General features: G+C 48.9%; 52 protein-coding genes, 3 pseudogenes, 1 riboswitch and 1 other annotated feature. Of the genes and pseudogenes, 5 read left to right on the top strand and 50 right to left on the bottom strand.

From position 1 onward, the window contains the following. Nucleotides 1–164 precede the first annotated feature (164 nt). The 23 genes from AVZ68_RS05520 to AVZ68_RS05415 form a co-directional block, all read right to left on the bottom strand. Nucleotides 165–428, bottom strand: a complete 264-nt coding sequence (locus AVZ68_RS05520; protein ID WP_059103541.1) for a stage VI sporulation protein F — start codon at nucleotides 426–428, stop codon at nucleotides 165–167. A 63-nt stretch (nucleotides 429–491) separates the two neighbouring features. After that, nucleotides 492–1,535, bottom strand: coding sequence for an NAD(P)H-dependent glycerol-3-phosphate dehydrogenase (locus AVZ68_RS05515; protein ID WP_059103540.1), 1,044 nt, complete (start codon nucleotides 1,533–1,535; stop codon nucleotides 492–494). Between the two features lie 12 nt (nucleotides 1,536–1,547). Then, nucleotides 1,548–2,165, bottom strand: coding sequence for a glycerol-3-phosphate 1-O-acyltransferase PlsY (plsY, locus tag AVZ68_RS05510; protein WP_059103553.1), 618 nt, complete (start codon nucleotides 2,163–2,165; stop codon nucleotides 1,548–1,550). Nucleotides 2,166–2,193: 28 nt separating this feature from the next. Continuing rightward, a complete protein-coding gene (der, locus tag AVZ68_RS05505; protein WP_059103539.1) occupies nucleotides 2,194–3,507 on the bottom strand; it encodes a ribosome biogenesis GTPase Der in 1,314 nt (437 codons plus the stop codon). A 78-nt stretch (nucleotides 3,508–3,585) separates the two neighbouring features. Continuing rightward, nucleotides 3,586–4,212, bottom strand: coding sequence for a YphA family membrane protein (locus AVZ68_RS05500; protein WP_059103538.1), 627 nt, complete (start codon nucleotides 4,210–4,212; stop codon nucleotides 3,586–3,588). Nucleotides 4,213–4,529: 317 nt separating this feature from the next. Next, the gene (gene rpsA, locus AVZ68_RS05495) at nucleotides 4,530–5,681 is read right to left on the bottom strand and encodes a 30S ribosomal protein S1 (RefSeq protein WP_059103537.1); all 1,152 of its coding nucleotides are present in this window, start codon (nucleotides 5,679–5,681) and stop codon (nucleotides 4,530–4,532) included. A 190-nt stretch (nucleotides 5,682–5,871) separates the two neighbouring features. Beyond that, nucleotides 5,872–6,459 (bottom strand): lysophospholipid acyltransferase family protein, encoded by a 588-nt coding sequence (locus AVZ68_RS05490; protein ID WP_059103536.1) that lies wholly within the window; start codon nucleotides 6,457–6,459, stop codon nucleotides 5,872–5,874. Continuing rightward, nucleotides 6,460–7,134: a (d)CMP kinase gene (cmk, locus tag AVZ68_RS05485; RefSeq protein WP_059103535.1), complete on the bottom strand. Its 675-nt coding sequence runs from the start codon at nucleotides 7,132–7,134 to the stop codon at nucleotides 6,460–6,462. 244 nt (nucleotides 7,135–7,378) lie between these two features. Further along, complete coding sequence (ypeB, locus tag AVZ68_RS05480) at nucleotides 7,379–8,731, bottom strand: germination protein YpeB (RefSeq protein ID WP_059103534.1); 1,353 nt, start codon at nucleotides 8,729–8,731, stop codon at nucleotides 7,379–7,381. An 18-nt stretch (nucleotides 8,732–8,749) separates the two neighbouring features. Continuing rightward, a complete protein-coding gene (gene sleB, locus AVZ68_RS05475) occupies nucleotides 8,750–9,757 on the bottom strand; it encodes a spore cortex-lytic enzyme (protein WP_059103533.1) in 1,008 nt (335 codons plus the stop codon). A 250-nt stretch (nucleotides 9,758–10,007) separates the two neighbouring features. Further along, entirely contained in the window at nucleotides 10,008–13,460 is a 3,453-nt protein-coding gene (metH, locus tag AVZ68_RS05470) for a methionine synthase (RefSeq protein ID WP_059103532.1), read from the bottom strand. Between the two features lie 6 nt (nucleotides 13,461–13,466). Further along, nucleotides 13,467–15,308, bottom strand: a complete 1,842-nt coding sequence (locus tag AVZ68_RS05465) for a bifunctional homocysteine S-methyltransferase/methylenetetrahydrofolate reductase (protein WP_059103531.1) — start codon at nucleotides 15,306–15,308, stop codon at nucleotides 13,467–13,469. Next, on the bottom strand, nucleotides 15,305–16,426 hold the full coding sequence (locus tag AVZ68_RS05460; RefSeq protein WP_059103530.1) for a methionine biosynthesis PLP-dependent protein: 1,122 nt from the start codon (nucleotides 16,424–16,426) through the stop codon (nucleotides 15,305–15,307). Before AVZ68_RS05460 ends, AVZ68_RS05465 begins: the two co-directional genes overlap by 4 nt. A 285-nt stretch (nucleotides 16,427–16,711) precedes the next feature. Then, nucleotides 16,712–16,813, bottom strand: a riboswitch (SAM riboswitch). 360 nt (nucleotides 16,814–17,173) lie between these two features. After that, the gene (locus AVZ68_RS20475) at nucleotides 17,174–17,335 is read right to left on the bottom strand and encodes a hypothetical protein (protein WP_180316672.1); all 162 of its coding nucleotides are present in this window, start codon (nucleotides 17,333–17,335) and stop codon (nucleotides 17,174–17,176) included. Between the two features lie 30 nt (nucleotides 17,336–17,365). After that, complete coding sequence (gene prsW, locus AVZ68_RS05455) at nucleotides 17,366–18,022, bottom strand: glutamic-type intramembrane protease PrsW (protein WP_059103529.1); 657 nt, start codon at nucleotides 18,020–18,022, stop codon at nucleotides 17,366–17,368. A gap of 85 nt (nucleotides 18,023–18,107) precedes the next feature. After that, nucleotides 18,108–19,067 carry an asparaginase gene (locus AVZ68_RS05450; protein WP_059103528.1) on the bottom strand — a complete coding sequence of 320 codons (960 nt, stop codon included), beginning with the start codon at nucleotides 19,065–19,067 and terminating at the stop codon, nucleotides 18,108–18,110. Continuing rightward, nucleotides 19,064–20,047, bottom strand: a complete 984-nt coding sequence (locus AVZ68_RS05445; protein ID WP_059103527.1) for a YpdA family putative bacillithiol disulfide reductase — start codon at nucleotides 20,045–20,047, stop codon at nucleotides 19,064–19,066. Before AVZ68_RS05445 ends, AVZ68_RS05450 begins: the two co-directional genes overlap by 4 nt. 87 nt (nucleotides 20,048–20,134) lie before the next feature. Further along, nucleotides 20,135–21,397: a Glu/Leu/Phe/Val family dehydrogenase gene (locus AVZ68_RS05440; RefSeq protein WP_059103526.1), complete on the bottom strand. Its 1,263-nt coding sequence runs from the start codon at nucleotides 21,395–21,397 to the stop codon at nucleotides 20,135–20,137. 456 nt (nucleotides 21,398–21,853) lie between these two features. Then, complete coding sequence (locus AVZ68_RS05435; protein WP_059103525.1) at nucleotides 21,854–22,453, bottom strand: genetic competence negative regulator; 600 nt, start codon at nucleotides 22,451–22,453, stop codon at nucleotides 21,854–21,856. 138 nt (nucleotides 22,454–22,591) lie between these two features. Further along, nucleotides 22,592–23,494 (bottom strand): MerR family transcriptional regulator, encoded by a 903-nt coding sequence (locus AVZ68_RS05430; protein ID WP_059103524.1) that lies wholly within the window; start codon nucleotides 23,492–23,494, stop codon nucleotides 22,592–22,594. Continuing rightward, on the bottom strand, nucleotides 23,484–24,275 hold the full coding sequence (locus AVZ68_RS05425) for a metallophosphoesterase (RefSeq protein WP_082676322.1): 792 nt from the start codon (nucleotides 24,273–24,275) through the stop codon (nucleotides 23,484–23,486). Before AVZ68_RS05425 ends, AVZ68_RS05430 begins: the two co-directional genes overlap by 11 nt. 193 nt (nucleotides 24,276–24,468) lie before the next feature. Further along, entirely contained in the window at nucleotides 24,469–25,653 is a 1,185-nt protein-coding gene (locus AVZ68_RS05420; RefSeq protein WP_281176582.1) for a M20 family metallopeptidase, read from the bottom strand. A gap of 308 nt (nucleotides 25,654–25,961) precedes the next feature. Continuing rightward, nucleotides 25,962–26,474: a DUF4269 domain-containing protein gene (locus AVZ68_RS05415; protein ID WP_059103522.1), complete on the bottom strand. Its 513-nt coding sequence runs from the start codon at nucleotides 26,472–26,474 to the stop codon at nucleotides 25,962–25,964. Between the two features lie 248 nt (nucleotides 26,475–26,722). Here AVZ68_RS05415 and AVZ68_RS05410 point away from each other — a divergent pair, with 248 nt between their 5' ends. Then, the gene (locus tag AVZ68_RS05410) at nucleotides 26,723–27,235 is read left to right on the top strand and encodes a YozF family protein (protein WP_059103521.1); all 513 of its coding nucleotides are present in this window, start codon (nucleotides 26,723–26,725) and stop codon (nucleotides 27,233–27,235) included. A gap of 176 nt (nucleotides 27,236–27,411) precedes the next feature. Here the strand turns inward: AVZ68_RS05410 and AVZ68_RS20660 are convergent, their stop codons facing one another. Both AVZ68_RS20660 and AVZ68_RS05405 read right to left on the bottom strand, forming a co-directional pair. Beyond that, the gene (locus AVZ68_RS20660) at nucleotides 27,412–27,672 is read right to left on the bottom strand and encodes an RpnC/YadD family protein (RefSeq protein ID WP_245628063.1); all 261 of its coding nucleotides are present in this window, start codon (nucleotides 27,670–27,672) and stop codon (nucleotides 27,412–27,414) included. A 32-nt stretch (nucleotides 27,673–27,704) separates the two neighbouring features. Then, nucleotides 27,705–28,361, bottom strand: coding sequence for an Rpn family recombination-promoting nuclease/putative transposase (locus AVZ68_RS05405; RefSeq protein ID WP_245628062.1), 657 nt, complete (start codon nucleotides 28,359–28,361; stop codon nucleotides 27,705–27,707). A 271-nt stretch (nucleotides 28,362–28,632) separates the two neighbouring features. Between AVZ68_RS05405 and AVZ68_RS05400 the strand changes: the two genes are divergently transcribed. Continuing rightward, complete coding sequence (locus AVZ68_RS05400; protein WP_059103520.1) at nucleotides 28,633–30,057, top strand: aldehyde dehydrogenase family protein; 1,425 nt, start codon at nucleotides 28,633–28,635, stop codon at nucleotides 30,055–30,057. A gap of 82 nt (nucleotides 30,058–30,139) precedes the next feature. Here the strand turns inward: AVZ68_RS05400 and AVZ68_RS05395 are convergent, their stop codons facing one another. The 7 genes and pseudogenes from AVZ68_RS05395 to AVZ68_RS05365 form a co-directional block, all read right to left on the bottom strand. Continuing rightward, nucleotides 30,140–31,405 (bottom strand): TIGR02679 family protein, encoded by a 1,266-nt coding sequence (locus AVZ68_RS05395; protein WP_059103519.1) that lies wholly within the window; start codon nucleotides 31,403–31,405, stop codon nucleotides 30,140–30,142. Continuing rightward, nucleotides 31,389–31,988, bottom strand: a pseudogene (locus AVZ68_RS21145) (SbcC/MukB-like Walker B domain-containing protein); the annotation flags it as partial. The pseudogene AVZ68_RS21145 and the gene AVZ68_RS05395, both read right to left, overlap by 17 nt. A gap of 1,457 nt (nucleotides 31,989–33,445) precedes the next feature. Then, complete coding sequence (locus AVZ68_RS05385) at nucleotides 33,446–34,624, bottom strand: hypothetical protein (protein WP_059103517.1); 1,179 nt, start codon at nucleotides 34,622–34,624, stop codon at nucleotides 33,446–33,448. After that, nucleotides 34,624–35,175: pseudogene (locus tag AVZ68_RS05380) on the bottom strand (AAA family ATPase); the annotation flags it as partial. The gene AVZ68_RS05385 and the pseudogene AVZ68_RS05380, both read right to left, overlap by 1 nt. Beyond that, the gene (locus tag AVZ68_RS05375; protein ID WP_059103515.1) at nucleotides 35,172–36,344 is read right to left on the bottom strand and encodes a TIGR02678 family protein; all 1,173 of its coding nucleotides are present in this window, start codon (nucleotides 36,342–36,344) and stop codon (nucleotides 35,172–35,174) included. The gene AVZ68_RS05375 and the pseudogene AVZ68_RS05380, both read right to left, overlap by 4 nt. Further along, nucleotides 36,337–37,824 (bottom strand): TIGR02677 family protein, encoded by a 1,488-nt coding sequence (locus AVZ68_RS05370; RefSeq protein ID WP_059103514.1) that lies wholly within the window; start codon nucleotides 37,822–37,824, stop codon nucleotides 36,337–36,339. The genes AVZ68_RS05375 and AVZ68_RS05370 overlap by 8 nt, the downstream gene beginning before the upstream one ends. Before the next feature lie 270 nt (nucleotides 37,825–38,094). After that, complete coding sequence (locus AVZ68_RS05365; protein WP_059103513.1) at nucleotides 38,095–38,853, bottom strand: SDR family NAD(P)-dependent oxidoreductase; 759 nt, start codon at nucleotides 38,851–38,853, stop codon at nucleotides 38,095–38,097. Between the two features lie 203 nt (nucleotides 38,854–39,056). Here AVZ68_RS05365 and AVZ68_RS05360 point away from each other — a divergent pair, with 203 nt between their 5' ends. After that, nucleotides 39,057–39,515, top strand: a complete 459-nt coding sequence (locus AVZ68_RS05360) for a hypothetical protein (protein WP_059103512.1) — start codon at nucleotides 39,057–39,059, stop codon at nucleotides 39,513–39,515. A gap of 115 nt (nucleotides 39,516–39,630) precedes the next feature. On the opposite strand, the gene AVZ68_RS05355 is transcribed toward AVZ68_RS05360, so the two are convergent. The 10 genes and pseudogenes from AVZ68_RS05355 to AVZ68_RS05315 form a co-directional block, all read right to left on the bottom strand. Continuing rightward, nucleotides 39,631–39,885, bottom strand: a complete 255-nt coding sequence (locus AVZ68_RS05355; protein WP_059103511.1) for an SDR family NAD(P)-dependent oxidoreductase — start codon at nucleotides 39,883–39,885, stop codon at nucleotides 39,631–39,633. Nucleotides 39,886–39,986: 101 nt separating this feature from the next. After that, the gene (locus AVZ68_RS05350; RefSeq protein WP_059103510.1) at nucleotides 39,987–40,169 is read right to left on the bottom strand and encodes a hypothetical protein; all 183 of its coding nucleotides are present in this window, start codon (nucleotides 40,167–40,169) and stop codon (nucleotides 39,987–39,989) included. Nucleotides 40,170–40,313: 144 nt separating this feature from the next. Next, a complete protein-coding gene (locus AVZ68_RS05345; protein WP_059103509.1) occupies nucleotides 40,314–40,742 on the bottom strand; it encodes a hypothetical protein in 429 nt (142 codons plus the stop codon). Between the two features lie 139 nt (nucleotides 40,743–40,881). Continuing rightward, a complete protein-coding gene (locus AVZ68_RS20655) occupies nucleotides 40,882–41,022 on the bottom strand; it encodes a hypothetical protein (RefSeq protein ID WP_245628061.1) in 141 nt (46 codons plus the stop codon). 26 nt (nucleotides 41,023–41,048) lie between these two features. After that, nucleotides 41,049–41,243 (bottom strand): annotated as a pseudogene (locus AVZ68_RS21015) (GNAT family protein); the annotation flags it as partial. A 207-nt stretch (nucleotides 41,244–41,450) separates the two neighbouring features. Continuing rightward, entirely contained in the window at nucleotides 41,451–41,864 is a 414-nt protein-coding gene (locus AVZ68_RS05335) for a DUF2663 family protein (RefSeq protein WP_059103507.1), read from the bottom strand. Between the two features lie 59 nt (nucleotides 41,865–41,923). Then, entirely contained in the window at nucleotides 41,924–42,127 is a 204-nt protein-coding gene (locus AVZ68_RS05330; protein ID WP_059103506.1) for a hypothetical protein, read from the bottom strand. Then, nucleotides 42,120–42,704, bottom strand: coding sequence for a CPBP family intramembrane glutamic endopeptidase (locus AVZ68_RS05325; RefSeq protein ID WP_059103505.1), 585 nt, complete (start codon nucleotides 42,702–42,704; stop codon nucleotides 42,120–42,122). The genes AVZ68_RS05330 and AVZ68_RS05325 overlap by 8 nt, the downstream gene beginning before the upstream one ends. Further along, nucleotides 42,685–44,211, bottom strand: a complete 1,527-nt coding sequence (locus AVZ68_RS05320; RefSeq protein ID WP_059103504.1) for a RecQ family ATP-dependent DNA helicase — start codon at nucleotides 44,209–44,211, stop codon at nucleotides 42,685–42,687. Before AVZ68_RS05320 ends, AVZ68_RS05325 begins: the two co-directional genes overlap by 20 nt. Beyond that, nucleotides 44,205–45,287: a YpbB family protein gene (locus AVZ68_RS05315; RefSeq protein WP_059103503.1), complete on the bottom strand. Its 1,083-nt coding sequence runs from the start codon at nucleotides 45,285–45,287 to the stop codon at nucleotides 44,205–44,207. Before AVZ68_RS05315 ends, AVZ68_RS05320 begins: the two co-directional genes overlap by 7 nt. 162 nt (nucleotides 45,288–45,449) lie before the next feature. Between AVZ68_RS05315 and AVZ68_RS05310 the strand changes: the two genes are divergently transcribed. After that, entirely contained in the window at nucleotides 45,450–45,698 is a 249-nt protein-coding gene (locus tag AVZ68_RS05310; RefSeq protein WP_059103502.1) for a ferredoxin, read from the top strand. A gap of 195 nt (nucleotides 45,699–45,893) precedes the next feature. Continuing rightward, nucleotides 45,894–46,099: a binding site (T-box leader), on the top strand. A gap of 56 nt (nucleotides 46,100–46,155) precedes the next feature. Then, on the top strand, nucleotides 46,156–47,784 hold the full coding sequence (gene serA, locus AVZ68_RS05305) for a phosphoglycerate dehydrogenase (RefSeq protein ID WP_059103501.1): 1,629 nt from the start codon (nucleotides 46,156–46,158) through the stop codon (nucleotides 47,782–47,784). Between the two features lie 162 nt (nucleotides 47,785–47,946). Here the strand turns inward: serA and AVZ68_RS05300 are convergent, their stop codons facing one another. The 8 genes from AVZ68_RS05300 to AVZ68_RS05265 form a co-directional block, all read right to left on the bottom strand. Next, on the bottom strand, nucleotides 47,947–48,960 hold the full coding sequence (locus tag AVZ68_RS05300; RefSeq protein ID WP_059103500.1) for a TAXI family TRAP transporter solute-binding subunit: 1,014 nt from the start codon (nucleotides 48,958–48,960) through the stop codon (nucleotides 47,947–47,949). 155 nt (nucleotides 48,961–49,115) lie between these two features. Further along, nucleotides 49,116–51,104: a TRAP transporter permease gene (locus AVZ68_RS05295; RefSeq protein ID WP_059103499.1), complete on the bottom strand. Its 1,989-nt coding sequence runs from the start codon at nucleotides 51,102–51,104 to the stop codon at nucleotides 49,116–49,118. A gap of 247 nt (nucleotides 51,105–51,351) precedes the next feature. Then, nucleotides 51,352–52,272 (bottom strand): ketopantoate reductase family protein, encoded by a 921-nt coding sequence (locus AVZ68_RS05290; RefSeq protein ID WP_059103498.1) that lies wholly within the window; start codon nucleotides 52,270–52,272, stop codon nucleotides 51,352–51,354. Nucleotides 52,273–52,406: 134 nt separating this feature from the next. Continuing rightward, nucleotides 52,407–52,823 carry a PaaI family thioesterase gene (locus tag AVZ68_RS05285; RefSeq protein WP_157404587.1) on the bottom strand — a complete coding sequence of 139 codons (417 nt, stop codon included), beginning with the start codon at nucleotides 52,821–52,823 and terminating at the stop codon, nucleotides 52,407–52,409. 121 nt (nucleotides 52,824–52,944) lie between these two features. Further along, a complete protein-coding gene (locus AVZ68_RS05280; RefSeq protein WP_059103496.1) occupies nucleotides 52,945–54,138 on the bottom strand; it encodes a thiolase family protein in 1,194 nt (397 codons plus the stop codon). Continuing rightward, nucleotides 54,138–55,310 (bottom strand): acyl-CoA dehydrogenase family protein, encoded by a 1,173-nt coding sequence (locus tag AVZ68_RS05275; RefSeq protein ID WP_059103495.1) that lies wholly within the window; start codon nucleotides 55,308–55,310, stop codon nucleotides 54,138–54,140. Before AVZ68_RS05275 ends, AVZ68_RS05280 begins: the two co-directional genes overlap by 1 nt. Nucleotides 55,311–55,384: 74 nt before the next feature. After that, nucleotides 55,385–56,230 (bottom strand): 3-hydroxyacyl-CoA dehydrogenase family protein, encoded by an 846-nt coding sequence (locus tag AVZ68_RS05270; protein ID WP_059103494.1) that lies wholly within the window; start codon nucleotides 56,228–56,230, stop codon nucleotides 55,385–55,387. A 13-nt stretch (nucleotides 56,231–56,243) separates the two neighbouring features. Beyond that, the coding region (locus tag AVZ68_RS05265; protein ID WP_059103493.1) for a TRAP transporter permease at nucleotides 56,244–57,671 on the bottom strand (1,428 nt) is incomplete at its 5' end.

Below are 57,671 nucleotides of genomic sequence, written 5' to 3'. Positions count from 1 at the left end.
TGACCAACCCGCCTTCGCTTTTCAAACAAAAAAGCTAGAGAGAGTGGGGCGCTCTTCTCTAGCTGACTAAACCCTCGTTCCTAAAGCCCTTATTTGTAGTAGATGTTCTACTAAAGCATATGCAGCTTTTGGAAAATGGATTGTATGTTTGACTAGCTTCGTCGTTATTTTTTGTTAAACATTTTTGAAAGAGATGAAAGGTCTGCCGGCATGTCGTCATTCATAATTGATTGAACAATCTGATCTTCTTTTTCTTTAGAGACTGGTTTGTTTGCAAGTGCAGCAACTTGACCGATCAGCTGTCGAAGCGTCGCCTCATCCTTCAGGTTTGACTGGCTCACAGAATTCGCTAACTTTAAAAGTTCGTCTGGGCGTACTTTTGTTGTCTTCTGCACTTGGTCAAAGAACGAATCACTTTTTTTATCCATCTCATACCCTCCTCAAGCGTCTGTTCACGATATCGTATGCAAGAGGGGAGGGAAAGTGCGTGCTTACTGCAATGAATCGTTCGAGTCAGGCAAATACAGTTCTTCTACTTCGTGCTTTTTTACCCGGCCCATCAAAGCTTCCGCAGCGTCCTGGGGATGGATGCCCTCGAATAAAACAGAATAAAGCGCCTCCGTTAGCGGCATCTCAATTTCGTATTTTTTTGAGAGCTCATAAGCAGCCTGCGTGGTACGAACGCCTTCGACAACCATGCCCATTTCACTTAGCACCTCATCCATCGAGAGGCCTTCCCCGAGCATCTTGCCCGCACGCCAATTTCGCGAGTGGACGCTCGTACAGGTCACAATTAAATCGCCAAGCCCTGTCAACCCTGCAAAGGTAAGTGGTTTGGCGCCCATCTTCACACCAAGACGCGTAATTTCGGTTAAGCCACGCGTCATAATCGCCGCCTTGGTATTGTCGCCAAGCCCAAGACCGTTCGTCACCCCACATACGAGCGCGATGATATTTTTTAAAGCACCGCCGATTTCGACACCGACTAAATCAGGGTTGGTGTAGACACGAAACTGCTGGTTCATAAACAAGTCCTGAGCAAGAACTGCCGCTGTGTCATTTTCAGAGGCAACCGTTACCGTCGTGGGTTGTCTAGTGGCCACTTCCTCGGCATGGCTTGGGCCGGAAAGAGCGACCACGGCCGCAAGTGTTTGCGTCTGTTCATCCTCTTCCCAGATCATTTCGGAGACACGTGTATGCGTCGTTGGCTCAATGCCTTTGCTTGCGTGAATAATCGTTGTGTTTGAAGACAAATGCGGGATCATAAGCTGCATCGTTTCCCGAACGGCTTTTGTAGGTACGACAAGCAGCACGGTTTTCACATTGGCAAGGGCCTCACCAAGGTCCGTCACTCCTTTTAACGCCTTTGGCAAACTCACACCTGGCAAGTACTTTTCATTCGTATGCGCTTCGTTGATTTCGTTCATTTGCTCTTCACGGCGTCCCCAAATGTTCACGTCACAGCCGTTATCCGCTAACACAAGAGCAAGAGCCGTACCCCAGCTCCCGGCACCTATAACCGCTATTTTCTCCATCACATCTCCTCCTCAAGCTTGCTTTCTAGCACCAATTTTGCTTTCTGTTCCAGAAAGTAACCGACTAAGATTGTCGCGATGTCTCCAAAACGACAGAAGGGCAAGTAAAACCGAGAACCATATGTATGCAGTTGGATACGGGTAAACCGGCAGCAGCAGTAGAGCGGCAACTGGAGTCAACAGTCCAAACAAGAGAGACCCAAGAGACACAAACCGTGTAAATACGATGCTTAAAATGGCAACAATGCCAGCAATCAGCGCTGGGTAAAAGAGGAGCGTGGCTACTACCCCAATGGTCGTCGCTACTCCTTTGCCCCCTCGAAAGTTAAAATAAACAGGCCAGTTATGCCCAACAATGGCCGCAAATCCAGCCACCGCAGGCACTAGATTGTTGCCATCGGAAGAAACCCAAATGGCAAGCCAAACGGTGACGATCCCTTTTAAGATATCAAGTCCAAGCACCGCGATGGCTGGTCCTACCCCTAGAACACGCAATGTATTTGTCGCTCCGGCGTTTCCGCTGCCTGTAGAACGAATGTCAATTTTCATAAGCTTCTTGGCAATTAAATAGCTAAAGCTAATAGAACCAAGCAAATAACCAACCACGGCTGTAACAATGAAAGCAACCAACGTCAAACCATTCTCCCCCTAACAATGGTTAATCGTTTTTCTTTCGTGCGATGATGCGAACCGGCGTCCCTTCAAACTCAAAGGTGGCCCGCAACCGATTTTCCAAAAAGCGTTTGTATGAAAAGTGCAATAGCTCAGGTTCATTGACAAAGAAGACGAACGTCGGCGGCTGAACGGCTACTTGTGTCACGTAGTTGATCTTCAGGCGCTTCCCCTTATCGGTTGGCGTCGGATTCATCGCTACGGCATCCATAATCATGTCATTCAAGACATGGGTCGGGACGCGCAGATGATGGTTTTCAGAAACAAACTGAACGACGGGAAGAAGCAGATGCAATCGTTGCGTTGTTTTTGCGGAAAGGAACACAACCGGGGCATAGGAAAGAAACTGAAACCCGTCTCGAATTTTCTGTTCAAATTCTCGCATCGTCTTATCCGTCTTCTCAACGGCATCCCACTTGTTCACTACCAAGACAACCGCCCGCCCAGCCTCATGTGCATAGCCGGCAATCTTTTTGTCCTGCTCAATAATGCCTTCTTCGGCATCGATCACGACGAGAACCACATCCGAACGCTCAATCGCCTTCAAAGAGCGAAGAACGCTGTATTTTTCCGTGGCTTCATAGACTTTGCCGCGCTTACGCATCCCAGCCGTATCGATGACCACGTAATCTTGGTCGTCTTTCGTGAAGGAAGTGTCAATTGCGTCCCTCGTCGTGCCAGGAATTTGGCTGACAATCACTCGCTCTTCCCCAAGCAAAGCATTGACAAGCGACGATTTGCCAACATTTGGACGGCCAATGAGCGCCATTCTAATCGTATCTTCATCAACGTTATCGTCCGTTTCCTCCGGAAAGTGCCTGACGACTTCATCCAGCATGTCGCCAAGCCCAAGACCATGAGAACCAGAAATGCTGAACGGTTCTCCCATTCCTAGCGAGTAGAACTCGTAAACGTCCGCGCGCATCTCCAGATTATCAATTTTATTCACAGCAAGCACCACCGGCTTCTTTGAACGGAAGAGCAAATTGGCGACTTCTTGATCCGCCGCTGTAATGCCTTCGCGTCCATTGACCATAAGAATAATCACATGAGCTTCCTCGATCGCAAGTTCCGCCTGCTGGCGCATTTGCACAAGAAGAGGTTCATTCCCCAGTTCAATTCCACCGGTATCTATAACATAAAACTCGTGATTGAGCCATTCCCCTTTGCTGTAAAGACGATCCCGTGTGACTCCTGGTAAATCTTCGACAATGGCCACTCGTTCCCCTACCACTCGATTGAAAATTGTTGACTTTCCCACATTTGGACGACCAACAATTGCAACAACAGGTTTTGTCATCCTCTCACTACCTTTCTCTCTGACCTACCTTTAGGTTCGAGTTCATCGTCCCTTTGTAGCCTGTTCATTTTACTAAACTCAGGCATGCTTGTCTATCTTATCTGTAAAATAAGGGGATTTCTGCACGGGCCTTGCTGCAAGTCTCTCCAATTGCTTAATCACCCACGCCCCGCTACCGAGACTCAGGAGACTGAAAAAAGTAAACGCCAAAACATCAAAGAACTCAAGCGTTCCTACCATTGCCCAGCCGTGAAGCGACTCTTTATAGACGACCATCGCCACTTCGCCATGCAAGAGCCCTGTAAAAGCAAGCAAAAGACGCCCACGCCACTTTTTCGCGAGAAGCAGACTTGCGAGCACAACGGCGGCGCACAAAATGTAGAGTTCATCCACGATGAGCAGGACAGGGTCAAACAAAAGTACAAGGCTAACTCCTACATAGACCGCTGCTGTGAGCGAGGAAGCGAATACTCCATAAAGTAGCTTGCCAACGGGAGTGCTCCGCCAGCAAAAATAACAGGCCAAAAGGGCAAAGACGTACCCTGCACTCACTTCAATTGGGCCCACTTCTAATGAAACAGGAATGAGAGACAATAAGACTAATATAGCAAGACAATAGAGGAATCTTTCGCGTGTCTTCCCCCAAAAAAACGTGCCAATAATCCAGGCCATCCAACCAAACCAATAGAGAATCGCACCGTCCATCTAAACACCTCCATGGGCATCAGTATGGACGGTCTCGTTTGTTTTTAGACCAACCTTTCGCAAAATCCAAAAGCGAAGGGCCCCGCCCAGTTGTGGAGCGAGTGGGCGCCGGAGCTAGACCATACCGAAAAGCGGAGGCGTCCTGCTCGCGAGCGACAAGTTCTGGAGCGACGGCAGATCAAGTCCGAACTTAACTTGAACTGGCGGCGTGAAGAAACCGTTACCGGGGCGAAAAATCTCGAGCTTCTCTCCCACCGAAGCTAGAAAAAAGGCCCCACGCTTAACGAAGAAGCGTGAGAGCCGTCTTTTGCTTACCCTTAATTACGGTATTTTTTTAGCTGATCGCCAATCATATCTCCAAGAGAGAAGCCGCCAGAGTCTTCCTCATGACCACCCTCATACGAATAAGATTCCGGCTGTTCTTCGTTTTCTGCTGCATCCTTAATGCTTAGGGAAATACGTTTGTCCGCTTCATTTACATCAAGGACTTTCGCTTCGACTTTTTGTCCTTCCTCTAACACTTCTTGAGGCGTCCCGATATGACGGTGAGAGATTTGCGAAATATGCACAAGTCCCTCCACACCAGGAGCGACCTCAACAAAAGCACCAAACGAAACGAGGCGTTTCACTGTGCCTTGCAGAACATCGCCGACCGCAAACTGACTGCCAATGTTTTCCCAAGGGCCTGCTTGCGTTTCCTTGATGGAAAGAGAAACACGTTCGCTGTCTGGATCGACCGCAAGGACCTTCACATTAACTTTGTCACCTTCCGTCAGAACATCTCCTGGCGTTTCTACACGGTGATGAGCGATTTGCGAAATATGCACAAGTCCGTCAACACCACCTACGTCCACAAAGGCTCCAAACTTGGTTAAGCGTTGAACCGTTCCCTCAATCACATCGCCGCTTGAGATCGATTCAAGAATACTTTTCTTCTTCTCTTCAACCTCAGCATCAAGAACGGCACGCTGACTCAAAATTAGCTTGTTGTTTTCTTGATCGATTTCCGCAACTTTTAGGCGTAAGGTTTTGCCTTTATAGTCACTAAAGTCGTCGACATAATGGCGCTCTACAAGAGAGGCAGGGATAAAACCACGCACTCCTACATCGACGACTAAGCCGCCTTTTACCACTTCTGCCACTTCTGCTTCAATAATCTCCCCTGTTTCATAGGCGGTGTGAAGCTTGTCCCATGCTTTCGCTGCAAGAACTGCGCGCTTAGAGAGCACAAGCTCGTCATCAGATACTTTTTGTACCGAAAGTTCAATTTCATCATCAACCGTAAGCACATCGCTTACTTTCTCAACATGCAGGCTGGAAAGCTCGCTAATAGGCACAATTCCGTCTACTTTAAAGCCAACATCCACATATGCCTGCTTGTCCTCCACCTTTGTCACTTTACCTGAGACGACATCGCCCACTGAAAAGGACTTCATCTCATTCATTTCGTTATTCATTTCTTCAACCATTGACGTTTGCCTCCTCATTCATTCCGGCCATCAGCCGGTTGTACAAATCCCCCCGGAATCCCTACTCCAAGGAATCATTTTTTAAAAAACAACCAACAGCAGGAGATCTTCTGCCGGGAAGTTTCATCATATACATCTAGTTCTGTTATCATACCATGATCCGCCCGAGGAAAGAAAACGTTTTATGTTCTTACGTCGGACGATGGGTGGCGATCAGTTGCTCGATCTCACCCATAATCGCTGTGGTTGCTTCCTCTGCCGTCGCTTTGTTTTCGCGCAAGGTCGACATATCAAAAGGCTTACCGTAGACGAGCTTTACTGGTTGTCGCTTTTGGTAAGGGCCTATGATCGCACAAGGAACAATATAGGCATTGCTCCGAAGCGCAAAAAACCCAACGCCCGCCAGACCTTTGCCGAGCTCTCCCGTTTTGCTTCTAGTTCCTTCTGGAAATAGGCCAATCATATGACCTTCTTTTAAATATGAGAGCCCCCGCCTAAGCGACTGCTTATCGCCCCCTCCCCGCTTCACAGGGAATGCTTTAAGCTTTGGGAGTAGCCATTTAAGCACAGGCTTATCGAACAGCTCCTGCTTGGCCATATAGTGCACTGGCCGTTCAATATAGGAGCCAAGCAGTGGCGGATCATAATTGCTAATATGGTTGCAGCACAGAAGAACACCTCCGTCATCCGGAATGTTTTCCTTGCCTATAACCTCTACTTTGTAGCCCGCATTTAGAAAAAGGCGACAGGCAAACTTCCCAACATCGTACAAGCTCATTTACGCTGTTCGCTCCTTTACCAAATCATAGATAGTCTCGACCACTTCCTCAAACGTCATCAAAGTGGTATCGAGTTCTACCGCATCCTCCGCCTTTTGCAAGGGCGCTACCTCACGGGTAGAATCAAGCTCATCTCGCATGGCGATCTCTCGCTTTAGTAATTCAAAGTCCGAGTCCATCCCGTTTGCAAGCTGCTCTTCGTACCGTCTTTTAGCTCGCTCCAATACTGAGGCCGTTAAAAATACCTTAAGGTTCGCATGAGGCAGAACGTGCGTGCCAACGTCACGCCCATCAAGCACCGCGTTGGCTTTCGTGGCTAAAAGCTGCTGCTGCTGCACCATCGCGCGTCTAACGGGCTCATGACTGGCGACGGCCGAAACATTCGCATTAACCTCATTGCTTCGAATCGCTTCTGTCACATCGGTCTCATTCCAGAAAACGTTCGCCCCCTGTCCTGAGGTATCAAGCTCTATGCGTCCACCTTCAAGCAACTTGTAAAGAGCCTGTCCGTCATGCACGCTAACCCCTTCACGAAGGGCCGCATACGTAAGCGTTCGGTACATCGCGCCCGTATCGATATACAGAAACCCGAGTCGCTTGGCAATTTGTTTGGCCACGGTGCTTTTTCCAGCACCCGCCGGACCGTCAATGGCCACATTCACACTGTTCGTCATTCTCCACAACTCTTTCCTACAAGTCTCTCCCATTAAGCGTACAATGAAAGAAGCCACATTTCAATCCATATCTATCGGCAAGAGGGGCTTTTCTTAGTATGCCCCTATTATGGCATGTTTCTGAAAAATCGCAAGCCACGAAAAGCGCAGGCGGGTCGCTTAGAAGCGAGGATTTTGGAAGGCCGGGGACATAGGAAAACCCCCGGAGACTCGTTGTAGCGAGCCTCCAAGGGCTAGTTGGTTCCTACTCTGCGAAGTTATATACAGGCTCTGCTCCATGCATTCGATCTACTTTTTCTTCTTCGCCCGTTTCGGCGTTGATGAAAATGCGGTACGTATCATTGTTGATCGTTCCGTAAAATTCGTATGCGAGCACTTTTTCATGGACATCATTTTCAATCATCGCTAGATGGTCTTCCATAATTTGAACCTGCGGATTCACGTTTGCTTCTGCTTCTTCTTTCGTGATGGCTGGTTCTGGAATGTCCCTTTCGTTATCATGATGAATCAAATGCCCTCGGCCAACGTAGGAAATCACATCGCCATCATCAAGCGCTACTTCAATGGTCACGCTATCCGGATACACGCGGACATCGTCCTCCACATGAGCAAATTCAAACACTCCTATATTGTCGTACTGATTGCTGTCTACAAGCTGCATGGATTCTTTCCCTCCACGTTCGAGGAAAGCCTGAGCTTTGTCAGAAGCTTCATTCAAACCAAGAGAAGCTTGGTCAATTTGACGGTCCTGCAAAAACCAAATCGGCTCTCCGCCCTCAACACTCATATCCATGCTATAGTTGGCCCCTCTGTCCGGATCGTCAATGACAAGCGAATAGGCCGGGTATTCTAGAGCCTCTGCGGCATCTGATATTTGCACATTTGTGCCTTCACCCAATTGTAAGTATTCAAGAGCCTTTTCTTTGGCCTCTTCTTTGCTGACTTTCTCACGTCCGGCTAGCGCTTCTTTTAACTCTCCATTCAAGTTGCGAATCGCGGAGTCTGTAGCTCCCCACTCTACCTCACTAAACCCTTTGACCGATTCATTCATTTTCTCAAAGTTCCCCGCTACGGAGGATTCTTTAGGCTCATGGGCGAGCTCCTCGTCCATATCCAGCCATTGTTTATGTTGCTGCATCATCATCGCTTGGGATTCGCGCATGTTTTCTCGAATCGAGCCGGACTGTTCGTAAAGCTGAGTCAAGGTTTCATACTCCTTATCCGACAGGGGCTCATTGTCTAAGTCACGGATTGCCGTACGGTTCGCAAAATCGGCTACTTTAAATAAGTATTCCTCTGCCTCGCTTAGTTCCAAGCCCTGCACGGGCAGTTCGGCCATGTTATTTTCCGCAAGACTTGTGGCTCGCCACACATTCGCTAGCGCCGGTGTTAATTGACGCTGGCTATTCATCGCAAGTGTTTTTCCAAGGTCGTCTTCAATTTGATCAACATGATAGGTCAGATCGTGAAACGCTCGCTGGTAGTCGTTCTCTTTGCTAATCTGCAGCTGCTCTTTTTGCTGCATCTCCGTGTAGCCCCAGTATCCTGTACCAGCGACAGCAATGGCAAGAGCGGCAATAGTGATATTACGAATCATCGGTTGTGCACCTCCATCTTAATAAGCAAAAATATGTTTTCCAATCCGCTTTGCCTGATCACGAGTCCAAATCCAGCCAGACGTTGCTGTATCCGGGTTAAAATAGTACAGGCAGTTGTTGGTTGGATCTTGACCGTTGAGTGCATCAAGCACTGCTTGTCTCGCGTTTTCGTCTGCGCCGAGATTAATTTGGCCATCCGCGACTGCTGTAAACGCTCGCTCTTCATAAATGACTCCAGGCACCGTGTCTGGAAACGTCGCCGAGTTTAAGCGATTGACGATGATCGCCGCAACCGCTACTTGACCCTCATATGGTTCACCGCGCGCCTCACCATACACCGCCTGGGCCATTAATTCAATATCGTTATTGGAATAGCCGGCAGGAGCGTTTTGTGCCTTTTCAATGGTGGGTTCATTGTCTTGTGCGTCCGGTTGCTCGGGAGCCGGGGCACCGCCTTCTTCTCCGCCAGGTTCCTGATTGCCTTGCGGTTGATCTTGGCCATTTTCAGGCGCTTGGTTCTCGCCTGGTTCTTGCTCGCCGCCTCCTTGGGAGCTGCCTTCATCTTGACCACCTGTGCTTCCTTGTTGGCCACGTTGTCCTCTATCCGCACTTCCTTTTTCCCCTTTTTGAACGTCCTTTGGCGTGCCGCCGTAATGGGAAAATTTACGCCCTTCTTTAAGTGCCTTTTGCACAAATTCCTCATTGTATTCCGTGCTTTTTGCTAGCTTATTTTTCATTTGATCGCCAACAAGTCCATCCACCTCAATGCCGTATTCATTTTGATAGTTGCGCACGGCCCAGTATGTGCCCCAGCCGTACACTCCATCCACCGTTCCATTATAATAGCCCACGTACTGCAGCCTAGCCTGCAGCTCAACGACATCATTACCCGTCGCCCCTTTTTGAATCACTTGCTTGCTAAAAGCATCCGCAGCTTCTGTTCCTGTTAAAGACAAGCTTGCCGCTAGACCGAGAACCGCGCCTGCGCGTAGAACGAACTTGCTCACTCGCCGTATGTTCACCATTTGTTCCTCCTTATGCCCCACAATAGAAGTGGGAAGTGTGTATGAATTTGGTCGTTAACGGTAGTGTTTGTCAGCCCTTCGTTTTTATACAGAATTTATGCGTGGTCCTATTTGAGGAAGAGAGTGCCTAAGAGGGCGGCCCTTTTTGTGGTTCCCTCGCTTGCTTATGATTCTCATCTGATTTTGTGACATCTCAACCGCCTAGATACAAAAAGACCCGAGGAAACGTTCCTCGGATCTCGCAGATGATTTACGACGACAACACATTGAAATAACGGCCTTCTGGATGGGAAAAGACGAGTGCTGTGACCGAAGCTTCGGGCTCCATCATAAACCCTTCGGTCAGCTCGATGCCAATTTTTTCTGGCTTCAGGAGGCGAAACAGCTTTTCCTGATCCTCGAGGTTTGGGCAGGCCGGGTAGCCAAAGGAGACCCGTACCCCTTGATACTTCGCAGCAAAACGTTCAGCCATTGTAAAATCAGCCGTGTCTGGGAAACCCCAGCGATCGCGCATTTGCTGGTGCACGCGCTCGGCTAGTCCTTCCGCTGTCTCCAGTGCGGCCGCTTGAATGAGGTGACTGTACAGGAAGTCACCAGCTTCCTTGGCACGCTCAGCCTCCTCGCGGACATCGCTGCCAGCCGTTACCGCAAGAAAGCCGACATAGTCCATCTCCTCACCGACCGGGCGCACATAATCGGCCAGACAGAGAAACGGCTTGTGCGTTTGCCGTGGGAACGAAAAGCGCTCTATCTCCGTCTTTTCGTCCTCTGAGCAATAGATGACAAGATCGTCCCCATCCGCCTGTGCCGGGTAAAAGCGGTACAACGCATTGGCCTTTAGAACCTGCTCCTGTTTGGCTTTTTGAAAGAGGGCCTCCACTTTTTCCATTAACCCGACCACACGCTCGTCTCCTTCTTGCAAGAGACGGCTCACTTTTCCTTGCACACCTAGATGACGGCCAAGAAGCATCTGCATGTTCACGTACGGATAAATGTGATCAATCTTGTAATTGCGAATGATATGTTCGTCTAGGTCTGCCGGTTGAAACACGGGAAAGTCGTGAGCCACATCCGACTTTTGCGGTGGCGCGTCCAGAACAGCTACGGGCTGTGGACGTTTCCTTTCCTCATAGGCAGCCTTTTGTGCTCGCTGTTCGCTTAGCTCCACGCCTAAGGTCTCCCGTCCTTCTGCTGTTGAAATGCGGTTCGCGATATCGAGTCCGTTCATGGCATCTTTCGCGTACACGACAAGTCCCTCATACTCAGGGGCGATCTTCGTGTCCGTAAACTTTCTCGTCAGCGCCGCTCCACCTACAAGGATCGGCACTGAAATATCCTGAGTCCGCAAATCCTGTGCGGTAAGCACCATTTGTTGAGCCGATTTGACTAAAAGTCCCGACAAACCAATCGCACTTGGCCTCTCCTTCTGAACCGCCTCTACCAGTTCATTTGGGGTTACCTTAATGCCAAGATTGACAATGGTGAAGCCGTTGTTGCTTAAAATAATATCGACCAAGTTTTTGCCAATGTCATGAACATCGCCTTTTACCGTAGCGAGCAGAATTTTCCCTTTGCCCTGATCATCTTCTTTCTTCTCCATATATGGCTCTAAAAAAGCCACAGAGGCCTTCATGACTTCCGCACTTTGCAGCACTTCGGCCACAATCAATTCATTGTTGTTAAAGAGGCGCCCGACCTCATCCATCCCCTTCATCAACGGGCCGTTGATGATATCTAGAGGGCTCGCAAACGTCTCTAGCGCCTCCGAGAGGTCTTTGCTTAAATGTTCCTTTGTTCCCTCAACCACATAGGTAGCTAGGCGCTCCTCTAATGACAGATGAGCATACTCCACGGTTTTTTCTTTCTTTTTCCCACGGTAAAAAGCAGTGAAATCCGCAAGCGTCGCATCATCGGTTTCAAAAAGCAGCTTCCTCGCAAGCTCTTTCTCCTCATCAGCAATGCTTGCATAGCGCTCCAGCTTTTCAGTGTTGACAATCGCGTAGTCGAGTCCTGCCTGCGTGCAATGATACAAGTATGCCGCATTCAGGACCTCTCTGCCTACCGGCGGCAAGCCAAAGGAGACGTTGGAAACACCAAGAATCGTTAAGCAGTTGGGGAGGGCCTCTTTAATCCTCTTAATGCCCTCGACGGTGGCCTCTGCTGACCCAAGATACGCCGCGTCTCCTGTCCCTACCGGAAAAACGAGCGGATCGAAAATAATGTCCTCGGCAGGGATGCCGTATTTTTCCGTGAGCAGCTGATGGCTTCGCTTGGCGACTTCCAGTTTTCTTTCGGCGGTAACCGCCATTCCCTGCTCATCAATCGTGCCGACCACCACAGCAGCCCCAAACTTTTTCACAATTGGAAGCACCGCTTCAAAACGATCCTCCCCGTCTTCGAGGTTAATGGAATTGATAATCGCCTTCCCTTGCGAGTATGTGAGTGCTTTTTCGATTACCTCCTCATCTGTGGAGTCAATCATAAGCGGCACTTTGACTTTGTTCACCACATGCGAAAGAAACGCCTCCATGTCTTCAAGCTCTTCGCGGTCAGGATCAGCGAGGCAAACATCAACGACATGTGCCCCACGCTTCACTTGGGCGCGCGCGATTTCTGAAGCTTCTTCGAATTTTCCTTCCGTAATCAAACGTTTGAATTTCCGCGAACCGATCACATTCGTTCGTTCCCCGACAAAGAGCGGGCGCATGCTATCCTCATAAATAAGCGGCTCAATGCCGGAAACGGCGTGATTCGACCGCTCGGCCACTTTTCTTGGGGCATAGCCTTTAATCACTGCGGATATCTTTTCGATATGCGCCGGTGTGGTCCCGCAGCAACCGCCGACGAGATTGAGCCAACCCTTTTCGGCAAAAGCCTCTAGCTTTTTCGCAAGCGAATCCGGCGTCTCATGATACTTGCCTTCTTCATCAGGGAGGCCTGCATTCGGGTAGCAGCTAACATTCGTCGTCGCAAGCTCTGAAAGCGAGCGCAAATGGTCACGCATGAATTCCGGTCCGGTGGCACAGTTTAGTCCGACAACTGCAGGTTTCATATGCTCAAGTGATAAGTAGAAGGCTTCAATCGTCTGTCCAGCAAGCGTCGTGCCCATCGGCTCGATCGTGCCAGAGACCATGATTGGCAGTCGAACGCCGTGCGCCTTGAAGGCCGCATCGATCCCGAGATACGCCGCTTTGACGTTGCGCATGTCTTGGCTCGTCTCAAGCAGAAGCACGTCACTCCCGCCGGCAATCAGCCCTCTTGCCTGCTCTTCATAGGCAGCCTCAATTTCCGCAAAGGTAGCCCCGCCCGTCACGGATAGCGACTTTGTTGTTGGTCCCATTGCGCCAGCGACAAACCTCGGACGCTCTTCCGTCGAAAAACGATCCGCTTCGATCCGGGCTAGTTCGGCGGACGCTCGGCTAAGCTCAAACGCTTTATGACCAAGATCATAATCATCCAGCACCACGCTCGTTGAGCCGAACGTATTCGTGGAAATAATGTCCGCCCCAGCTTCCAAATAAGTGCGGTAAATGTGCGAAATCACATCAGGGGCCGTTTCGTTTAAATATTCGTTGCATCCTTCATAGTCTTCGCCTCCAAAATCTTCTGCTGTGAGATTGGCCTCTTGAAGCATCGTCCCCATCGCTCCGTCCAGCACAAGAATGGACGTTTCAAGCTGTTGTTCAAACGCTGTTTTGGTCATGCACGATCACGCCTCTCTCCCCTGTTCCACCATTTCTTTCTCTGTTATGTGCCTCGTTAATTCGGCCGTCATTTGATAGCGCAAAAACGGGGTAATCAAATAAATACCATTAAAATATGTCTTTGCGGCGTCCACCAACGACTTGGCCATCGTCAACCCCTCTTTTTGCGCGAGCTCCTTGTTGTCTCCGCATCGTGCCATCGCTTGACGTGTGGCATCGGTCAATGTAATCCCCGGCACTTCATTGTGCAGAAACTCGGCATTGCGCGAGTTCACGAGCGGCATAATTCCAACATAAATCGGCGCTTCGAGGTGACGTGTCGCCTCATAAAGGGCTTCGAATTGGGATTCATCATAAATCGGCTGCGTCATAAAGTAATCCGCGCCAGCCTCGATCTTTTTTTCCATTCGTTTGACGGCTTTATCTAAATGCTTCACGTTCGGATTGAGAGCTGCCCCTACGGAAAATTCCGTTTTTCTCCCAAGCGATTTCCCAGAAAACGAGATTCCCTCATTCATCTGCTTGATCATTGGCATTAACCGAAGCGAGGAAAGATCATATACTGAGGTCGCTCCGGGAAAGTCGCCAATTTTACTTGGGTCTCCGGTGATCGCTAAAATATCGTGAAACCCAAGCACATCGAGGCCCATAAGGTGAGACTGCAGGCCAATCAGGTTGCGGTCACGACACGTTAAGTGGACGAGCGGCCGAATGCCTACCTGCTCCCTAACGATGGTCGCCAGCGCCTTGTTATCGACGCGCGGACTGGCGAGTGAATTATCAGCCATCGTCAGCGCGTCTGCCCCGGCCTCTTTTAGCGCACGCGCGCCTTCAATAAAGGTGACAATGTTGAGCTTTTTCGGAGGGTCGAGCTCAACAATGACAGACGTTCTTCTTTTGGGGATCTCATGAATTTTCTCTCCCACGCGCCTCGGCTCTTCCGTATAGATTGGCTCTTGACGCTGCCATGAGAGGCGCGAGCGCTTCAGTGGCGTTCGTGCTTGCACAGCCTTGGAAATTTCCCGAATATGCGCTGGCGTCGTCCCGCAGCAACCACCAATCAATCGCACTCCCTGATCAACAAAACGTCCAGCCATGTCCGCAAAGTACTCGGGATTGGAGGCATAGACAAAGCGCCCGTCCCGGTAGCCAGGAAGTGAGGCATTCGGGTAACAAGCCAGAAGCACGTCCCCTTCAAGCTCCACACCTTCAAGGGAGCGAAGCATATGATACGGACCCATGCGGCAGTTAATGCCGACAACATCTGCCCCTAGCTCGCGTAATTGCTTGAGCGCATCCGTAAGGGTGATGCCCCCTTTTAAGACGCCGATGTCTCCGAGGGAGACGTTCACAATCACCGGCTTTTCGCTAAGCGACTTAGAGAGCGTCACCGCAAGCTTTGCTTCTTCCAAGTCGTAAAACGTTTCAAGCAACAGCCCATCGACCCCTGCCTCAAGCAGAGCGCGGATCTGTTCGCGAAACGCCTCCTCTATTTCTGCTAGCGTTACCTCTTCATACTGAAAGCCGCGAATGCCACCGACGGTTCCAACCACGTAGACCTTTTCCCCTGCGGCCTCTTTTGCCAGGCGGGCAGCGGCTTGGTTAATGGTCGAGGTCGCCTCCTCCAAGCTGTATTTGCTGAGTTTGATGCGATTGGCCGCATAGGTGTTCGTCTGAATCAGACCTGCCCCGGCCTGTACGTACTCAAGATGCACGTCTTTGACGACGTCAGGATCAGAGACACTTAGCTCTTCAAAACAAAGGTCGTAGCCTTTCTCATACAGCAGCGTCCCCATCGCCCCGTCACCAATGACAATCTCACTTTTCAGCGTTTCCAGTAAACTCATCTCACAACCTCCTCTTTCGCCCGCGCAACCGCCTGCCTTAAGTCGTCCATCAGATCCTCTGCGTGCTCAATTCCAACGGAAAAACGAAGCAGGCGGTTATCGACGCCGTTTGCGATTCGCACCTCTTCCGGCATGTCGGCATGCGTTTGCGTCGCTGGATACGTCATTAAACTCTCCACCCCTCCGAGACTTTCTGCAAAAGAGATGAGCTGCAGATTTTTCAGCAATGGATTGACCCATTCTTCTTTTTGAACGCGAAACGAGAGCATGCCCCCTCTCCCCGGATAGAGAACCTCCGTGACGGCTTCCTCTTGCTCAAGATAGGCAGCAACTTGCTTTGCATTGTTCTGGTGCTGTTCCATGCGAAGCTTCAATGTTTTCATCCCTCGGATCAACAGCCATGAATCAAAAGCGCCAAGCACACCGCCTGCACCGTTGTGGAAATAGGAGAGCTTCTCACAAATTTCTTCCCCTTTTCCAACAATCAAGCCCGCCACCACATCATTATGTCCGCCAAGATACTTGGTTGCCGAGTGAACAACGATGTCTGCTCCGTCTTTGATCGGCTGCTGCAAGAGCGGTGTATAAAAGGTGTTATCCACAATCAAAAGCAGTTCATGCTTTCTTGCAATTCTGGCAAGCTCAGGAATGGAGGCCTCTTGCATGAGCGGATTTGTAGGCGTTTCAATAAAGAGTGCCTTCGTCTTCTCCGTAATCGCCTGCTCGACATTCTCTACGTTTCTCGGGTCCACGTAAGAAAAGGCAAGCCCCCATTTCGTCCAGCCGCCTTCAAACAGGCGATACGTTCCTCCATATAAGTCTTTTGATGCGATAATCTCATCGCCTTGTTCAAATAAGGAGAAGACGATTTGCACCGCTGCCATTCCCGAACTACAGGCAAAGCCACGATCCCCTTCTTCCAGCCTGGCAATCGCATCTTCCACCACTTCTCTTGTTGGATTGCCGGTTCGTGCATAGTCATAGCCAGTAGACTCGCCTATGCCCGTATGGCGATAAGCTGTTGAAAAATAAAGCGGTGCGTTGACGGCCCCTGTTCTCGTGTCCAATCGATTTCCGATTTGAGCTAGGTCTGTTTCTGGCTGATATGGTTTGGTCATCGTTATTGTCCCCTTTATGTACGTCTATTTAAAATACGAAAAGCGCAGGCGGGTCGCTTAGAAGCGCGAATGTTGGAAGGCCTGACAAAAGAAATCCGACCTTGGATTTCGTTGCCAGGACTGAAAAATCTCGACGCTTCTACCCGCCGGAGCTAGACAATCCGAAAAGCGCAGGTGGGTCGCTTAGAAGCGCGAATGTTGGAAGGCCAAAACGCCACGTCCTGTTTGAAAATAGCTAGACAAAAAACCTTCTTCGATAAGAAGAAGGTTTGTCTATACAGCTTCTTCTTATCTTGCAAGACACGCTTGCTGGATTTAGCACCTGACCGGTTGCGGCTGGTTGCTGAGACTTCATCGGGCCATCCCCTCCATCTCTCTCGATAAGATAATATATGTCATGCTACCGAAAAGCGTAGACACCCTGCTCGCGAGCGACGGCAAATCAAGTCCGAACGTGACTCGATCTGGCGGGCGTGAATCAACTTCGAGCGGGCGCTTCAGCTAGACAATCCGAAAAGCGCAGGCGGGTTGCTCAAAAGCGCGTATGTTGGAAGGCCTGCACAAGAAATCCAGGGTTTGGATTTACGGGCAGGCCTGAAAAATCTCGCCGCTTTTACCCCGTAGCTAGACAATTTTGTGATTGCCTTTAACTTTACATGAATCTGCGCGATCTATCAACTCTTAATTTTTTCTGGAGACATGCTTAAAAAACCGAAACAACAAAGACTCCGGTCCCTAAGCTAGCCTTTATTCAGGTGTCGCCTCAATTTGAAGCTGGTCCTCATTGCCACAGACACACTGCTTAAATCCAGTCTCAAATTCGCCATGCTCATTGCGCTTGCCCCGAAGGATGTACTTCTCTCCACATAGCGGGCAACGAATGACGACACGATACCGATCAACTGACATGCGATCTCCTCCTTCACTTTGTCTCGGGTCCTATACGCTATGGTTATCTAGCTGTTGTGCTTGCCTCATCTTCCAAACTGCGAGCATCCACAATAATGCCATAAAAGGAATAAGTACGACAAGGAAATAATGCTGAAACAGAATTAAAATCAAATCATAAACGCTATGCAGCATCACCGGGATGAGTAACGCCATGAGCAGATAGCGCAATCTTCTTCCCTGACGATGCTTGGCGTGGCCGATGTAGTACCCCATGACAATTCCGTAAATGGCATGAGCAGCCACCGGCATCAGAGCACGCCCAATCGCTGTCTCAAGGCCGTGCGCGATTAGGAAAAGAATGTTTTCCAGGCTGGCGAATCCGAGCGATATCGACACACCAAAGACGATGCCATCACTTGGCCGCTGAAGTTGCCCGTGCTGATAGGCAAAGACAAACAGCAGCAACCATTTGAAAAATTCCTCAGTGAACCCATATAAGATAAACGCCTGGGAGAACATGCCGGTCAGGAGTCCTTCCTCCGTGAACGCATACTGCAGCACAAGAATGGGGATTACCAGCAGGACACCGATCACAAACGTCCTTAACACGAGAAGCGTCATCTTTTTGCTATAAGCATGACGCAAATACACATACGAGAGCAAAGCCACTATAGGCGCCAAGGCCGCTGTAATCAGTGCAAACATGTGGCGATCTCCCTTCCTCTATACTGTGATTGGTTAAGTATAAAGCGGGAGCACACGTTCTTTCAAGCTTTCCCCATTCACGTTCCTAGACAAAACCATTGGCGAGATTCGCATGGGCCGTCTGCATCACCATCAGTTTAATACGTGCTTTTTTGCTATCGTAATCAGAGCCGAGGATCACCCCACGCTGCTGAAGATCATGAGCACTTCCCGCGTATGCATAGGTGGGGTACACTTTTCCTTCTTCAGAGGAGGTAGTCATCACAATAGGCATCCCTTTTTTCAGAGCGCGCTCGACCGGTCCAACAAGCGCTGGAGGCACTTGTCCTCGGCCTACGCCTTCGAGGATCAACCCGTCCATCGTTTCAAGCATGACTTCAAGCGTCTCAGCCTCCATCCCCAAATATACTTTGGCGATGCCAATACGAGCGAGCCGGCCAGGACCCAGCCCATAGCAATCACGGTGCACAGGCTTTTGGTAAATAAAGATTTCGTCATTATCAATGATACCAAGGTAGCCAAAACCAAAGGCGTTAAATCCCTGAAGATTGGAGGCATGCTCTTTTTTCACGTACTTTGCGGCAAAGATGCGCTCGTTAAAAACCACCACGCAACCCGTCCCTCGTAGCTGAGGCTCACAAGCCGCGTAAATGGCGTGGCGCAAATTCATAAAGGCATCACTGCCCAATTGCTCAGGGCCGCGCTGGGAACCCGTCACAATGACGGGTCTTTCATCCGTGTTGGTTAGCTCCAGAAAATACGCCGTCTCTTCCAGTGTGTCGGTCCCGTGGGTGACGACGACCCCGCACACCTCCGGGTCGAGAAAAGCCCTCTTCACTTCCTGTTGCAACTGCCGCCAATCATCGGTGGTGATATGCATGCTCGGCTTTTGCAACACGGAGTGAATCGTCACCTGGATGTCCTTCGGAAGCCCGCAAAGGTCGGCAAGCTCTTCCCCAGTCAACTCGCCTGCGACAAGCTTTCCACTCTCGTTGGTCGTACTTGCGATCGTTCCTCCCGTTGTTAAGAGCACCACTTGCCTCAAGCTTGTTCCTCCTCCTCGACGCGTACGGCTAACTCCTTAGCAATCTGCTCTCCGTGCCAGCGTCCGTTTTCAATAAAAATTTCATTGGCGTTATTTCCGGCGGCAATTACCCCGGCGATAAAAATGCCTTTGACATTGGTTTCCATGGTTTGCCGATCAAACATTGGTCTTCCCGTTCCGTTGTTCACGCCGACGCCCATGCTATGAAGAAAACGATGATCTGGATGGTATCCGGTCATCGCAAAAACAAAGTCTGCACGAATCGTGTGCGCTTCCCCGTTCACACGATAGTGTACACGCTCATCGTCGATTTCATCCACCTCTGCACCAAAGATCATCTCCACCTTTTCATTTTTCACGAGGGAGGTGAACTCAGGCAAAATCCAAGGCTTCACGCTTGTTGAATAATCGCTCCCGCGGTAGAGACATTTTACACGCGCGCCCGCTTTCTCCAGTTCAAGCGCGGCATCCACCGCCGAATTTTTGCCGCCAATCACAGCGACATCATGATCAAAGAACGGGTGAGCCTCTTTGAAATAATGAAACACATGAGGTTTGCCTTCACCAGGAATGTTCATCAAGTTAGGGGAATCGTAATACCCTGTGGCCACTACTACGTAGCGAGTGGCATACGTTTGTTTGGACGTTTTCACTTCAAACGAGCCGTCCTTAAGCTTTTCGACGGCTTCTACTTTCTCATACGCATGAACACGAACCTGCTTTCGTTTGACCACGTCACGGTAGTAGACAAGGGCCTGGTTCCGATGAGGTTTGCGCTGCTCCACGACAAAGGGCACGTCCGCAATTTCTAGTTTTTCGCTTGTGCTAAAAAAGGTTTGATGGGTGGGATAGCGGTAAATTGCGCTAACAACATTATCTTTTTCGATCACGAGGGCGGAAAGTCCTTCTTGCTGACAAGCAATCGCTGCGCTAAGCCCGCATGGCCCCCCGCCGATCACAATCACATCTTCTTGCTTCACCTTGTTTCACCTCTATCGTCACAGTCAAAACCCTTGCACCGGCTAACGATACAAGGGGCTTCGCTTTCTATCCATCAGTATAGCAAATTAGACCCATCCACGGAAACGGGAGGCCTCAGCCATTTTCCTGACCCCGGTCATGTACGCAGCTAGGCGCATGTTGACCTTTCTGCGCTGCGCCAGTCCGTAGATGTTCTCAAACGCTCCTACAAGCACGGCCTCTAGCTTGCCTTCGACTTCTTCGTTTGTCCAGTAGTAGCCCTGATTGTTCTGCACCCATTCAAAATAAGAGACCGTAACGCCGCCAGCGCTCGCAAGGATATCCGGGACCAGAAGCACTCCTCGCTCAGCCAAAATATCGGTGGCTTCGAGCGTCGTCGGTCCGTTTGCGGCCTCCACGACAATCGAGGCCTTAATGTTCGCCGCGTTTCGTGAGGTGATTTGATTTCCAATCGCTGCCGGCACAAGAATGTCACATTCTTTCTCAAGCAACTCTTCGTTGGTGAGCGTATCTTTAAAGAGCTTCGTCACCGTGCCAAAGCTATCACGCCGATCAAGCAAATAATCAATGTCAAGCCCTTCTTCTTCGTAAAGAGCGCCATACGCATCCGCGATTCCGACAATAAGTGCCCCTGAATCCGCAAGAAATTTGGCGAGATAACTTCCCGCATTGCCGAAGCCCTGAATGATAACGCGAGCACCTTGAATGTCAAGCCCTTTTTTCTTCACGGCTTCATTAACGCAAATGGTCACCCCTTTGGCGGTGGCTGATTCACGTCCGTGTGACCCGCCGAGGACGAGCGGCTTTCCTGTAATAAAGTTTGGCGAATCAAACTCACGAATACGGCTGTATTCATCAAGCATCCATGCCATAATTTGCGAATTGGTGAATACGTCCGGGGCAGGGATGTCCTTTGTCGGCCCAACGACTTGGCTAATAGCCCGCACATACCCTCGGCTTAGACGTTCGACCTCACGAAAGGACATGGTCCGCGGATCGCAAACAATGCCTCCCTTGCCTCCTCCGTAAGGCAGATCGACAATGCCCGCCTTTAAGCTCATCCAAATCGACAGCGCCTTAACCTCATTTTCGCTGACATTCGGATGAAAGCGGACGCCACCTTTCGTTGGACCAACCGCATCGTTGTGCTGCGCTCGATATCCTGTAAATATCTTCGTTGAGCCGTCGTCCATTCGAACCGGAATGCGCACCGTGAACATGCGCATTGGTTCTTTCAGAAGCTCATACATTTCCTCTGGGTACCCTAGTTTGCCCAGTGCTCTTTCAATAATCGTTTGAGTTGACGCAAGAACATCGAGTTTATCTACCTTCTTGCTGGTTTCATCCATTGTTATTTTCACCTCTTGGCATAATCACGCTTGGCCAAGCCAAGCTCTCCCTCCCCTTATGATAAAGAAATGCTCGGTCGTTTGCCACTATTTTCGAGAAATCCCTTCTCTCCTGCTTGGCACGGCCCTCAGCACGGTCCCATTACGGGTAACGACGCTTGAAGGGAAACTTTCTCCCGTCCTGCCTTCTCTTCACCGATCGCCAAATGCCGCCTCCTTATGGTAACGTTCTCTTCTTCAAAAAACAACCAGTTCACACCCACTCCACTCTGGAGAAGGAGGCTTCGCCATGACAAAAGCTTGGACTAGGTACTACCGAAATGCGCAGGCGGGTCGCCCAAAAGTTGGAAGGCCTGCACAAGAAATCCCGGCCTTGGCTTTCCGGGCAGGCCTGAAAAATCTAGACCCGCCGGAACTAGACACAAAAAGCTCATGAGAATACAACTCCTCATGAGCTTATTTTTTATAAAAATAATGACAAAGCTGCGTGATCGCATCCTTCTCCATTAAACACTTGCCGTATTCATGTACACGATAGGAAGAGATCGTTGCCGGATTTCCAAATTCGGAAAGCAAGGCAATGAGCGTTTCTTCATTGCTCTCCTTTATTTCCTCGTCGTGAAAACGCAGGAAGAAATGATGGTTATAGGAATGCAGCTCTCCACCGGTGATGGCTAGATCTTTTAGACGCGCCGCTAATCCAAGCACGGCTTCAAATTGATCAAATTCGTAGAAAACCTCATCCGTTTCATCTACGGTTACCTGCATTTCAATGTAGCCGTCATCAAAGGTATCATCCTCAAACTCATCCATTTGAGAACCCTTAGTGACGATGAACACCATTCCCTGGGCCGGCATTGCAAAGACTTCCACTGCAATGGGTCCGTCCACCTTAAATCCCAACTCATCATCTGCTTCAAGCATCATATCTCGAAATAAATCATGAACCTTTGGAACGTCTTGCCACAAGTCCTCTTTGGTAATTCCTCTCTCGTTCATGTCATCGAAGGTTAAAAAGACCTTAAATTTATCTATTGCTAAGCGTTCAAGACGCATGCCAGCCCCTCCTTTAGCCTAACCGCTTCTCTCCCAGCACCATACGATACGGTATGTGTATAAGAGAAAGATGGTTCATGAATTTGACGGATTTTTTGACCCAATTGTTCACCCAAACCAAGCGAGTGGACGTCCACATTAGGAACAGTGCAGTTCGAGCCAATGCTCCCAGTCTGCCCTAGATCGACCAATAAAAAGCGATGCATGCTCTCCCTCCGGCAAAAGCTCAAACGCCTCTCCAATCGCTCCTACCTCCATCAATGGATGCCTCCCTTGGATCTTCTGAAGGTGCGAAAGTGCAGACCCTACATTCTCCTTCTCGATGCATGAACTAACAAAAAGTTTCGGGTTCACTTCTTTGAACACTAATTCTACATCTTTCTCGGAAATTCCTGCTCCTAAAAAGATCACCTCAAAGCCCTTTCTTCGCAAATAAAGGGTGAAGATCAAAAGGCTTAACTCCTGGTTTTCGAAGGGACCACAGGCAGCCACTACTCTTGGCATCGCTGGGTCGACGGGCGTGTGAAAGACCAGACTTGCTATTTTGGTAAAAAGAAACGTCGTCACAAAGCGTTCATGGGCTAAAGTAGTCGTGTTTTCACGGCGCTTTTTTAGCATCTCTTTGAGCGTAGTTCCAAGCAGTTCAATCGTCACTTTTTCCAGACTATAGATGCTAAAGGCCTCGTTTAAAATTTCCGTGGCCCCCTGTTCATTAAATGACAAAAGAACCTCTAACAATTCATCCGCTAGCTGTTTAACGTAATTTGCTTTATCCTGTTTGGCTTGTCCCGTTTCTTCTGACCAAAGCGTCTCACCTTCGATTAATTCCACGGCCTGCTTGATGGTAAACCCTTCACTCACTTTGCCAATCAACCACTCAAGAACCGCGATTTGCTCGTCAGAATAGACGCGATGACCAGCAGCATTTCGGGCCGGACAGATGACTTGATAGCGTCTTTCCCAGGCGCGGAGAGTGCCTGGACGAATGCCTAAACGCGTAGAGGCCGCTTTAATGTTATACTTCCCATCTTTAGAGGTCATATCCCTCTCCTCCCGCTTCGGCGACCTTAAGCGTAATCAAATGGGTCTCAGGAGGTGCGCCTAGCCGCAGCGGCAGTAACGTTGTGCCGAAGCCATTGCTAATAAGCTGATAGCGGGACCCTTTTTGGACGACGCCCCCGGCTTCTGCTACACCGAGACCTAATGGCCGTATTTGCCCTCCGTGTGTATGACCACACAGAATAAATGAAATCTCTTCTCCCAGCAAGTACTCTCGAATTTCTGGATAATGACAGATGACGCCTGTAAAAACATCGTCCCGCCTAGTCGCCAATACGTGATCAATCGCCTGCTCGGACCCCTCCGGACAATTAAAACCGACAAGTCCGATCTCCGTTCCTTTGTAGATGTGGTACACCACTTTATTTTCAAGGAGGATCACCCCCCTTGCGGAAAGGGCTTCCCTTAACCAGTCCGTGTTCACTTCTTGATCATTGTTGCCCCACACAAAGTAAGTCGGGCCAAGCTCTCTTAGCTTGTAAATGTTTTGTTCCACCCTCTGTTTTGGCACGCCTCGTTCTGTAAGGTCGCCCCCGATAATGACGAGGTCGCATTCAACATGTTGAAGCAACTCGTCAGAAACTTCACGCCTGTGCAGATCGCAAATAAAAAAGATCGTGAACCCATCAAGCGAAGGAGGGAGGTTGGTAAACGTCCATTCGTGTGTGCGGATGCGCTCTTCCCTCGCCTGCCTGGCCATATGAGTCAGGAGTGCACCTGCTACTATCGTTGAACCAGCAGTCCAAATTCGCCACCACTTCATGCTCACGTCGTCTCCCTTGGCTTCATCTAAAAAAGTAATAGCTGTATCATATCACAATTCTTGAAGGTATGTCCGTTCTGGCACTTTCTCTTCCCCTCGACTCGCCGTTTACACTTAGTTGCTATAATGGAAGCGTTATCATTTATTGCGAACGTCTCTCCCCTTCTTCGAGGAAAGGGAGAGACTCGACGATTTAGTTGCTTTCACCCTCTAAAAAAGCAAGGGCAACACTTCCTAATTGCTTGGCAGCTATCACCATCGCACGCTCGTCCAAATCAAACTTGGGATGATGATGAGGGTGGACAATGCCTTTCTCCTCATTGCCTGCGCCTGTAAAAAAGAATGTGCCGGGGACCTGTTGGAGATAGTAGGAAAAGTCTTCCCCCGCCATAACAGGCACCATTTCCTTCACAAAAGAGGGGTCGTGAATTTCGCCCGCCGTTCTGACAAAACGCTCGGTTTCCTTTCGATCGTTGAGCACCGCTGGGTACCCTTTATAATACGAAAAAGCATAGGTCGCGCCACTGGCCTCGCAGACCCCCTTCGTTACTTGCTCCATCTTTTCAATCACCGACTGTTGGACACTCTCATCAAATGTACGAACAGTCCCTTCGAGAACGGCGGTGTCGCTGATTACATTAAACGCTCCACCCGCATGAAAGGAAGCGACTGTAACGACGGCCGAATGCTGCGGGTCAACGTTGCGGCTAACAATTTGCTGGAGCCCGGACACAACCGAAGCCCCCGTAACGACGGCATCGACGGTCTCGTGAGGCGAAGCCCCATGACCACCCCTCCCTTGGATTTCAATTTTGAATCGATCCGCCGCAGCCATAATCGCACCAGGATGATAACAAACGTCTCCAAGCGGAAAGGGGCTCCACAAATGAGTGCCATAAATCGCGTCCACCCCCTCCAAACAGCCATCCTTAATCATCGCCACCGCTCCCCCTGGGGCAAGCTCTTCGGCGAACTGATGAATCAACACAATCGTTCCAGGCAAGTCTTCACGTAGCTGCATGAATGCCTTCGCTAGGACAAGCAGCGTCGCTGTATGTCCGTCATGGCCACACGCATGCATTTTTCCATCGTGCTGTGAAGTGAACGAAAGACCGGTTTCTTCCTGAATGGGAAGAGCATCAAAATCGGCTCTGAGGGCCACTGTTTTTCCTGGCTTCCCCCCACGGATATAGCCAACCACCCCGCGTCCGCCGACTTTTGTCTTTACTTCGACTCCCAAATCCTCCAGATACGCTGCGATTGCCTGGGGCGTTCTCACTTCTTCAAAAGACAGCTCAGGGTCGGCATGAAAGGCTCTGCGAAGCCTCACCATTTCCGGATACAGAGCCTCCAACCTTTCCAACAACGTAGCGCGCACACGAACCACTCCTTTTGTATTAAGAACAAAAAGCTGGTACCCTGTGGATACCAACTTTCGCATGTATCAATCCGAGTTTTGAGACATCTTTAACAACACTAGCGCCAAGCCAACAGCCACAATAACGGCCACAGCCCCGATTCCAAGCACAGCAATCAATTGCGATCCACTCATAGAACCCATTGTTGTATCCACTCCTTGCCTTGTTCTCACTACCTGTAGCTTTTACTCATATAAGAAAACGAATTCATCCTTATTATAGCATAGGCACGCGCCCGGTGAAAAGAAGGGGAGGCTTAAGCAATCACTTACTCAATCATGCCTTCTCTCCGCCCGAAAGCGAGCAATGCTTCATAAGGGTCTCCCCTTAGCCCTAGCACTTTGCAAAACGCCGGCTCGGTCTTGTACCCGCTCTCCTTTAACATCATTACTTTCTCTCTCATCGCAGGCATCTTCTCCAGCACTTGTTTTTCAATCATCATATGTAAGTACGCATACTGCTCCACCACTGGCTTGTGCTGTGCAAATAATTCAAACTCAAAACCAGCGTAGAAGAAATTGGCTTTAACGACAGATTGCTCTCTAATCACCTTCGTTTTCAGCCTAAATCTACGCATTCCGCCATACATCTCCCGTACCTCTTGCTCAAACACCTCAAGTTGTGCTGCTTCCATAATAATGTCCAGGTCAGAACCTTCGATGTCAATGCCAATCGGAAAGGTTCCACAAAGAACGGGCGTGTAGTGAGCCAGTTTCTCAAAAAGGCGTAACTGATGAATAGCTTCATAAGCTTGTTGCTGTCTAGGCGTACTTGCGTTCATGCTTTTCACTCCTGTCGCAAGGAGAAGCGAATGAGAGGGTCGCTTTTAGTTGATCCGTTCCCGCATAGAACGTGAAGGTAGTATAGTGATGACATCCACCTCATTTTCTTCTAAAAACAACGTCACCTCTCGCCTAAATGCAGAAAGGTCAGAAAAAGATTGAAGCGTGATCATGTGTGTTCTCCTTTCGTATAAGAACCCTGTCGCTGGTTACCCTATCACTACCAAACGTACAGGAGGTCGCCAATGTGAGGAAACGAATCATCACGATCACAAGTATGCTCCTCATCATGCTTGCCACTATTGGAACGACAGAAGCAGTTGCCTTAACCTTTGAAGCCTTGCCAACCGCACAAGAGTCCCAGCAATGGAAAGTGACGATTGACGAATCAGAAAGAGACCCGCGCTTAACAGAGTCAGAGCGTGAGGAGTTTGATACGTACGCCCTTGATATTCGTAACATTGGAGAAGAGGTCCATGCTGTGGAAGTGCGACTCTTCCGCAACGAGCCCGGCTCAACAACCAAATATTCGTTGCTCCCATGCCCAGGCGAAGAGAATTGCCACAGAGACCAGCATAGCGAGGCGCTCGCCTTAGCAGAACAGCTTAATGATGACCTTCCCTATCAATTCGACAACTTTCCGCTTGCGGTCAAAGCCACAGAACTAGAAGTGGAAATTGTCTGGGAAGCAATCGAGAACGAGGATCGCCCACTAAAAGAAACATTCTTGTTTGATGCTGAAGCGAAAACATTGAAATAGTAAGTCTTCCGTGTCTGCTACTCTCTTTTATGGGCTGGACTTCACAGCTCCTCTTATCCCACCGGTCGAGATCCATCTCGGCCGGTGGTTTGATCCGTCTTCATTCACACCTGTTGCATAGACAAAAAACTCTTCTTACTTAGGGAAAAGTATAAGGAGAGTTTTTTATGTTGAACCTATATTTTAGCTGATTTTCCAATGATTTTTTTGGCATCTTCCAAGGACGCCGCCGAAAAAACCTTTTTTAATACTTCCTCCAATACCGGCAAATCGTTGATCGAGCGAACTTGTTTTTGGACTACATCTGTGGAAGAGCCAAATTTCGCCTCTAGAAACGTGCAAATGGAATCCTGTTTCCCTTCTATTTTGCCTTCTTGTCTGCCTTCTTGTTTCCCTTTCTCCATCCCTCTCCGTTCATAAGAAGTCATGAGTTCCATGACCTTCACCTCCTCGTCGGAATCAAGTTTGTTCACTTCGTTTTGTAGGGTATCTTCTTCCTGTTGTAAGTTTCAAAAAACGCTGTTAGTAGATGGTTTCTTGCCGGGTCGAGTTCGAGCCGAACGAGCATCCGCAGAAACTCTTTCTTGACCTCCACTTTCTCCTCTTTAGTATAGCCCATTTTGCTAAGCAATGCACCTGCAACTGGATTATATTTCCAAACGAACTGTCGCCAGTTCAATGATTTTAATTCGATTGTCAAATAGTCAAACCGTAATACATCCATGAACGGGAAGCTCATGCGAAAGGTGGTGGGTTCTTTTTTGTTTTCGTCATCGTAGCTGAAAATGGCGATAGGGACAATTCGTTTGCGGTGTTTTTCATAAAGACGGCTAACGTATCTGAACATCCGCTCATTAAAATCCGCTTGATAGGAGGCCTGTGGTTCAACGTGGACAATAATGAGACCGTCTTCGTTTCGCAGCTGCGTCTCGACAACGATATCGACATAGCGCTTTTCTCGCCTGCTGACATCATTGATCAATTCCTTGTCCAAAAACTTTAGATGGGCGAAATCCACCTCTTCATAAATGTCTGGGAAAAACAACACCATAAATTCCTCAAAAAACTCCTGTACTAATTCCTTGAATAGGCGATCGTGGTCGACTCGATGCTCTACATCAGACATTTCAACCTCCAGTTTTTATTTATTCCAGCTAATGGAGTACCTCCTCCCCCGTAGAATCAGAGAAAAAGCGTACATATGTTCCGAATCACTTGGTAAAAGTATATGCTTTTCCAAGAATGATGGCAAGAAGAAAGTCAAGGGAGATGCGATTCAAACGCAAGCTAAAGAATTCATCAAGCGTGAGAAACAGTCATGTACAGCTCTTTTTGTTTTGATTCAATCCATTCCGGGTATATCGTGCAATACAAACTGAGTTTAAAGGAGCCTACACATGCGTGACTATTTAAAACACTACATTAACGGAGAATGGGTTGAATCTACGGGAAACGAAACGATGGACGTGATCAATCCTGCAACAGAGGAAGTTGCTGGGCGCATCAGCCTTGGCACACTTGAGGATCTTGATCGTGCCGTTCAAGCGGCACGGAACGCCTTCCCAACGTTTTCAAAGACATCAAAAGAGGAACGTGTTCGACTGCTTGAAGCCATTGCGGATGAATACGAAAAACGAAAAGACGATTTTATCGAAGCGATTACGGAGGAATTAGGGTCCCCTCTTTCCATTTCAGAAAAAGTCCATTATTCGATGGGGCTTAATCATTTTCGCGAAACAGCGAGGGTGTTAAAAGACTTCTCCTTTACAGAGGAACGCGGCGATACAACAATTCAAAAAGAAGCGATTGGTGTAAGTGGTCTGATTACACCTTGGAACTTCCCAACGAACCAGACCTCTACCAAGATTGCCGGTGCCTTTGCGGCCGGAAGTCCTGTTATACTGAAACCTGCCGAGTTGACACCATTTGCGGCCATGATTCTTACAGAGGTCTTTGAGGCCGCAGGCGTTCCTAAAGGGGTCTTTAATCTTGTGAACGGAACCGGCGAACGGGTGGGCAACGGCATCAGCTCTCATCCGGGCATTGACTTAGTCTCTTTCACTGGGTCCGGGGCCGTCGGTCAGAAAGTGAGCGAAAATGCCGCAAAGACCATTAAAAAAGTTGCGCTTGAGCTTGGAGGGAAATCGCCGCTCGTTGTCCTCGAGGACGCCGATATTAAAAAGGCTGCGAAAATCGCGGTTTCCAATGTTGTCATGAACACAGGACAGGTTTGTTCGGCAGCCACTCGGGTATTAGTGCCTAACGCCATTCACGATCAGTTTGTCGAGGCTGTAAAAGCCGTTCTTCCCCGTTTCTCAGTCGGCGACCCGCGTGCCGAAAACTTCGCTGGCCCTCTCGTCGCTCAGAAACAATGGGACCGGGTACAAGGCTATATTGAAAAAGGAATGGAAGAGGGAGCGACGCTTGTCGCGGGCGGAACGGGCAAACCAGAAGGACTGAAGACTGGCTACTACGTCAAACCAACCATATTTACAGATGTGAAAAACGACATGGTCATCGCCAGAGAAGAAATTTTTGGTCCAGTCATGTCGATTATCACCTACGACACGGTGGATGAGGCGATTGATATCGCCAACGATACCGTCTATGGGTTGGCTGCCTACATCGCAGGGCGCGATCCAGAAATGATTAAAAAAGTAGCACATGGCATACAGGCTGGGCAAATTCGAGTGAATGAAACCCAACCCGACTTCACTGCTCCATTTGGCGGTTTCAAACAGTCTGGAAACGGTAGAGAATGGGGCGATTATGGCATTGAGGAGTACCTTGAGGCAAAAGCTGTTATTGGCATGCCGACATAACGAACGTGCTCTTTTATTGACCGGCTGGGGACATTCCCCGTTTTGGAAGAGGGCGCTGTCAGTAATGGCAGTGCCCTCTATTTTACCTTACATCATCTTCAAGTTGCCCAAGCAACCCCTCCTGATAGCCAGCCTTCCCACTCGAGATGACCGCTTCAACCAATTCATCATCCCCTTGCCCACGCAAAGAGGCGAGCTTGTTCACCCGCTCTCCAAGCAAAACAGAAGGTTTCGATGCATAATAATCCTCCACGTTCATCCGCCACAACCGGCCTTTCTCCTTGTACCGTCTTTTAAACCGCAACGCAAGCGCAATTCCTTCAGGATCAAAATCCCCGTTGTAGTGTAATAGGTACCCCGCTTCTGCCAGCTTATCCATCAAGATCAACCCCGCAAGCTTAAACTGCCCGTGCGTACACACAAGTGGGGTGTCTGGTACTTTATCAAGCAATGCAGAGAAGACGCCGGAGTTTTCAACGATATAGACATCACCGCCCTGGCCACTGGTACGGACACGTTGAACCTTCAGTAGCTCCCGCAAAGGCATGTTCAACACGCTGCCCGAGTCGGCTGCTGCCCGCCACACTGGTTGCTCATGGCCATCGGGAGTCTCCCCAACAAAATTCGCTACACTCACATAATTGGTCATATCATCGCGCAACAACCGATACGAAAGCAATAACTCATTCACCGCCTCCGTCTGCGAAGGCGGCGGTCCCTCTTCGCCTGCCTGCACATGTAACAAATGCAGAAGCAGTTTTCCGGATATCCTCATCAAATCAAACGTATGGGGATCGCCGCTCACGCGTTGGCTGAAGATGGGCAGGCGTTCATATGTCTCAGGCAGTGCTGCATAGGCCCGGGCAAGCAATGCCATCTCGCCCTCGAACCCGCCGCTTTGGATGTGCCGCCGAATCCACTGCGTATCTGGGCCAGCTCCTTCCACTCGCTCGAGCCACGGGGCCAACAGCGGATATTCCGCTTTCCACTCAGCCAAACGCCCAGCCAGTGCACGATCTACCGCCTCCCTAAGCTCCCGCTTGGACACAAGTTCCTGCCCGAAGTATGCGCTCAATACCTCATGTAGCGTCACACCCGTGAACTTTGTCTCCCCGAGCCGCTTCTCAAACGCCTGCAATGTGACCACCGGCTTACGCCGCAAATGATGCGGAGAGATACCCATAAAGAGGGCGATGCTCTCCACTTCTGCGTCCGCATATGCGTCCACCCGCACGGAACCACCAACGCGGCCGAGGGATTCATATTTGCTACGAAAACTACGTAGCAGTTTTTCAAATCCCGGCTGCTCTTTCATGTATTGCACCGTGTCTTCAAGTAATTGGCTCATACTCTTGCTTCTGTCCTTTCAAATCAAGCGCCATCGCGTTACCGTCCCATTTGTAGCGGATCACGGAGACGTGGCTCGCGTTTTTCGGACGGATGAGTTCGCACACCGACAAGGTGCTGATCGCCTCGTAATCGCCCCAGAGCACTTGCGAATTCATGATGTAATCGAACTCAAGTTGCTCGACGATCTCGAACATTTCATTGATGTTGTTCTCATCGACCCCGGCGAATGCTTCATCCAGCGAAATGATGTACGGCGCGAAGTTGGCTGCCTCTTGGTAGCGCGAATAACAGGCGGTGAAGAGCGGAATGTACATCGCCATTGCTTTTTCGCCACCGCTAAATTTGAAAAATTGATGGTTCGTTAGCTCGCGCCGGGATTCGTTCGGGCGCTCGAAATAGAGCTCAAAGGAGAACCATTTGCGGTAATCGAGCACCATCTTGAGAATTTGAAGCAACGTTTCGCCTTCTCCTTTTTCTTCGAGCCATTGCTTGGCGCTGCCGATCTTCGAGCGAAAGTGGGTCGTCATGCGGTCTAAGTCGTCTTGCTTGAGCAGCTTGGCATCTTGTTTCAGTAGCGCAACGAGATCTTTCGTATCCATTTCTTGCTCGGAATCTGCCGTTTTCGGTCGCCAGCGAATTGAAAATTTCAGGCCGGACGACGTGTCCCGGCTTTCCATTAACTGCTTCATCTTCTCCGTCCACTGTTCAGCTCGGCGGATGCGGCCGCGCAATTTATGGCCGACCGAATGCAACAAGATTTCTTCGTACAATTCCTTGTCCATCGCATCAAGTCGGTTCTCATGCTCGGACCATTGGTTCGAGATCGTCTCATACAATGTCCTCGGCGAAATCTTCACGCCTCGCTGATCGAATTCAAGCACATTGCGGGTCGCTTTGTTTTTCCACTGTTCCACGAGTGGCCGCCACTCATTCTTCGTGACCTCCTTCATCCATGCTTCTTCCTCCGGAGGGAGCCCGTACAGCGACATCTTGTGCTCGATTAAGTCCGACTGTAGCTTGTAGTAAAGATTGGTGAGCTGTCCTTCCAGCTGTGCTTTTTCACTTAATGATTGGGAAGCGATCAGCGCCTTTACCTCTTCTTCATCAACGCTCTCGCCCGTTCGTGCCCCTCGCGGCCATTCGGTTTCGAGCGAGCGGTACCATGCGGCTTCCATGTTGCGCCAAAACGTGAGCGACTTCTCCACAGACCATTTTCGTTGCTCATCTTGCTCAAGCTTCGAGCGTTCACGAGGCAGCTGGTCCATCAACGCATCCCGCTCGGTCTTCACCGCCGATTGTGCCTCTTTCGTCGCGCGGATCTCTTCTTTGATTTCATCTGCCCCAGCAAGTCTTTGTTGCTCTTCAATATCCGCAATCCGCTGCGACACTTTCTCTAACCGGTCTTCATAGACAGCGAGCTCCCCTTTGTATCCATCCACTTCTTCCTCGGTTTCCTCAAGCAGCTGCTCTTCGCGCTCAAGGTCTTGGCTTGTTTGTTTCCACTGATCATAGACTCGGTTAATTTCAACGAGCGCCTTCTCATACATTCGGCTTGCATGCAGCGCCTCTTGATACGCCTCACTTTCTTGGCGCAACGAAATTCCCTCCGTCGCACGAAACAGCTTTTTCTTCAACTCTTGGAATTCTCGGTCAAGCGCTTGCACCTGCTCGGCCAACCGGTTCAGCCATTCATTCGCCGCCTCGTAGCTATTTTTTGCTTTTACGGTCTCGTCATAGGCGCTTCTTACATCCTTCACCTGTGGGAAGCTGGCCCATGTTCGTTTTGCCTTTTCCAACTTCTGTTGAAGATTCTGCTCCTCACTTTGATACTCCCGGACCCGCTCTTTGCACTCCGCAATCTTTGCGTCCAAGTCTTCAATGAGCCGCTCTCGGTGCCGCTTTCGGGCTTCCTTCCCGATATAGCGGACAGCCTCTACCGGCACCGCATGCCCGTGAAGAATTCCAAGCTGATACGATCCGTCTTCCGCCACATAAACGTTTTCATTGCCACTCATGTCGACGCTTTCTAACAGTGTTTTCACGTGTTGACGCGGAATCTTCGTCTGATATCATCGACCTCTAAAAATGCTGACAACGGCGCTTTCGCCTTGCTGCCAGCGTTCAACACACGGTCGTGTTGAACGGAAAGGCCCGCTTCGGTCATGAGTGCATCCAGCACACCCATTTCCATAAGCGCGCTTTCCAAACGCTTTTGCACACCGTCCGGCACATCCGCCTTAAATTCCACAAGCTCATAAAATGGCGCTGCAAGAACGTTGAGTCCTTCTCTCGACTCGACCGTCGCTGAGTGGCGCGGTGGCTCCGGATCCCGCTGTGCCTCCACACGCGCGAGCTCCTCTTCATAGCCCTGTTGTTCTTCCAGAACGCCCCGACGCTTCGACTGCACCGTTGCCCGCTCACTCATCAATTGTTCTTGGTACGCCGTTACAAACGGCTCGAAATCTTCTTTCAAGTCGTCATAATCATACTGCTGGAACAGGCTGTCCACCTTGCGAGCTGCGGCCGAGAGAACATCGGATGGCATCTTAAACGCCGACGCCTCCTCAAACCACTCATGAATGCGGCTCACGAGCTGCTGCTTCTCCTCTTCAACTAGTGCTTTCCACTTCTCCAGTTCTGCTTCCAAGAGGTCCCGTGATTGCGAAGCCTCCGCCAATTCATGGTTTTTCTCCTCCATTCGAGCCATGAGCTGGTCCTTCTCCTTCAAGCGCTCAAGCGCCCGCTCCAGCTTTGCGGTATGAGCCGCAACCTCTTCCTTCCAACGCTCAAACGGAAACTCTCCGTCCTTGTTCGCCTCATAGTCACTCACATTTAAACTATGATCACGAAACGCCGCCGCGTCCGCATCACGATCAAGATCTTCAACCTCATCTGCAAGCTTTGCCTTCGTTCGCTCGACCTTCGTCTGAGTCTCCCCAATCGCACGCTTTAACTGCCACTCCTTCGACAGTTTCGCATCCAAGCGCTCCTGCCTCGCATCAACCTCACGGTCCAACTCGTTCTTCGACTGCAGGCTTTCTTGTAAAGAGGACTCCAGTTGAAAAATTTCATGTGTCTCGAGGCGTCTGATCTTGTCTTCTATGCTTGCTTCGTCAATTTCTAGCTTACGCCGCCTTTGTTCCTTTTCCCCGATGGAATGGTTCAGCTCTTCGATGCGGGTGGCCAATTGCTGCTGGTTTTCTTCTTCCTCTTTCACCTGAGCCTTCGCGGGTTCACGAGTTTCATATATTCATGGTTAGAAGCAACCACTTCCCCACCGTCACCGACGACATTCGCCCATTCCGTTTGTGACAATGGAAACTTCTCTTTGGCTCCGTTATGATTGGCGTATTTATAAAGGGTAAGATCTCGCCCAATTCGACGGTTATCTGTGATGACAAAGCCCCACGATTTGAGGGGCTGGTTTCGTTTTGCCTGCATGCCTATCCCGGTCGTCACAAATTGATTCGTGTTTTTCTTCTTATACTCCAAATACAAATACCCGGTCCGCTCGTCACGGTTGCTCACTTCCTTCTCACCAAGCAAGTAGTCGGCCATGCGACGGGAGCGGGAGCCAAACGGATCGAGGCGCTCGGGGGACTTCTTACCGTCAAGCAGCACGGGAAGCAGACTTTGCATCGTCACTGACTTCCCCGAACCATTCGTCCCGCGAAGCAGCAACTTGCCATCCGAAAAGTCAAATTCTTCATCATCGTAGTACCAAAAGTTGAACAACCCCGCACGATGCAGCACCCATTGAGTACTCATGTTTTCTCCTCCTCTACTTTTTCGAGATAATCTTTTGGATAAACGCTCGTCAGGCGCGCGGCCCCGGATCGAATCGTCACGACGCGGAGGGTCTCATCCCAGTCGGCCATTTCCCACGTTTGCCATTGTTTTACCACTTGTCGTGTGACTTCAGGGATGCGTTCTTCTCGAAACTTCTTCGCCCAGCCGTGATCGGTGCGTTCCTTGGCGTCTCGGACGGTTTGTTCCAGGCTAGCAATCGGCAGCCGAACTTCTCCGAATTCATTGATCGCAAGCTCGTCTTGTTTTTCGCGCAGTTCGGTCATGACGTGCAAACAGACATCGACGAGTCCTTTGTTGTCGGGAAAAAGCGTGTAGCGGCGTTTCGCCTCCGGTATCGTCAGCATAGCCACATTTTTGAACACTTCGAGTCTGAACGGTGTATGCTTTTCGAAATCGTCCCGCAGACGGTTGCGGAAGTTCCGGATGTATGCGAAGTCCGCGTCATTCTCACTTTGGCGGTGTACGAACGGCGAAAGCATAAGCTTCCGGTACACACGCTTTCGCCGCCCGCCATCGGGCTGGCGTCTCCACTCGTCTTCGAGCATCTCTTCGATCGAGTGAAAGCGAAACAGCTCGTCAGGATAGGAACGCATGAAATACCTGGCGTATTGCGTCACTTCATAAAGCACTTCTTCTTCCTCATTGTGCTGGAAGAGCTCGATGTTGCCATCAATGGTTTTCATAAGTTTGCGCTCGTTCACTTCTTTGAGTGCGCGGACGAGGGAGCGGCGGTGATTGTAGTTCGTCCAGTCCAGCGGGAACTCACCAGGATAGAGTGTCTCAATGCTCTCTGCCAAGTCAGAGAGCAAGAATTGTTCATCAAGCGCCTTTTGTTCGGTATAGGCGAGCGCACAGCAGAAGATCGCGTAATCCATCGGCTCTGTAAACGACTGAATCCCCATCCAGCTCTTAGGTTCCACTGGGATTTTCTCGAGTTTGGCGAAGTGCTGGTGCACGATGACATCGTAGCCGAACTTGTCTTGTACGTAACGCTTGAGCTTATTTTCATGTTCACGAATGAACCGGTACGCTTCCGGCTCCTCGTCTCGTAAGACCCAAAACTGTTCAAACAAACGCCCGAGTGCCTCAACAAGCGGCTCGTCAAAGACTTCTTCTGTCTCACTCACTCTTTTTGCCTCCTTTGTCGAGAAAATGAAAGCGGGCAGCCGGCATCTCTAATGTACCGTCCTTGGCTTTTAGATGGATCGAGCGAGCTTGGTCGAGCTCAACATACACCCGATCCCCGAACTCTGTTTTAATTTCTTGATCTTTCTTCGCCATCGCCTTGCCAATCCATAATAAAAACGTTTTCCGTACAAATGGTTCCACCTCAGGAACCTTTTCTAGATCAATGCTTTCGCCGTCTAGATACTGATGAATCAGTGCTGTTTCATGGGCGAGCTTTTGCAAATAGTCTTCAATCGTCTTTTCTTTTTCTGCTTCCTTGTCTTCTGAGGCACTCGTTCTCGTCTTCTCTCGATAACTGCGAGTAATCGGCATCCGCTCATGCACCATGGCTTCCTCTTCCCAGACGTCCACGTAAATGTCGTCCGTAGGCAAATGGTCACTGTAAAGATGTTTTGTGTGCTTTAGCCCAAATACAACCGAAGATAACTTATGCGCATCTTGAAGCTTATCAAACGACAGAAACCATTTCGCTAGATGCACATAATCGTCTTTACGGCTATGCTGAATCTGACTGCGCTCCCCAAGCCGCTGAATGATCCGTGTCATTTTACGAATCGCTTCGTTTGTTTGGAGAAGGACATTTTCGTACTGACTCTCCCCGCTGCCGTTGCCGAGAAACCAAGCCTTTACATTCAGCCACGTCGCTTCGAGTTCTTCGACCATTTCCTCGCGCGTGAACGTTTTCTCAAAGCGAAACACTTGCTCCTCATGCTCAGTCACTTTTGTAAAGAACGCGCGCATTTTCTTGCGATCGAGGGAGATCATCACATCTTGAATGCCTGCCGCCGTTCGCTGCAAATGGAGAATGAATTCACGCAAGTACATCGTAAACTGATCTTTATAATGAAAGAACGCATCGGATTTCATCTGCTCGGTGGCATCTTCGCTTCGCAGATAAGCGAAGTAATCCGACGTATTTTGGGTAATTTTTTTGAAGTAGGTTAAGAGATCATCCCATAGCTGTGCACTTTCTTCCGCCCTTTTTTCCTCGCCGCTGATCTTTTCCAAAATCTCATAAAATCGCTCAAACTGCGTCTTCTCAAGCGAACCAGAAAACTGCTCACTATTCGTTTCAAATTGCACGAGCATCCGCTCAAATTCCACCGTGTAGGGTGTGACCTGATAGCGGAACCGCTTCTTCTTGAACTCCTCGATGGTTTGTACCTTGCCGCTTTCTTGATGCGCAATTAAGTTCCGCCACTTCACGAGCGAGGAAAGGTCTGTCTGCAACTCCTCCAGGTCATACTCACGGAATTCCTCATATTGGTGTAGATGCTCCAGTACCTCTTCCGGCATTAAAAATTCGCGCAGTCGCTCATGTTCTTGGTAGAAAAAACGCAAAATCGCCCGGTATTTCGGCGTCTTATCCGTCGATAAATACGTCGCTTCCAGCACCTTCTTAAACGTTTGTTCACTCATCGCCATCACCTCTAATACGACAATTATCACACAAACAAAAGAGAAGACATAGAGGGTTCTTTTGCCTTCTCCTAAATTCTTGAATTTGTGGTTCAGTAGAGGTATAAACTGGCTGAATAGAATGTAGCCTGGTTTGTGGAGTTTTTTCACCTAAAAAAATTAATGATCCCTACTTTCATCAAATTTAGCACAGGATACCCGCACTCCAAGGAATGTGAAGAGCAATAGCCCAATGAGTAAGTGGGGGTAGTTGATCGCGACCGTCCTCCCTTAAAGGACAGACCCGCCGTCAATGATGAGTTCTTCCCCTGTGACAAACCGAGATTCCTCCGAGGCAAGATACAACGCCCCGTAGGCAATGTCGATGGCTTCTCCGTAATAAGGCGGGAGTGGGACGACATCCTTGTTTCTTTCGGCAATGGTCGCTTGTCTCTCGCCCATGATTGGCGTTTTAATTGGTCCCGGGAAAATGGCGTTTACTCGAATGTTGTCTCCCGCAAAATGATTCGCCGCGTGGTTCGTCAATGACCGCACCGCTCCTTTTGACGCACTGTAAGCTGTACCATTGCCGCTCGCTGCACCGCTTCCAGTTAACGCCGCGAGTGAAGCAATGTTAATAATTGAACCACCACCCGCTTTTTTCATTTCAGGAATAACTTCTCTCATGCCTAAAAAGACACTGGTCGTATTGGTATCCAGCATGTGGCGCCAATCTTCCAGCGATGTTTCCAGAAGCTTATTCGGCACATGGATTCCTGCATTATTAACAAGAATGTCTACTCGACCATACGCATCCACTGTTTTCTGAACCGCAGTCTTCCACTCCTCCTCCGAGGTAACATCTAAATGAATGGCGATAACGTCGTCCCCGTTTTCGTTCATTTTCGCGACTTCTTCTCTCAAGAGCTCATCCTGAACGTCTACGGCAACAACGTTTGCTCCTTCTTCAGCGAAGAGCTTCGCACTTCCTAAACCGATCCCGCTGGCAGCGCCGGTTATGATGGCGACTTTGTTTTGTAAGCGTGGCATGGGTAAGATCTCCTTTAGCTATTTTCTCTTGAACCTCATTCACATTCTACAAGAAAGTTCCCTTTTTTACACTTTTGTTGCCCAATCACCACGCGTTGGAAGAGCTAACGTGCGAGGTAAAAGAGATGAAATGATGTGAGCAGCGCAGCAGAGATGTTGCGTTTTTTTTGGTATAATCATAAGAAAATGACAGGAGAATGAAAATGCAGCAAAAACTGCTGAAGCCATGGAATGATACGTTGGCACGCTGGCTGTTGCTTCTCGGTATTGTCGACCATCGCAAAAACAAAGTGTATGAAGATATATACAAGGAATTGGAGGAGATCGCCATGAAGGATGAGACCCTTCGGAATGCTTTTCAAGATTGGGAGGCGTTAAGTGCGTCCCAAAAAGAATGGCTTGCCTATGAAGGACGGCTCAAACGGGTGTTGGATGAGGAATCTGCTCGAATTGATGCGGAAATTCGCGAGAAAGAAGGACGTAAAGAAGAAATTGTTGAGTCCACGATCCTATTCTTAAAAGTAAAATTTCCTGAACATTTCATGGGTGCGATCGCAGAGAAAATGAAGTCCATCGAAAATCTTGAATCGCTGAAAAAGCTGCAAAAAGAGTTAGCTCAAGCTGAAACATGGGCGGAAGTGGAGAAATTAATGGGAATGTAATGATGTCATGAGGTGATTGCCAGAGTATAAGGTAGATGCTTGATAAGCAAATGGCTCAATCTCGATTCCATACAAAACCCTTGGGCTCACCCACGCTCCCCCCATATCCCCTTCCTTACGAGCGCGAACAGAGAGTTCTCCGCTTTTCATCAGACCTGGCAAGATCACAGCGTTTAACAAAGATTTTCCGTTTGTCGGTCACGCTCTCTAACGCTTCTCTTAATGCCCCCAGCTTTGATTCGTTTCTGCCGGTGATCGTAACAGAGGCACCCATGGAAGCGACCACCTTTGCGATCACATCCCCGATGCCCCCGCTTGCCCCTGTAATCAAAATATGTTGATCTTTCAATGCTTCGTTTGAAAAAATCATGACGTCCCCTCCGTTTTAGTTCTCTTGGAGTCTGTACCCGACGAAGAGCTCTTTCAATCAAGAAAAATAGCCCCCAGCATTTGCGGAGAGCTCGCGATTTTCTATAATAGACTTTTAAAATGGCTCACAAAGTCTTTCCTGCTTAAATCCCACATCCAGACACCTATTAGACCAGCGATTCCCACCGCACTCCAAACAAGTGCCGTTAAAAGGAACGAAGAAGCCATTACGCCCGCTACCGCAATGATAACAATCAGGGAAGCAAAGAGTATTTTCAATGCCAAAGCTGCCACTCTCCTTTTCGATGCTTTTGCAAAATTTATACCCTTGCTTCTTAGGATAAAACATAATCTCTCACATTTGCACGACCTAATTACAAAATGATTCAATAGTCTCGTGTGCGAGGTATCTATTGCGGGATATTAGTGCTACGCCCCGAGCACATAGCCCCCTTCTTCGTTCGCGCGGATGCCGGGAATGATACTTGCAACTAGCTTGGCCGTCTCAATCTCGTCATCGACATCCCAGAAATGGTGGACGAATTTTTCAACGACCGTTATAAGCATCTGCGGCTCAGAAAGCTGCTCCATATGCCCGCACAGAATGATGGCTACATTGAACTGGACGCCGTACTGCTCGGGGTTGTCATACGTCAACGTTAGCTTCGATTCGTTTGTCAGAAACGTCACCAGCTTGCGCCTTCGCTTGTTTGGAAAATCCGGATGTTCAGCAACGAGTGCCATCGCCGTTAACACGACTTCCATGTACGTAGAATCCGGCTCAACATCGGCGTGCAGATGAAAATACTCATCATACGGTGCCTTCAAATGTACATGATAAAACCCTTCAACCTTCATCGTATCCTCTCCAACTACTAGGCTGACATTATTTTAACAAACCTCGTTTCTGCTGCCTAGCTCAAGGGAGCGATAGCTATTGATCGATCACCAAAAAGGTTCCCAAGCGTAAACCGGAGACGTGGTCATGCGCTTCGGTTTAAGGAACAGCTCTTTCAATCAGCTTCTTTTCCATTGAAGCGACTTGCAAGATCGCACCGTCTGGCTTATGGACATCGTATTCTTCGTAAACGAGGAAGCCAAGGGTTTCATAAAGGGTGCTGTTTTCAGGGATAGCCATGCGTACTTTGCACGAAATCGTCTACAGCCCAAGCGTCCCGCATGATCCTCAAAAGCTTTCACTAACTGCTTCGCTTTGCCTTGCCCTTGCTTTTTAGGAAGAACAAAAGGTTTGAAAAAATAGAGCTCCTTCTCTTTCACTACGAACCGTGCCATTGCGAGGGATTCCTCCTTTTCGAAGCCAATGAGCGCTTCTTCCTTTCCCTCTAGGCGGTTCGCAATGCTCTCGACGTCTCCTCTAACGCAGTAGATGGCGACATCTCCTCTCCGTACATGAAGAATGCTTCAATCATGATGCGGTGACCTGTTCGGATTCCCTTCGATGGATCCCTACCTTAGATCCGTCTATGCCAGCAGCGAAGCGGCAAATGACTCAACCAATTAAGCTGCTCCCGATATCAACAGGAAACCCCCCCCTCAAGGACGGTTTCACTTATGGTACAAGTTAATATCATGTCTTTCTTTCATCGCGGCAAAGACGCTCGCTCTTTCCGCCCAATCGTCATCATCGTACCAAAGCTCCTCTGAACGCTCGATGACTTCCGCCCGCAAGTCATCGTACTCATTCTCTTTTTTCTTTGCCTTTTTGCTCAAGGTTGTAAGCCGAGCGAGCGCACCTGCCAGCACAAGAAGAACGGCAATGCGAAGTGGGGTCGCTGTCAGCTCTGCCAAAGGTAGTGAGCGCATGGTGATGGTGCGACTAATAAGAACGAGTAACAGGACAGCACTTGCGAGCACACTCAGCCCTGCATACATCCGGCCTCGCTCCATTTTATCTAGCTTGGCTTTTCGCAACACCAGTTCTTCGAGCAACACACTCGCAACAGGACGTGGAGGTTTCATACTTCTTGTACTCCTCTCCGTAAGCTTGTTCGTACTAGCTTACGAGCGAGCGGCCTTTTTTAGAACAGAAACTGCGAGCTTATAAGAACACCAACGACAATAAGAAAGAATGCCACAAACAAGATGCGAGGAAACGGAATCGTGAGGAGCTTATGCGACGCTTTTTTCTTTCGTTTTTTCTGGTGGTGGGCCGATCTGGACGGCAGCGAACTCTCTTCGATTCCTTCATCAAGTTCAAGCGTTCTACTCTTTTGTTCACTCATGAAATCGACCTCGTTTCTTAAGAATTAACCCAAACAGAAAGTTAATAAAGAAGTGCGCAGTGATGACCGCTCCCAAGTTTGACGTTGCTTCAAAAAATAACCCGAGGGCGATGCTAAGCGATAGCACATAAACCAATAGGATTGGTTTTTTCACGTAACGAAAGTGAACAAGCGCAAATAATAGACTGGCTAGCGGCAGACCCAAGGCCGTTTGCAATACGGCCCGAAACAACCACTCCTCGGTCACAGAGACGAAGAAGCAAAAGAAACACATATGCCAGACACTCATATTCTGGCATACCCGCTCATTGACGCCGCCGTCATCAACGTGACGCCTTGGCACCCATCGATACAATAGCAGGTTCACAAAAACAACCACAAGCGCAAAAAGAAAACCGAGGACAAGCGCCTGGGAAGGTTGATGAGAAAAGGAGGCTAACAGCTCCTTCGGCCCAGAGAAAAACACAAAACTGAGCCCGAGGCCAAGGGCGAGCAAAAACAACTGCGATAGATAGACGCTAACGTAGACATCTTTGTCGCTCATTTCGTTCAACTGTTCACGAGTAGGGGCCGCCATCACGTTGTTCCTCCCTCTCACCGAAGAGAAGCGCGAGCTCCTCCTGCCAGGAAAATCGGTCTGGCCGGTGGTTCTTTTCCTTTGCTTGAAACAAAGTGAGATCACCTCCACACTTGTCACAGCACGGATGTTGGCTAAGGGGCTCCTCGTTGAAATAGCGGAGCATTCCTTCGCGACGACAGGCCGTTCGCTCCGTCCACGAAAGAAAGGCCCGCAGCCGTTCTTCCCGCTCGGCGTAGCGGTTCGTAAGCTTCTGCGCCAGTGCTTCTGTTAATGCGTAGCGATCAAGCGGTTGAACGACCCCTTCATTTATTGCCCCCAGTTGCTCTAGGAGAAAACGAATCGATTTCCACATGCCGTTCCCTGCTCCGAACGCCTCAAACCGCTGTTCAAACCAATCATCCGCGAGCGCCTCCCCCTCTTGCAAAGGGGCAAGCAGCCAGTCCAAATCACTGGCCTGCAGCCTCCCTCGCTCAAGCATGGCTTTTGCTTGGCCTACATCCTCAGGAGTGCTGAGCAAAAGAGCAAGGCTCGGCCCGCCGTCCCGGCCGGCTCGGCCAATCTCTTGAATGTAAGAGGCCATATCGAGCGAGTAATGGTAATGAATGACGAAACGAATGTCCGGCTTGTTCAACCCCATGCCAAAGGCGCTCGTACAACAAATAAGATCCAATTGATCCGCCATAAACTGTTGTTGAATCAACAAACGATCGGCATTCTCCATGCCCCCGTGATAGTGACTCACCCGCAGATGTGGATGCGTTTCTTTAAGCCGAGAGGCGAGTTCTTCGCTCTGTCGTCTGCTTTGCACATACACAAGCCCCGGGTGCTGCAATGTCCCGACAAGCAAACTCAAGCGCTCAAGCTTGGCCATAGTACGTTCATGCTGCTCTACTTGCAAGTAGATATTGGAGCGATTGACGCTATGGATCACATCCAATCTGTGGCGCAAATCAAGCTGCTCACAAATATCCTCTCTCACACGCGGTGTCGCGGTAGCAGTTATCGCAAGGCAAGGGGGATCGCCAAGCTGTTTTTTGACCTGCTTTAAGCGCAGGTAATCCGCCCGAAAATCATGGCCCCAATGGGAGATACAGTGCGCTTCATCGACAACAAAGTGAGCGACGGTTACATGCTCAAGCCGCTCAAGAAGCCACTTGGACTGCAGCATTTCCGGGGAGGTGTATAATAAATCAAGCTGTGGCAAGAGCGAACTCGTCCGTTTTCGTTCCTCCCTCGTCTGAAAGCTATTGAAGGACGCCACGCGTTTCATTCCACTGCTTCTTAGCTGCTGCACTTGGTCCTCCATCAACGATAGAAGCGGAGAGACGACAATGGTCAGCCCTTCTGTCACGAGTGCTGGCAGCTGATAGCAAAGCGATTTGCCTGTCCCTGTCGGCAACATCGCTAGCACATTTTGTCTGGAGAGAAGGGCTTCAATGATTTCCTCTTGCCCAGGTTTAAACGAATCATAGCCGAAGTGTGTACGTAGTGCCTGTTCTAGCATAAGGAACGATCCTTTCGCGTCAAGGCCAGTCGTATCATAAAATAGCTCACTTGAGAATCTAGTGCTTCTCTAATGGTCTTTAGTTTCAATGTATTTAACTCCTTGCTTCGAGCGAGAATCTCCTGTTCCATCTCCAAAGACAGATAGTCCCGAATGGGAAAGTCAAGGTTAAACAAGGCGAGCTCCACCAAGTGATCTTCAATCGTCGCTGTTTTAAGCTGACGGAGGCGCGCCAGCTCATCCACGGCCTTAGCTCTAGTGAGAAGCTGCGCCGTTTTCCTTGCCGACGCCGTCGCTGTAGCGTGCTCGTCCCCATCCGGCTTCTCTAGGAAAGAAGCAAGAACCCTAAAGCGCTTCGGGTTGGCGTCCAGCTGGCGGAAAATGCGATGAAGCGTGGCGAGCTGCATCAGCTCGGCCTCAATTTTTACAAGCCCCAGCCTTTCTGCCAGCTGATCAATCGTCAGACCGACTCTTCCTGGCCTTGATAGTTGCCCGACAAATACCAGCGCTTGCTGCTCGGACACCTCCAAAAGCAGTGCTCGACATTCCTCGTAAAGTTGCGTGCGCAGCTGTTTTCTAGCGTTTGTATTTTTGGGTGTATAACGTTTGACCCACTGCTGAATCTCGTACTCTTGCACAACAGGGACAAACGACTTTTTGACCGCTAGGTGGCTAAGGGTCTGGACGACAAGTGTCAACCTTTGCCAAAATGGGCGCGAACGTTTGCCAAACACCCAGTTGTCGATGTCTGCGATATAAGAATGTTGTTTTAAAAAACGCTGTACATGGCGAATACCTGCTTCCGTTGGGTAGACAAGCTCAGCCTCCCTCTTAAGGTACCCAAGGTTCTCGAGTTCACCCACCAGTGCAGGGACTTCCTCCCTTTTTAAAGAGCGCAGCAATCCAAAAAGTGGAAGTGCTGAAAAGAAAGCCCCGTCTTGAATCGTTTGCGCCGACCGTTTCCCCTGAAGCAAATGATAGGCGCCGTAAACCGAGCGTTCCCCCTTAAATTTGACACAGGCAAGAAGCAATAGATCCGTCTTCAACTCCGCCACGCCGCCTCTCCATTTGTTCATCCTTTTTCTTCTCTCTATTGTATCAAAAAAGCGTAGATGACGTCGGATTTTGAGGAAATAAGCAGGCGTCGTTTTTCGAAGACAGTGATTGAGGCAACACAGGTTCCTTGATTGAATTTACCCCCCACCTGTTTTACAATGAATGAGAATCGAGGTGAGATCATGGCTAAATATACCATCGTGGACACCGACACCTGCATCGCGTGCGGAGCGTGTGGACTCACTGCCCCAGATGTTTATGATTATGATGAGGAGGGCATTGCCTTTGCTTTCCTTGATCACAACTCCGGCACACGAGTGGTGCCAGAGGAACTTGAGGATGATATGATCGATGCGAAGGACGGCTGCCCAACCGATTCCATTAAGTACGCAGATGAACCATTCAACGGCGATCCACTAAAATACGAATGAGACTAATGACGAATATTCTCAGTGCCAAAGAAACCATTGTATGGGTTTCATTTGAACAACGCCTCCCTTTATTCCACTCGCGAAGGACAAAAAACACTGATTCTTCTTCGTTTTTAGCCGTTTTCTAGGTTTTTCTATAAAACGATTGACATCGTAAAACACGTATGATAAATTATCTAACAATTAAACATTTTGATAGAAACGTTGAGGAAGAATGACAAGACAGCGTCAAGCGCAGAGAACTGGTGGATGGTGCAAACCAGGTTGACGCCTCTTAGATAGCCCTTCTGAGTTCATATGCTGAAATTGTAGGCATATGCGGCCCCCGCCGTTACCGGGCAAATGAAGATGCACAGCTGTGCATGAATGAGGGTGGCACCGCGGATGACTCCGCCCCTCACAGCGAAAACCGCTGTGAGGGGCGGTTTTTTTTATCACATAAAAGGAGTGGAGTTCGATGGCCAATCAAACAGTGATGGAGACAAAAACAAGCGAGGAACAAAGAGAGAAAACGTTCCATATCCTCGTTTCCGATGCGATGAGCAAGGAGGGCCTGCTTCCTCTGCTTGAGGATGAGGGGGTCGAATGCGTTCAAGCAACGATCGATGAGGTCGAGGACTTGACGCGTTTTGATGCCCTCCTTGTCCGCAGTGCGACAACCGTGAGCGAAGAAGTACTGAAGCGGATGCCTTCGCTTAAAATTGTCGCTAGAGCCGGCGTAGGCGTTGATAACATCGATATTGATGCGGCGACCAAGCATGGTGTCGTCGTTATTAACGCACCAGACGGAAACACAATCTCAACCGCAGAGCACACGTTTGCGATGATTTGCGCTCTCCTTCGCAAGATTCCACAAGCGAATGCGTCCATTAAAGAAGGCAGATGGGACCGCAAGTTTTACCAAGGAACGGAGCTAAGAGGAAAAACGCTCGGAATCGTTGGATTTGGACGGATTGGCACACAGCTCGCACAAAGAGCGAAGGCCTTCGAAATGGGTGTGCTCGTCTTTGATCCGTTCCTCACCAAAGAGCGTGCAGAAAAAATCGGCGTCCACCAAGGCGAGCTGGAAGAAGTGCTTGCGACAAGCGATATTATCACGGTGCATACACCGCTTACGAAAGAAACCAAAGGCTTGCTTGGTATGGATAATATTGCCAAAACAAAGCCAGGTGTCTTTCTCGTCAACTGTGCACGCGGAGGCATTATTGATGAAGAAGCGCTGAAGCATTACTTAGACAGCGGTCACGTCGCCGGAGCGGCTCTAGACGTGTTTGAAGAGGAACCGGCCACAGATAAAGCCTTAACCTTACACCCCCATGTCGTAGCCACACCGCATATTGCGGCCTCTACAAAAGAGGCACAGCTTAATGTCGCTGCCCAGGTCTCTGAGGAAGTGCTTCGCTTTTTACAAGGGGAACCCGCGGTGAATTCGATCAACTTGCCGACGCTCTCCAAAGAAATCTACGAAAAGGTGAAGCCGTATTATGACCTTTCAAGGACAATGGGCAAGGTGCTTTCTCAGGTCATGCGCGTGCCAGTTCAAGATATTGAAGTGTTCTATAGCGGCGAGGCGACGGATCAAGATACAGCCATAACGACGCGAAGCCTGATGGCCGGTTTCCTAACACCGCGCGTGGATGCCGCTGTGAACGATGTGAATGCCAGCCTGATCGCGAGAGAACGTGGCATTGCCTTTGGAGAAAAGCAAGTGGGCAACTCCTACGGCTACTCTAATTTGATTCATGCCATCGTGCGAGGCGAGGACAAAACGTTTGAAATGAAAGGCACCTATATCAAGGAATACGGCCCACGGATCGTCAGCATGAACGGGTTCTCTGTTGATATCGTCGCCAAAGGCCATATTTTATACATTCAGCACTCAGACCGACCAGGCGTCATCGGCAAAATGGGGCAACTCCTTGCCAAGCACGAAGTCAATATTGCCACGATGCAAGTGGGACGTAAGGAAGAAGGCGGAAAAGCGATTATGATGGTCGGTGTGGATAAACATGTCGAGGACGCGGTGATTGATGAACTACTGACGGTGGAGGACATTCATTCCGCAGATGTGATCGATTTGGAATAGATGGTTATTACAGGTGGATGAATCTGCACATACATCAGGCAGTTCAGTAGCCTTTAAGTAAAAGACGGAGCTTGGGAACCCTAAGCTCCGTCTTTTTTAGTGCTGCCTGCCCGACCAGTAAGCAGACGACGCTAGGTTGCGATAGGGAGAATTTAGGCAGCCCTACCCCTCCTCCTCTACCACCCCAATCTCCTCATAGTAGCGCTTTGCCCCCGGGTGGATGTTTTCTTCAGGGTCGACTAATTCATTGTACCCAATTTCGGGATCAAAATAGTTTCCGCGGTTCGGCTGTTCTTCTTGAAATCGCTCTACATTTTCCCAAAAAGATTTCGTCAGTTGATAGACGGTTTCTTCATTCATATCTGCATTCACAACGAGCATAGCCATGGTGGTGACGGTCAGTACATCTTCCTCTTGGTTGGCGTACGAGCCACTTGGGATGGCCAAATCAACGGTGTATCCAAAACCGGCCTCCTCTAACTTTTCCAATGCCTCTTCTGGTATAGAAAGCGGTCGAATCGGATTGGTTGCGTCTAATTCACTGAGCCCAGTAACGTAAGGAGATCCTCCTTGAACAACCATATCGATGAGGCCATCTCTCATTTGATTGTTGGCATCTCCGTACCCGTTATAGGTTACGCTGCCACCGTTCGCTTCAATATCTTCCAGAGTATACCCCATCGCTTCGAATACCCTCTCTGCTGTTTGAGCACTTGCATCGCTTGCTTCCCCAGGGATAATGTCAGCTCCATTTTCTAACGCGTCTTCGATTGACTCATACGGACTAGAGTCTAACACGGCGAAATTCCACAACGTTGGGTACAGAACAGCAATTCCCATGACGTTTTCCTGAGGGTCATCTTCAAAAGAGCCCCTTCCTGCTACAGCATCCGCGAAATCGGAAGCAAACGCCATGCCCGTTAACATTTCTCCGTTGTTCACGTCTCGTATGTTGCCGATAGCCCCACCTTCGACTACGGTGATATTGGCTCCTTCAATATCATCCATCCAAATATCTGTCATTAACGTTGAAAGTGGATACCAGCCAGAAGCCGTTGGGCCCGAGATGTGAGAGTGCATTAAGTCATCATTCGCATCCCCTCCTGCCCCTTCACCCCCACACCCTGCCAAGGCCAAAAGTCCGGCTGTCCCTACTGTTAGTCCCCATTTTTTCATCTTATCCCTCTTTCCCTATCATATTGAGTTTCTCGTCCGTTCAAATAGAGCATCCTACCAAATTGGCTGTTGCTACCTTAATCTCTTTTCCACAATCCCTATTTACACCTCTCATCCTCATGCGCATACCCCCATGCGGCCGCCTCTCACTACGCTTAAGATTTTCCGCTTGCCTCTCCCCTCTCTTCTAAATGCGCGATTGATTGAGACCTGCGCTTATACCACTGCATCAAGCAAACGCTGATAAATATGGCGACCCCTAGCGCATCTGTGAGGGGGTCAAAGGTAACAAGCAAAATGGCAGACAATAAAAACAAGATTCGCTGCCAAATGCTCGCTGCTGTGACCGCGTGGCCTTGGAGAAAGCAGGCAAAGGATACAAGGCCAATAGTTGATGTGGTCACCCCTAAAATAACCGCAGGTACACTGCCTTCAAGTAAGATCGTGGGGTTATAAATAAACATATAAGGGAGCAAAAAGCCTGCAATTCCTATCCGTAAAGAGTAAAAGGAAGTCTGCATCGGCCCTCCTCCTGCTATTCCGGCTGTAATATACGAAGTGATCGCCACGGGAGGTGTGATTCCAGAAAAAATCCCAAAATAAAACACAAATAAATGGGCGGATATAACAGATACTCCCAATTCTATTAAGCCTCCCACCGCGACAGTCGCCAAGATGACGTACGCGGATACGGTAGGCATCCCCATCCCCAGAATAATAGAAGCGACCATGATTAACAGCAGCATCGGCAATAACTCACCGCCAGATAAATCTATAGCCAAGCGGGAGAATCTCGTCCCAAGACCTGTCATAATAACAGCTCCGGTAATAATCCCTGCACCTGCACATGCCATGACGGTAGCGATCGAATTTTGAATGCCTTTTTCAATGGCTCCCAGCATTTTCAAAACGGACAGCCTTGTTTCTTTTCGCAGCAAGCTAATGGCAAGTAGCGAAATAATCGCCCACATTCCAGCGCGCATTGGGCTGTACCCCTGTATCATCAAAGCCACAATAAGAATAAGGGGCAGCATCAAATAGCCTCTTTTTAAGACCACTTCACCAAAACGAGGAAGCTTATGCCTTGGCATTCCTTCTAACCCTTGCTTTCGCGCTTGTAAATAGATCATCACACTTGCAGTAAAGAAATATAATACAGCAGGGATCAGGGCATAACCTGCTATCTGAATAAAGGGGATGCCGGTATACTCAGCCATAATAAAAGCCGCTGCGCCCATGATCGGAGGCATAATCTGCCCTCCCTGTGACGCCACCGCTTCGACTCCGCCGGAAAAATTTTTTGAATATCCGACCGTACGCATGAGCGGAATCGTAAAGGGTCCTGTCATGGTAGCATTTGCCACACCGTTTCCTGTTACCGTTCCCATCATGCCACTGGAAAGAACCGACGCTAAAGCAGGACCTCCGCGAATCCTCCCTGTTAATGAAAAGGCAAAATCAATAAAAAACTGACCAGCCCCCGTCCGCAGCAATATGGAAGCAAACAGCAAAAACAAAATTAACACTGTCGAAGCGATATAAATAGGGTCCGAAAATATCCCGTTTGTTGAAATGAACATGGTGTCAATGAGCCGGTCATAGCTGTAGCCCGGATGGCCAGCCAAACCCGGAAACCACGGTCCAATAAACACATAGACAATGAAGAACAAGGTTAGAACTGCCATAGCTATACCAATGGTACGCCGCACCCCTTCAACAATTAAGCCCATCATCACCGTTCCTATCACTTTATCGATGGTGATCACACTTCCGCTTCGAAAAGTGATATCTGGATAGGAGAAATAGGTGAAAAGAACCAGGGCACCAGACAGCACCAAAGGTAATCCATCAAAAAGAGGATGCAGCTTCGACCGCCCCTTCTTATAGGGAACAAAGCTAAAACATAAGAAGAGGGCGATCGAAGTAAATACAGCCCGATGCTGCCAAGCCGGCATTCCCCCGAACGCCGCTGTATACAAAATATAAAGGGCAAGGCCAATACAAACCACCGATAAAAGCAAACGCCAAGAACGATAGGCAGTTGACCAGCCATTATTTCGATCAAGCGCTTCTTCCAAATTACTTCTCTCTTCCTGTTTCACCTCTAAATGGATCTCTTTTTCTTTTTCTTCTTCCGCCTTCATCTAGCTCCTCCCTTCCTTTGCTGTTTTGCTTTAGAAGCAATGCCCGCATGTTTCGTTCAACCCTGTACGTAATAGCTAAGCAAGATCTATGCCAAAATAAAATAAGCGCTTATGAAAACGCTTTCCAAACTCTCAGTTTTAAAACATACATTATTGAATCTCTTTTCTGAATCCAGCAGCTCTTCTATTGATTCGTTTTTGAATGTATGATTTAGTTTTGAATTAACCATCCACCAGCTCTTCTGCCTTATCCATCATACGCTCCACTTTTTTCTATATTTTTCAATAAAGAATAGAGAGTATGAAGCACAGGGCTTTCGACTCCTAAGGATTTTGCTTTTTTTACAAAATAACCACATAAAGCTTCGATTTCCATTGGCTTTCCTTTTTCTCTATCCTGTAGCATCGACGTTTTATGATGCCTTACCAGCGAAGCATCTTCAAACACACGATCTATAGCTTTGCTGCGAATGCCGATGTCTAACTGACTGGCTATTTGCACCATTTCATACAACACCATCTGCGCCGTCTCAAACAAATCGGAATCATCTAGTATGTCACCAACTGCCGCTCCAGTTACAGCGGAAAGCGGATTAAACGTTACATTCCAAAGCGATTTCTCCCATTTTCTCTCCATCATTCGATCACTATGTTTTGTATGGATATCGCTGTGCTGAAAGGTTTGAACAATATGTTTCACCTCCTTCTCGTTCGTTTTCCCTCCTCCCCCTATAAAAAACAGATGAGTTCCCTCCTGTTTTATCACACCGGGAGCTGCCACTTTCGCGGAAACGTGGGCAGCACCTGAGAGTACTCTTTCTTGTCCAAATAGATTCGAAAGTATCTCTTCATTATTCACTCCATTTTGAAAGGTGAGGATAGAAGCATTTTCTTTTACAAGAGGCCGTACCTTCTGAGCGGTATCGTAAGTGTCATTAGATTTCACCGTAAATAAAATAAGATCTGCCTCCCTCAAGCATTCAAATGAATGAGAAAAGTGGGCAAGTATGTGGCTTTCTCCCGCTGTCGTCACGAGTCTTAAACCTACTTTTTGCATTTGAGCAAGGTGAGGCCCTCTTGCAATAAAAGACAGATTGTGATCGTTTTTCGCTAGCATTCCCCCAAGAAACCCTCCAACTGCGCCTGCTCCAACTACTGCAATATTCATCTTAGACCTCCCTCTATCTACGAAAGATGCAGTCGTTCATTACCCTTAACTGCATCCTTTTCTATTTCTCCTTTATTACAAAGAAGCAGTCTTCCTCACTTTTCTCTACAATCAATTGAATGAATAGCCCATTTCTACTCCCTCGGCCTCACCCGTTTGAAACTTCCTACCGCATGCGCAGCTAATTGGTCTTTGTCATCCATCACCTCTGCCTGTACGGTAAATAAGCTTCTGCTTCTATTAATAACCCTTCCTTTTGCATAGATGGTTCCCTCCGATACAGGACGGAGATAGTTGACGTTCATATTTATGGTGGCCAAAGGGGTATTTTCAACGGAACGAGCGGTGATGCCCATGGCCGTATCCATCATCGCGGCATAAACACCCCCATGCAGTGTGCCGATAACATTCTTCAATTCTTCTCTTACCTCTACCTTTAGGCACACCGCTCCTTCTTCAAAGCTCTCTATTTCAAATCCCATGAAATTCCAGAATGGACTCTCTGAAAATATGGCTTCTACTACGTTTTTCTTTTCCGTGCGATGAGTCACCTTGGCTCCCTCTTTTCTTCTCACAGGCAGGATTAGCAATATCGGAACTCTTCATCTTTCTGGGCAAGCGGCGAGCAATACAAGGTTAACAAGGGGAAGCTAAAATAAATAAAGCTCCCTATTACACTTGCACGTTCTCCACAATGGTAGAGATCCCCTGGCCGCCGCCAATGCACAAGGTAACCAGTCCGTATTTTTCTCCACGCCGTTCCATCTCGTGTAGCATCTTTGTCATAAGAATAGCTCCTGTTGCTCCAATCGGGTGTCCCAGGGCAATGGCGCCTCCATTCACATTAAGCTTGCTTACATCCATATTCAATTCCTTTACAACAGCAAGGGTCTGCGCGGCAAATGCTTCATTCAACTCGATAAGGCCAATATCCTCTAGACGTAAATCGGCCTGCTTTAACGCTTTTTGAGTGGAATACACCGGCCCGATTCCCATAATCTCCGGAGACACACCAGAGGAGGCCTGCGCGATGATGCGCGCTTTTGGGGTCAAGCCTTGTTCCGCAGCTTTTTTTGCATCCATCAATAAGAGAGCAGACGCCGCGTCATTTCTCCCACTTGAACTCGCTACTGTGACCGTCCCACCTTCTTTAAATACTGGCGGGAGCTTTGCTAGCGTTTCAAGCGGTGTAAGCCTCGGGTGTTCATCTGTACTAAAGGTCATTGTTTCTTTTCTTTTCTTTAGTTCATACGGGACGATTTCTTTTTCAAAAGATCCCTTCTCTATCGCATTCTTTGCTTTTTCCTGACTACGAAAAGAAAACTCATCTTGTTCCTCTCTTGAAATCGAATACTTTTCTGCCAGATTTTCTGCCGTCAGCCCCATCGTCAAGTTGCCATACACTTCGATAGGCTGAGAATTGGGCTGACTCTCCGTATTCGGATCAAGAATGTACCCATTCCCAGCTCGAAACCCGAATCGTGCATCGCGAATGTAGTAGGGAGCTGTACTCATGCTCTCCGCCCCGCCCGCAATCATGGTATTCGCTAAACCTAAACGGATTTGCATATCTGCACTGTTGATGGCCTGGAGACCAGACCCGCATTGCCGGTGAACGGTATAACCAGGCACCTCGACTGGAAGGCCGGCCCGCAGGAGGGCAAGGCGGGCGAGATTGGACGAGTCGGCACTTTGTTTTGCCTGCCCGATCACGACTTCGTCTACTTCCTTTTTATCGATACCTACTCTTTCTACAACTTCTTTGATAACCCTTGCCCCAAGAAAATCTACGACTTCCTCCTGTAAGGTGCCGCCCATTTTTCCAATTGCTGTCCGTACAGAATCAATAATGACGGGATTATTCATCATTTCACCCCTGCTTTACCGGCTTTTTTAGCTTCTTTTTCCAATTGTGATGCGATAATGTTACGCTGAATTTCAGAAGTCCCCTCATAAATTTTTGTAATTCTGGCATCACGGTAGTAACGCTCAATCGGGTATTCTTTCATATAGCCAAGCCCGCCGTGAATCTGCACGGCTACGTCTGCTACGCGGTTGTATACTTCAGAACCATATAGTTTGGCAATAGCGGCCTCCTTAATGATCTGCTTGTTTTGATCTGTCATCCATGCCACACGGAACGTCAGAGCGCGGAGAGCTTCAATTTCCATCGCCATGTCGGCAAGCTTATGTTGAATCACTTGTTGTTCAAAAATCGGTTTGCCAAATTGCTCTCTCTCAAAAACATAGTCCATGCAGTGTTCTAGCAATCTTTCGCACGAACCAAGATTACGGGCAGCAAGGCCGGCCCTACCATTCGCTAAGATTTTCAAGGCATTAATATATCCCTGGCCCTCTTCTCCTAACACGTTCTCTTTAGGCACTTCCATATCCTCAAAGAATAATTCCACAGAGTGAGAACCGCGAAGGCCCATCTTTTCTTCAATAGCCCCCACTCTAAACCCTGGAAAACCCTTCTCCACGATGAAAGACGTAATGCCTTTTGCCCCTTTTTCCGGGTCAGTCACGGCCATGACCGTGAACACATGTCCATCCAGGCCATTTGTAATATAGTGTTTGGAGCCGTTAATGATGTAATTATCGCCTTTCTTTACAGCGGTTGTTTTTACATTCGCAGCGTTTGATCCCGCACTCGGCTCTGTCAAAGCAAAGGCTCCAATCCATTCGCCTGTCGCCATTTTCGGCAGATATTTCTGTTTCTGTTCTTCTGTTCCAAGCTCCACAATACCCACGCTCCCAATCCCTGTATGAGCGCCTACAAGTGTCGTATATCCGTTATGAGTTTTGCCAAGCTCTTCATAAATAGCGCACTTTCCAACCATATCGAGCCCGAGACCGCCGTATTCCTCAGGGATACTGAGACCAAACAGCCCCATCTCTTTTGTCATTTCTTGAATTCTTTCTGGGATTTCATTTGTCTCCTCGATTTCCATCGCTGCATTTTCTACTTCCTCTTTGACAAACTTTCGCACGCCTTCTCTTAGTAGTTCGATGTCTTCGCTAAAGTTAAAATCCATTCTTTTCACTCTCCGATTCTGTAGTATTGATCGCTAAATTCTTCCGTACGCAATTAATGATTGAGCAACGATCTTTATTCATATTGATAGAAACCAGACCCCGTTTTCTTTCCCAATCTTCCTGCTTTTACATACTTGCTCAAAAGAGGACAAGGCCGGTACTTCTCCCCTAATGTCTGATGAAGATACTCCATGTTTCTAAGTCTAGAATCCAGTCCAACGAGATCCGCAAGTTCAAGCGGGCCCATTGGATGGTTCAACCCTAGCTTCATGGCTTTGTCAATATCTTCCGCAGAGGCCACTCCCTCCATCAACAGATTCATTGCTTCGTTTCCAATCAAGCAGTTCATTCTGCTCGTTACAAACCCTGGAAACTCATTGACTTCCACCGTCTCTTTTTTCATTTTGGCGCCAGCCACTTGTACCTTCTTAACTGTCTCCTGAGAAGTATCGAGTCCTTTAATTAATTCAATCAGCTTCATTTTGTGAACAGGGTTGAAGAAATGCATGGCAATGACTTTATCAGGCCGTGACGTTTGAGCACCGATTTCTGTTGGACTCATCGTTGACGTGTTTGTGGCCAAAATCGTATGTTCTGGACATAAGGCATCCAAGTCCTTAAATAGTTTTATTTTTAGATCCATTTTTTCAAGTACAGCTTCAATCACCAAATCTGCGTCCTTTACGCTCTCCTGTAAATCTGTTGAAAATGTGAGGTTACCCAGAGACCGCTCGACATCTCCCGTTTGAATAAACCCTCTCTCTGCGCTCTTTTTCAATTCTTTTTCTATATAAGACTTTGCCTTCTCCAGGGCATCAGCCTGAATATCATTCACGTGAACCCTATAATCGTTCAGGGCGGAAACATATGCGATGCCTCTCCCCATCACACCTGAGCCTATTACCGCGATCGTTTTCATTTCCATCACACTCCTATTGAGCTGTAACATTTTGTTCGACACTTTTTCCTTTTGCGTTGTTAGGGAACGTGAACTTTTGCAGCAGTAAAGCAATAACTAACATCGCCACACCTAGCACATCCAGCCATACGCCCGGTTGAATCAAGAGGATCGATCCAGCAAACAGCAAAACACGTTCATACCAAAGGGCGTGTCGGAACACCCAGCCTTCAGCCGCCGCAGCGACACCCAGAATCCCCACAAGAGCAGTTGCAACACTGGTCACAATATCACCAGGCTGTCCTATTAATAGGAGGGAGGGTCCGTACACAAACATATAAGGCACGATGAACGCCGCAATGCCGAGCCTCAAAGCTGTTAATCCCGTTTTCATCGGCTCTGAACCAGCAATACCAGCGGCTGCAAAGGCTGCCAGAGCGACTGGAGGGGTAATGGCTGAGATGATCGCAAAATAGAAAATAAACAAATGAGCTGCTAGGGGAGCGACGCCTAGTTCTATTAAAGCCGGAATGGTTAAAGGGACTTGAACAATATAAGCTGCAACTGTTGGAAGGCCCATCCCTAAAACAATAGAAGTAACCATCGTTAAAAATAGAGTTAGCAGGAGACTTCCTCCAGCAAATTGAATAATCATGCTGCTGAACGTTAATCCAATTCCACTTAAACTAATAATCCCGATAATAACCCCGGCTGCCGCACAGGCTACTGCTGTTTCCAAGGAAGCTCTTGCCCCTAAATCCAGCGCCTTAATCAGTTGTTTCGGGGACAATCGTGTAGACGCTTTCACCATAGCCACAACGATAACGGCAACAATGGCGAAAAGGCCAGCTCTCATCGGGGAAAATCCAGAAACAAGCATGAAAATAATGATGAAGAGCGGGATAAAGAATAAGAATCCATTCTTTAATACCGTCCAAAGTACAGGCAATTCACTTTTTGGCAGCCCATGCAGATGATTGCGCTTTGCACGGAGATCTACCTGAACGTATAAACATAAATAATACAGGACAGCTGGTATAATGGCTGCCACCACAACATCTATGTAGGGCATCCCTAAGTACGAAGCGATAATAAACGCCGCGGCACCCATAATTGGCGGGACAATTTGTCCGCCTGTAGAGGCAACGGCTTCTACAGCCCCAGAAAAGTGGTTTTTATAACCCGTTCTTTTCATAAGTGGAATGGTAAACGCCCCTGTTGTGACGGTATTGGCAACAGCGCTTCCTGAAATCGTCCCTAAAATAGAGCTCCCTACAATGGCTGTTTTTGCCGGCCCCCCGCGGTATTTTCCCATAGCGGCCACCGCTAGATTGATAAAAAACTGGCCGGCACCTGACACTTCAAGAAACTTTCCAAAGAGAATAAACAGAAAGATAAAGGTTGCTGAAACACCAGCGCTGAAGAGTGAATGTTTTTCGAGATAATCCACCCCGAAATTCGC

The organism is Shouchella shacheensis (assembly GCF_001484965.1).
In the GTDB taxonomy this organism is placed as follows: Bacteria; Bacillota; Bacilli; order Bacillales; family Bacillaceae_D; genus Shouchella; species Shouchella shacheensis.
The sequence above is the reverse complement of the archived record's forward strand: the minus strand, read 5'-3'. Positions and strand labels throughout refer to the sequence as shown.

Coding starts and splice junctions, on each gene's coding strand:
- AVZ68_RS05520 (WP_059103541.1), bottom strand. CDS start 428: ATGGATAAAAAAAGTGATTCGTTCTTTGACCAAGTGCAGAAGACAACA.
- AVZ68_RS05515 (WP_059103540.1), bottom strand. CDS start 1,535: ATGGAGAAAATAGCGGTTATAGGTGCCGGGAGCTGGGGTACGGCTCTT.
- der (WP_059103539.1), bottom strand. CDS start 3,507: ATGACAAAACCTGTTGTTGCAATTGTTGGTCGTCCAAATGTGGGAAAG.
- AVZ68_RS05500 (WP_059103538.1), bottom strand. CDS start 4,212: ATGGACGGTGCGATTCTCTATTGGTTTGGTTGGATGGCCTGGATTATT.
- rpsA (WP_059103537.1), bottom strand. CDS start 5,681: ATGGTTGAAGAAATGAATAACGAAATGAATGAGATGAAGTCCTTTTCA.
- AVZ68_RS05490 (WP_059103536.1), bottom strand. CDS start 6,459: ATGAGCTTGTACGATGTTGGGAAGTTTGCCTGTCGCCTTTTTCTAAAT.
- cmk (WP_059103535.1), bottom strand. CDS start 7,134: ATGACGAACAGTGTGAATGTGGCCATTGACGGTCCGGCGGGTGCTGGA.
- ypeB (WP_059103534.1), bottom strand. CDS start 8,731: ATGATTCGTAATATCACTATTGCCGCTCTTGCCATTGCTGTCGCTGGT.
- sleB (WP_059103533.1), bottom strand. CDS start 9,757: ATGGTGAACATACGGCGAGTGAGCAAGTTCGTTCTACGCGCAGGCGCG.
- metH (WP_059103532.1), bottom strand. CDS start 13,460: ATGACCAAAACAGCGTTTGAACAACAGCTTGAAACGTCCATTCTTGTG.
- AVZ68_RS05465 (WP_059103531.1), bottom strand. CDS start 15,308: ATGAGTTTACTGGAAACGCTGAAAAGTGAGATTGTCATTGGTGACGGG.
- AVZ68_RS05460 (WP_059103530.1), bottom strand. CDS start 16,426: ATGACCAAACCATATCAGCCAGAAACAGACCTAGCTCAAATCGGAAAT.
- AVZ68_RS20475 (WP_180316672.1), bottom strand. CDS start 17,335: ATGTCAGTTGATCGGTATCGTGTCGTCATTCGTTGCCCGCTATGTGGA.
- prsW (WP_059103529.1), bottom strand. CDS start 18,022: ATGTTTGCACTGATTACAGCGGCCTTGGCGCCTATAGTGGCTTTGCTC.
- AVZ68_RS05440 (WP_059103526.1), bottom strand. CDS start 21,397: ATGGATGAAACCAGCAAGAAGGTAGATAAACTCGATGTTCTTGCGTCA.
- AVZ68_RS05435 (WP_059103525.1), bottom strand. CDS start 22,453: ATGCGTCTTGAACGCTTAGCAATAGATAAATTTAAGGTCTTTTTAACC.
- AVZ68_RS05430 (WP_059103524.1), bottom strand. CDS start 23,494: ATGACCTCTAAAGATGGGAAGTATAACATTAAAGCGGCCTCTACGCGT.
- AVZ68_RS05425 (WP_082676322.1), bottom strand. CDS start 24,275: ATGAAGTGGTGGCGAATTTGGACTGCTGGTTCAACGATAGTAGCAGGT.
- AVZ68_RS05415 (WP_059103522.1), bottom strand. CDS start 26,474: ATGAACGCAAGTACGCCTAGACAGCAACAAGCTTATGAAGCTATTCAT.
- AVZ68_RS20660 (WP_245628063.1), bottom strand. CDS start 27,672: ATGGAACTCATGACTTCTTATGAACGGAGAGGGATGGAGAAAGGGAAA.
- AVZ68_RS05405 (WP_245628062.1), bottom strand. CDS start 28,361: ATGTCTGATGTAGAGCATCGAGTCGACCACGATCGCCTATTCAAGGAA.
- AVZ68_RS05400 (WP_059103520.1), top strand. CDS start 28,633: ATGCGTGACTATTTAAAACACTACATTAACGGAGAATGGGTTGAATCT.
- AVZ68_RS05395 (WP_059103519.1), bottom strand. CDS start 31,405: ATGAGCCAATTACTTGAAGACACGGTGCAATACATGAAAGAGCAGCCG.
- AVZ68_RS05370 (WP_059103514.1), bottom strand. CDS start 37,824: ATGAGTGAACAAACGTTTAAGAAGGTGCTGGAAGCGACGTATTTATCG.
- AVZ68_RS05365 (WP_059103513.1), bottom strand. CDS start 38,853: ATGCCACGCTTACAAAACAAAGTCGCCATCATAACCGGCGCTGCCAGC.
- AVZ68_RS05360 (WP_059103512.1), top strand. CDS start 39,057: ATGCAGCAAAAACTGCTGAAGCCATGGAATGATACGTTGGCACGCTGG.
- AVZ68_RS05355 (WP_059103511.1), bottom strand. CDS start 39,885: ATGATTTTTTCAAACGAAGCATTGAAAGATCAACATATTTTGATTACA.
- AVZ68_RS05345 (WP_059103509.1), bottom strand. CDS start 40,742: ATGAAGGTTGAAGGGTTTTATCATGTACATTTGAAGGCACCGTATGAT.
- AVZ68_RS20655 (WP_245628061.1), bottom strand. CDS start 41,022: ATGGCTATCCCTGAAAACAGCACCCTTTATGAAACCCTTGGCTTCCTC.
- AVZ68_RS05335 (WP_059103507.1), bottom strand. CDS start 41,864: ATGAAACCTCCACGTCCTGTTGCGAGTGTGTTGCTCGAAGAACTGGTG.
- AVZ68_RS05330 (WP_059103506.1), bottom strand. CDS start 42,127: ATGAGTGAACAAAAGAGTAGAACGCTTGAACTTGATGAAGGAATCGAA.
- AVZ68_RS05325 (WP_059103505.1), bottom strand. CDS start 42,704: ATGGCGGCCCCTACTCGTGAACAGTTGAACGAAATGAGCGACAAAGAT.
- AVZ68_RS05320 (WP_059103504.1), bottom strand. CDS start 44,211: ATGCTAGAACAGGCACTACGTACACACTTCGGCTATGATTCGTTTAAA.
- AVZ68_RS05315 (WP_059103503.1), bottom strand. CDS start 45,287: ATGAACAAATGGAGAGGCGGCGTGGCGGAGTTGAAGACGGATCTATTG.
- AVZ68_RS05310 (WP_059103502.1), top strand. CDS start 45,450: ATGGCTAAATATACCATCGTGGACACCGACACCTGCATCGCGTGCGGA.
- serA (WP_059103501.1), top strand. CDS start 46,156: ATGGCCAATCAAACAGTGATGGAGACAAAAACAAGCGAGGAACAAAGA.
- AVZ68_RS05300 (WP_059103500.1), bottom strand. CDS start 48,960: ATGAAAAAATGGGGACTAACAGTAGGGACAGCCGGACTTTTGGCCTTG.
- AVZ68_RS05295 (WP_059103499.1), bottom strand. CDS start 51,104: ATGAAGGCGGAAGAAGAAAAAGAAAAAGAGATCCATTTAGAGGTGAAA.
- AVZ68_RS05290 (WP_059103498.1), bottom strand. CDS start 52,272: ATGAATATTGCAGTAGTTGGAGCAGGCGCAGTTGGAGGGTTTCTTGGG.
- AVZ68_RS05280 (WP_059103496.1), bottom strand. CDS start 54,138: ATGAATAATCCCGTCATTATTGATTCTGTACGGACAGCAATTGGAAAA.
- AVZ68_RS05275 (WP_059103495.1), bottom strand. CDS start 55,310: ATGGATTTTAACTTTAGCGAAGACATCGAACTACTAAGAGAAGGCGTG.
- AVZ68_RS05270 (WP_059103494.1), bottom strand. CDS start 56,230: ATGAAAACGATCGCGGTAATAGGCTCAGGTGTGATGGGGAGAGGCATC.